Consider the following 57,671-nt stretch of genomic DNA (forward strand, 5'->3'; position numbering starts at 1 on the left):
CCCCTATAGAATATAGGAAATTAGCAGCCTAGAAAATAGTGTTTTTATTGAGCTCCCTTAGTAAGGGTGCAGTGCCAATTATAGAGAGGTGTTTTATTGTTAAGAAAAATCACATCACTTTATGATAACTTTAAGGATATCATTCTCACTTACTTTTTATTGTATAACAACGCACCAATACACATAAAGTATGCATTGCTGTAAGGTAAGAAATCACTTTTAGTGAAAGTGATCTCTTCATCGCTAATAACTGTGTATCCTTTACAATTCTCAGTGTTATTTATACAGAAATTATAGAAGTCTTCCAAGTTTATCTTTAATAAATAGTCTACTTCTGTGTCGTGGTGAATACTATTTACATCCTCTTCTGACACCTCTAGAGTATATATATTAATAAATTCTCTATCGATTATATTATCTGAAGTCATCTCCTCAGGAAGTGTACATAAAAAACTTAAACTTTCAAAACCTACTTGAATACCCATCTCCTCTTCGATTTCACGCGTACCATTATCAACTGTTTCATCATTCAATAGGTGTCCTCCAACTGTTACATCAATCATACCTTTATAATCTTTCACATTAGAACTTCTTTTTTGAAGAAATATATTGTCACCTTGTATAAATATACATTGAAACGTTTCATGCCACTCGCCTTGTTGATGTACTTTCTGTCTACTATCAACACCTTTTAATTTTCTATTTTTATAATAAACATTTAATAACTCACTCATTAATATCCACCCTTACCCCGAACTGATATAATTCATCAATTATTTTATTACTAAATAAATTAATGTACTTTAATCTATTAGATTATAATAATAATCATTTCTCAAATTTCGAGAAGTGACTTTCTTCATTTATATTTTTATCTGCTCATTGATAATCGCATTTTCAATAACCTCTATTGTATTTGTATATTCAACTTTTTCTATAATACAACCTTTACCAATGATAATATTCTTTCCTCTTACTACATCACATAGCACGTTTTCTAGACGAATTTCATCACCCTCGATTAAATCACAAGTCAACTTTCCACTTTTATTTTCTATAAACAATGATGCAAATAAACCTTTATTCTCAGTCGCCTTTCCATCTAGTATAGTAATTTCTTTTCCACCAATTTCTTGTGCTGAACAATTATTCCCAAGCGTAATATTAATCGTTTCGGCATTTATCAAACCATCACTTTCAATTTTTCCACTACATTCAAAATGATCAACTTCGATATCACCTTCAACTGTTAAGTAACCAGATACTTTTAATCTTTCACCCGTAATATTTCCTTCAACATCTAACATACCAGATACATGGACGTCATTACCTTCTATACTTCCCTCAATATTTGTCTTGCCACTTGTTTTCATAGTATCAGCTTTTAAGGAACCTTTGATGCTAGTCATTCCTGATACTTTGAAATCTCTAACTGAAATATCACCCTCAGCATCCATTTTTCCACTTACTTTAATCAAGTCAGCTTTAATATCTCCAGTTACTGAACCTATACCCGTAACTTTAATTTCATCATATTCTCCCGCAGCTATAGTTGTCATCGCATTAATATTTAGATTCGTTGTCATCATGACTACCTCTTTTCAATTTTTGTTGTATAGCTAATTGAATTTTTGTATCATCTAATTCATAAATAATCTTTGCGTTATCACTTATTTTTACTATCTCTTTTGCGCAAATAAGCATGAACACACCCATAGCTCGCACAAAATAATAATTTACATCTTTCATCTCGTTTTGGTGATATATTACTGCACTTTCTAGTACTTCTTCTTTTGAAAAATACCCTGAATTTAAAGCAAGCTCTATAAACATCAATGTCATACCTTCATTATGTGAAACACTATTACGCTTCGTAAAAATGGAGTCTGCAATTTCCCAATAATGTTCTTCAAACAAACTACTATCATAGTCTCTTTGTTCAATTACCTCACAATCTTCTTTAAAAATTTGATACAAATCATCTAAAGCATGATCATCTTTTAAAGTTTTTATCATTTCTATGCGCTCAATCATCTTATTTCTAGGAAAAAATGCTTCTTGGCCTGTATAAGTAGACTTTCTTACAAACCAATCTTCAGGAATCAGCTTCTTTCGTTTCCAACGATACAACTGCCCGTAGCTAATATCACATACTTTCAGCAACTCTTTTTTAGATATTAAATCCTCCATACCATCACCTCAAAAACAGTGTAACATAACATTGTTACACTGTTAACTAATTTAAATAACATTAATAATATTTTCTTTTGAATAATACTGACTAATTATAAAAAAAGACATGTCAAATCGACATGTCTTTACCTCAGTGATTAGGCACAGTTCTAAATAAACCTCATTACTTGTGATACGATTCATTCCTAATTATTCTAAACCCTCGATACACTTGCTCCAGCAGTATCACTTTCATCATCTGATGCGGAAATGTCATCTTACTAAATGATAGGGCGTAGTTAGAGCGATTCATAACACTTTGATGCAGACCGTTTGATCCTCCAATGATAAAGGTTAAGTGACTTTTACCGGTGTTCATCTTTTGCTCCATCTCTTTTGATAACTGCACAGAGTCGAGCTGCTTGCCAAGAATTTCTAACGTATATACAAAGCTGTCCTCCTTCACCTTGCTCAATATTCTTTCCGCTTCTTTCTTCTTCGCAATCTCGATATCTTTCTCACTCATATTATCCGAGTCTTTCTCGTCAGCTACCTCAACGAGTTCCAATTTAGTATATGCACCAAGTCTTTTTACATATTCATCTACAGCCATCTTCCAGTACTTCTCTTTCAACTTACCCACAGTTATTATTGTTATTTTCATGTTTATTCATTCCTTTTATAAAAGTTATCCTACTTATCCACAAGTTAATCACATATTCACATTTCACAATCCTATTATAATCACATTTTAAAGGTTATTCATATAATTTTTGTAAAATTACAATGCATAAAAATAAAAAAGATGCCCGTTTTACCGAACATCTTTTCTTTTTTGTGTATAACTTATTATTTATGCACAAAGTTATCCATAGTTATGCACATATTTTGTGAATTTTCTATACTTATACACATGTGAATACTTAAATCTCATAAATTGGTGTTGCCACGGCTTTATCTGTATCACAGATCACCACTTCATTCTCAGTATCAATATCGTGTGCATTTAATATTTGTTGTACGCTCATACGTGCAATATCTTTCATATTATTATCTTGAGAGAGATGTGAAAGATATATACGCTTTGTACTACCAGTAATCACATCACGCATTGCATACGCAGCATCTTCGTTGGAAACATGTCCCATATCACTTAATATACGCTGTTTCGTTTTCCATGGGTAACGGCCCATACGCAGCATATCTACATCATGATTGCTTTCAAACACATAACAATCACTTCCGTGAATCATACCTTTCATACGGTCAGATACGTATCCCGTATCCGTAATAACTGTAAGTTTCTTATAATTATTATTGAAGATATAAAATTGCGGATCTACCGCATCGTGTGACACACCGAACGACTCAATATCCATGCCTGCGATTGATTTTGTTTCATATGGATTAAAGATAAACTTCTGATCACTCGGTATTTTCTTATCTGCATGTTCAATTCTTTCCCATGTCTTCTCATTCGCGTATATTGGTAATTGATATTTACGTGCCAATACGCCGAGTCCTTTAATATGGTCGATGTGTTCGTGTGTTACAAGTATCCCGTTTAAGTTTTCTACTTTACGATCAATCTGATCGAATAATCCTTCTATTTTCTTACCTGTTAGTCCTGCATCTACTAAAAGTGATCCCTTTTCACTTTCTACGTAAACTGCATTTCCTGTACTTCCACTTGCTAATACTGACATATTAATCATTCTATCACTCACTTAAATTACAATATTGGTTGTTCTGGATTCACCGCGTCTACATAGTACGTTTCAATAGACGAATCCACCTTACGAACTGCGACTTGCCAGGTCGGCTTTAATACTTGTCCTCTTACTTCACGCACAATGGAATAATATCCTAAACGTACGCTCATAACTTCATCGCCGCGTTCTAATTTTGTTTGATAATAAAGTACCTCTAATGCTTCTATCGCTGGGATTACTTTTTTCTTTTCATTATTTTTTCCTAATCCTTCTTGGATATCTTTCAAATATGTTTGTTCAAATGATGTTACTTCATTCTTTTCGTTATATGAAAACTTTATCTGTGCTTTATCATTATTTAATATTGGATATTCTCCATACATCTGGTCGAAATATAACTTTTTATTAGCACGATCAATACCGCTTAAAGTATATTCTTTTCCTTTATCAATCTCAGTAAGTAAATAATTTTTAATACCTTTTATGATATCATCTTCTTGAATTGATGTTAATTTAATTGCCGGTTTAATTTCTACTTTTGTCACTGTGCTCAGTTCTTCACTTTTTTTTTCTAAATCAGAAGAGCTTTGTGTGAACCCAGCACTTTTACCTGATACGATATTCATCTTTACATTCTCTGCAGAAGGAAGCTTCGTTAATTTAATACCTTCTTTTTTAAAATCTAATTTTTCACTGCTCGTATCCTCTACAATATTCGCACGTTGTACTTTCTCATAATATATATAGCCTAATGTTATATTAATGATGAGAAATACAAATATAAACAATGACGTTGCGTGCTTCCAATCCATTATACGAGCCTCCCATCTTGATACAATCTCCACTCATTATTGTATTTCACATACCACTCCGGCTCGAAAGATAATGTAGATTGAATTGTATCCTGATCTGAATAGACCATGTTAAAGCCGACCATCATATTACTGACTTGATCAAAATGATATTCCTGATTTGATGCGAGTTTATAACGGACCTCTTCAGCAGAAGGAAGTTTAGCAATATCTTTTGTTGAAGGGACTGCTACGCTTGTTGAATATAAACCACGTTTATATTCATAAACATCTTTATCTCCCCATACAATATCAATTTCACTAAGATGATTTTCATGAAATACTGGATATCCTTTAAAGAACATTTGATAGCTGATTGCATTATCAGATGATTTTATATCAAAATAACGATAATCATCAGTAAATCCGCCATGTTCACTAATAAAATTGAAACTGCTGATTAAGTGTTCAAGCGGTCGAGGTTTAGCATGATTGACTTCTGATAAATTATTGAATTTATACGTTGATTTATTTTTTACTTTCACAATACCTGTATTAGAGTTGTATGTTTTTGAGTCATTTTTATCTTTACGTTCGATAATACTATTTTTATCACCAAGCACTGCTTTATTAATATCATCTACACTAATTATATCTGCAAGGTAACTATATCTCTTAGTCTCTGAAGGATGTTCCGGCACATAGATACTTGTCTTTTCGTCTGTCGATTGTTCATTTGTTATTATTCCTGTATAGGATTCCATCGATTTTTCACTATGTTTAACGAATTCATTAAAATTATTGCTCGAAGCATCCATTTCAATTGCCACCATTGTCTGATGATCAGTAATGACATATAGGACTAAATTATCTTTTGAATAACTGTCCACAATGAGGCGATTAAATGTTTCATCGACATCACCTTTAAAAGTACTATCTAAAATATCCGATAAATACATAGACAATGGAAAGTCGCTTGCAAAATCTAATATTAGAAATCGTTCTTTCATTCCTTTAGGCATATAATTAATATTGAGTTGCTTTGTACTTATGGCAGTTATTTTCTTATTAGATAGACTATCAATATATTCCAGCAATATATCTTTGTTTGTCGTCCCATAAATATTATTATTCGCATAACTTACCGCTTGATATGGCAAAAAAGCACTGTGAATATTATCTAAATTTTTAGGACTTACCGCCGTTGAACTTTTAGTAATGGAATTTTCTACATTCACAAGATTAGGTTTGAAGTTCCATATTTTATATGTCAATATAACGCTCATCAAAACAAGGATGAAAAGTGTTAGCCCTTTAAATATACTTTTATACATCCCATTCACCGTCATCTAGCACTTCACAAGGTAACGTTATATACACCGAAGTGCCGTACCCTTCCTTACTATTAGCCCAGATTCTCCCATTATGGGCTTCGATAATTTCCTTACTAATTGCGAGACCTAATCCAGTGCCGCCCATTTTACGTGTTCGTGCTTTATCTACACGGAAGAAACGATCAAAGATTTTATCTACTTTATTCAAAGGAATACCGATACCATTATCTTTAATTTGTATTGTCATACGATTGAATAACGTATTTTGTTTCACGTGGAATTCAACTTTCTTTCTTCCTTTAGAGTACTTCAACGCATTCGTAATTACATTATCAAATACTTGCGTCATCTTATCTGGATCTATTTCAACAAATATACCATTTTTAGGGATATCACGTATGAATGTCGCATTCTTTCCTTCTGACATCTCAAAGCGATTGATAATTTTGTGAATAAACATATTAAAATCAATCAACTCTTTATTTAAATTATCATCTGTATTATCCATCTTAGATAATTGGAGCAGATCATTAACTAATCGAATCATACGATCCGTTTCTTCTCTCGTCACACTTAAGAATTGCGGTGCTAAATTCTCATCTTTCCAGGCGCCCTCTTCCAATGCTTCAATATAACTACGCATACTTGTTAGTGGTGTACGTAATTCATGTGAAACATTCGCAACGAACTCACGTCGTTCATTCTCAACGTGATGTTGTTCGGTAACATCATGCAGCACTGCGATATAACCCGTAATAAACCCTGTATCTTGAATAATGGTACTAAACGATGCTCTTACAATAAGCCTTTCTTTTTCATTAATATCGATGATAATACCACCTGCAATATCCTGCAGTTCATCCAATGAATAATGCGCTTCGATTGCAAGGATGTCTAGAACATGACGTCCTTCTACATCATCTTTATTCATATCAAGCATCTTTAGTGCCATTTCATTAACAATACGTACACGACCACGTCTATCTGTCGCAATAACCCCATCTGACATGTGCGTGATTACTGAATCAAGTCTACGCTTTTCACTCTCTGTATTCGCCTGCGCTTCTTGCACACGCTTAGATAAGTTATTAAAAGTTAATGCGAGCTCGCCAATTTCATCGTTACCGTATACTTTAACACGGTTTGTGTAGTTCCCTTTAGACATCTCTAGCGCTTGATTACGCATATCTGCAATAGGTTTAGTAATAGTTCTTGCGATAAAGAACCCAAGAATAATTGTAATTAACAATGACAGACCTGTACCGATAATAAAGATGCTATTGATTTTCATCAACTGCGCATACACCGGCTCAATAGATTCTTCAATATGAATAACACCAAGGATTTTATTGTCATCTTTAATTGGAAAATTCTTTACCCAGACCCTCACCTTACCGCTAGGATCATCACGCAGCTTAATACGATCATTCGTTTTCCCAAGTGATAAAGAATTTTGTATCTGTTTATCATTGATCTTCTGGTTAATATTTTCTTTAGTTGTATCGTTACTTGTCGCAAGGATAACTTCGGAATCATTAATAAAACGAATGGTATCTATCTCTGTTCTTAATGCATATTCATCTACAACTTTCTGGACTTCTTTTTGTATTTTATTTGGCGAAGATTTATTTTCGTTATATACAGTCCTAATATCATAGTTGATAGACTTTATTTGCTGATTAATATTTGTTTTAAAATTCTTTGTAAGCTCTTTTTCGAGATTATTTGTAAAATAAAGTCCGATAATTTGCATCCCAATAATAATTAATAAGACGTAAATAACAACGAGCTTTATATGTAACGACTGAAGTTTTTTAAAAATCGCTTTCATTCTATTACTCCTGCGTCTGCAAGAAATATCCTACACCACGGCGTGTCACAATATATTCTGGATGACTTGCATCATCTTCAATCTTTTCTCTTAGACGTCTAATTGTAACATCTACAGTTCTTACATCACCAAAATAATCATATCCCCATACTGTCTGCAGTAAATGTTCACGTGTCATGACCTGCCCGATATGCTTTGCTAAATAATGAAAAAGTTCAAATTCTCGGTGTGTCAGTTCGATATCTATACCACGTTTCTTTATTGAATAAGCTTCAGGATAGACTACAATATCTTTAATGATGATATTTGTGGACTCTTCCTTCTCTTCAGATTGTGTTTGTGAGTAATGACGACGTAAATTGGCTTTAACCCGCGCAATCAGTTCACGTGTAGAGAATGGCTTTGTCACATAATCATCAGCACCAAGTTCCAGGCCTAACACTTTATCAATCTCAGAATCTTTAGCTGTCAGCATAATAATCGGCATATCGTATTTCTTACGCACTTCACGACAGACTTCCATACCATCACGACCTGGAAGCATAATATCTAGCAATACGATATCTGGTTGAATATCATAGATTAGTTCCACTGCATCATCGCCATCATAAGCGACATGAACTTCATAACCCTCTTTTTTTAAGTTAAATTCTAATATATCTGCAATCGGTTTTTCATCATCTACAACTACGATTTTTCTCGACATACATTTCCCTCATCTCATAAAAATTTTTATAAGTATCTATCTTATAATTTACCACTGTTCAACATCTTTTTCTATACTGCTGACAAGTACAAAAAAAGAAGATACGTAAACGTATCTTCTTTTGAGCGGTCCCGACGGGAATCGAACCCGCGATCTCCTGCGTGACAGGCAGGCATGTTAACCGCTACACCACGGGACCATGTATAAATATGTAATTGAAAAATGGTGACCCCTACGGGATTCGAACCCGTGTTACCGCCGTGAAAGGGCGGTGTCTTAACCGCTTGACCAAGGGGCCGAATTTTTTTAACACAAGATTGATTATAGCATGATAAATTTATAAATATCAAGCATATTTTTAAATAAATTTTGATTTTTTCTGTATAATTATTTATATATATTAGATTGGAGTGCACAACATGGATATAACTTCCGCAAAACCTTTTAAAACCCATAAAAAACTTCCGTTAAAAGAAAAATTAAAACGGTTTATGATCATTACAATTGGCGCGATTCTAATGGCCATTGCACTTGAATTATTTCTCGTACCTAATAATCTATTAGATGGTGGTATTGTTGGTATATCGATCATGATAAGCCATTTCTTAAAATTGCCTATTGGACTCTTTATTTTCTTATTAAACATCCCTTTTTTCTACCTTGGTTATAAACAGATTGGTAAAACATTCGCACTCTCTACGCTCTATGGTATCGGTATACTATCCATCGGTACAGCACTATTACATCCAGTACCCGCATTTGCAGATGAAAAGTTTTTGGTCACTATCTTTGGTGGTGTCATTCTTGGACTCGGTGTTGGACTTGTTATCCGTTACGGAGGTTCTCTTGATGGTACAGAGATTCTTGCGATACTTATCAACAATAAGACTCCCTTTTCAGTAGGTGAAATTGTCATGGTCATTAACTTCTTTATCTACACCGCTGCAGGCTTTGTATTTACTTGGGAATCTGCCATGTATTCTGTTATTGCTTACTTTATCGCATCTAAAACCATCGATATTGTACAGCAAGGTCTCGACGAATCGAAATCTGTATGGATCATCAGCGATCAATACGAAGAAATTGGAGATGCTATTAATGATCGTCTCGGTCGTGGTGTTACTTATTTGAAAGGGGAAGGAGCATACACTGGTGATGACAAGAAAGTCATCTTCTGTGTCATTACGCGATTAGAAGAATTTAAACTTAAAGATATCGTCAATCATTATGATGACAGCGCCTTTGTTGCCATTGGGAACGTCTCTGAAGTTAAAGGCGGCAGATTTAAAAAGAAAGATATACATTAAAACAATTTTAAAAGCCATAAAACATTAAATGTTTTATGGCTTTTAATTTAAAGCTAATCGCTCAGATGATAGCCTCTTATTTTTCCCATAAGTTTTCAAGTAAGTTCGTTTGATTTCTATCTGGTCCAACTGAGAAGATAGAAATCTTAACGTTACATAACTCAGAGATACGTTCTAAGTAACGACGTGCGTTATCAGGTAGCTCGTCCAATGATTTACATGAAGTCACATCTTCAGTCCATCCTGGTAATTCTTCGAAAATCGGCTTACAACGATTTAATTCGTTTAGATTCGCTGGGTATTCTGTAATTTCCTTACCATCCAATTCATATGCTGTACAAATCTTAACAGTTTCTAAACCTGTTAATACATCAATTGAGTTAATTGATAAGTCCGTAATACCACTTGCACGGCGAGAATGGCGTAATACAACAGAGTCAAACCAACCTACACGACGTGGACGTCCAGTAGTCGTTCCGTATTCACGACCAACTTCACGAATATGATGCCCGTCTTCATCAAATAATTCAGTCGGGAATGGTCCGTCTCCTACTCGTGACGTGTAAGCTTTACATACACCAACAACTTTATCTATAAACGTTGGACCTACACCTGTACCAACTGTTACGTTCCCTGCAATCGGGTTACTTGAAGTAACGAATGGGTATGTCCCGTGATCGATATCAAGCATCACTCCTTGAGCGCCTTCAAATAACACTTTTTCCTCTGCCATAAATGCATCGTCTAATACTTTTGCAGTATCTACTGTATATTCTTTTAGGCGTTGGCCAGCTGCATAATACTCATCAAAGATTTCTTCAAATTTAAATCCTTCAGCATTGAATAATTTTTCAAACATTTCGTTTTTCATTGCTAAGTTTTCTTTTAACTTTGTTTCGAACGTTTCTTTATCAAGTAAATCTGCCATACGAATACCGATACGTTGTACTTTATCTACATAAGATGGTCCGATTCCTTTTTTCGTTGTACCAATCTTATTATCACCGCGTTTTTCTTCTTCTAATTCATCTTGTTTTAAATGATACGGTAAAATAACTTGTGCACGGTTTGAAATACGTAAGTTATCAGTTTTTACACCACGTTCATTCAGTGCATCTAATTCTTTTAATAATGCAACAGGATCTACTACTACACCATTTCCAATAACAGATAGTTTATCTGAATAGAAAATACCTGATGGTACTAAATGCAATTTGTATGTTTCTCCACCAAATTTAATTGTATGTCCTGCGTTATTACCACCTGAAAAACGTGCAATAACGTTTGCTTCTTCTGCTAAAAAGTCCGTGATTTTACCTTTACCTTCGTCTCCCCATTGAGTCCCAACAACTACGATTGATGACATGAGTGCACCTCCAAATTTTGTTCACTAACCTTAAACATTTTAACAATGAAATCGGGAAAAATCAACTAAAAAACGAACATTAATAAATATTCACTTATTTCACTAAAAGACATAGAAATGGAGATTATGAACATCTGACTTTTAAAAAAACATTGATATTTCAGCATTTTATTAAATAACAATTTAATAATTGATCATTTATTATTTTATTTTTTCACAAACTATCTTGTAGTTTCCTAGTCATATATAATATAAAAACCGTACAATTAATTAATAATAAAAATTAATGTACGGTTTTTATTCATTTTATACACTTTACTCATTAATATACATCTGAATGTGCATAATCAATATCTGTAAATTTGTTATATTGCTTTAAGAAATGAAGTTTAACTGTTCCTGTCGGACCATTACGTTGCTTCGCAATAATAATTTCTATTTCCCCGTTTTCCTCTTGAGCCCCTGCATCTACTTCTTCTTCTTCACCATTACCACGATTGTAATAATCATCTCGATATAAGAATGCAACGATATCTGCATCTTGCTCAATCGAACCTGATTCACGAATATCACTCATCATTGGACGTTTATCCTGTCTTTGTTCCACGCCACGAGATAACTGTGATAACGCAATTACAGGACATTCTAGTTCTCTAGCTAAAGCTTTCAGCATACGCGAGATTTCTGATACTTCTTGTTGTCTGTTGTCACTGGAACGACTTCCTGAACCTTGAATAAGTTGAAGATAATCAATCAGTATCATATCTAATCCATGTTCTTGTTTTAGTCTTCTACACTTAGAACGGATATCTGTAATACGGATACCTGGTGTATCATCTATATATATATTTGTCTTAGATAGCTTACCCACTGCTACTGTGAAACGATTCCAGTCTTCTCCATCCATTGTTCCTGTACGTAATCTATTAGAATCTACGTTCCCTGTACTACAAATCATACGTGTTGCTAACTGATCAGCACCCATCTCAAGACTAAATATCCCCACACTATAAGGCGTCTCATCGCCTCGATCATGCGTTGCTACTTGTGTTGCAATATTTAAGGCGAAAGCGGTCTTACCTACCGAAGGACGTGCTGCAATAATGATTAGATCATTTCTGTTGAACCCAGCCGTCATTTGATCAAGATCTCTATATCCAGTAGGGATACCTGGGGTCTGCCCTTGGTTCTTATCAAGTTCTTCAGCATTATTAAAGACTTGCGTCAATACATCTTTGATTTCCTGAAAACCTTCTGTTCCTCTAGAAGTAGACACTTCCATAATGCGCTTTTCGGCATCAGAAAGTAACGTTTCGAGATCTAGTGTCTCATTATAACCATCCGCCATAATAGTGTCTGCCGTATGAATTAATCGTCGCTTTACAGCATCTTTATAGACGATATCCGCGTAAAAATCTACATTACGGGCACTCGGTACAATTGCAGCTAAGTCTACAAGATACATCTCTCCACCAGCCGCTTCTAATGTCCCGTCTGATGTCATCTGATCTACTACAGTTACAATATCTACTATTTCATTTTTCTCAGACAATGTCATCATCGCTTCAAATATATGTTGATGCGACTGTCTGTAAAAATGCCCAGGAACAAGTATTTCTAGAACGGAAGATAATACTTCATTATCGATAAAGATAGCGCCTAAAACTGACTGTTCCGCAACTAAATTAAACGGGAGTTTCTTACCTTCAAGATAATCTGCCATATTATCCTCCTTATCTATTATGCTTCAGTTACATGCACTTTTAATGTGCCGCTTACCTTGTTATGAAGTTTAACAGGCACATTTGTATAGCCTAAACTTCTGATACCATCATGTAAATCCATTTTACGTTTATCAATTTTAATACCATGTTGTTTATTTAATGCATCAGCAACTTGTTTAGAGCTGACTGAACCAAATAAACGACCACCTTCACCTGACTTTGCAGTCACTTTAACTTCTAATGCTTCTAATTTTTCTTTTAATGCTTGTGCATCTTCAAGTTCTTGCTGCTTATCTGCCTCTACTCTTTTCTTCTGCGCTTCTAGCTGTTTTAAATTACCTGGTGTTGCTTCAACAGCTAATTTATTCTTTAATAAGAAATTATTCGCATATCCTACAGGTACTTCTTTAATTTCACCTTTTTTACCTTTTCCTCTAACGTCTTGTGTAAATATAACTTTCATTTTATTCCTCTCCTTCATCATGAATAATATTTCTAAGCTGACTGATAACTTCTTCAACAGTCATGTCTTCAATTTGGGTTGCTGCATTAGATAAATGGCCACCACCGCCCATCTTTTCCATTACAAGCTGTACGTTGATTTCACCTAATGAACGCGCTGATATTCCGACAACATTATCTTTACGTTTGGCTACTACGAATGAAGCTTCAACACCTTCAATGTTAAGTAGCTGATCTGCTGCTTGTGCAACAATAACAGGATGAATCACTTCATCACTAGGACCATGCGCAATCGCAATACCGTTATCTTCAAGAACCACTGTCTGAATAATTTCTGAGCGCTTAATGTAAGTCTCCATATCATCCTTTAGGAAATGCTGACATAATATCGTATCTGCACCATGATTTCTTAAGAAACTTGCTGCATCAAATGTTCTGGAACCTGTGCGTAATGTGAAGTTGCGTGTATCGACAATAATACCTGCAAGCATTACAGTCGCTTCCAGTCGCGTTAATTTATAATCGGTCGGTTGATATTCTAGTAACTCTGTCACCAGTTCAGCTGTCGAACTAGCATATTGTTCCATATAAACAAGTAATGGGTTTGATACAAATTCTTCTCCTCGTCTATGATGGTCAATAACAACCTTTCTGGAAGCTTTGTTTAATATATTTTCATCTATAACCATCTCTGGTTTATGTGTATCCACGATGACTAAAGTTGTGCGTTTCGTCATTAGATTCCAAGCATCTTCTGAACTAATAAAGATTTCGTTTAGCTCTGGCTTTTCAGCAATCTCTGTCATTACACGCGATAACGTATCATCGATATCATGATCATTGAGTATTATATTTGCCTTTAGATTATTCATCTTCGCAAATCGTGCCACACCGATTGCAGCACCAATAGCGTCCATATCAGGGCGTTTATGCCCCATAATCATCACATTATCTCCTTCAACAAGAATATCCTTCAATGCATGTGATACTACACGAGCTCTGACACGTGTACGTTTTTCCATAGGATCTGTCTTGCCGCCATAAAATCTCACATTCCCATTTATATGTTTAATCGCTACTTGATCTCCACCACGTCCAAGGGCTAAATCTAAACTTGATTGCGCAAGTGTACCTAATTCAATTAAGTTATCAGCACCTTCACCAATCCCTACACTCAAAGTGACATGTGTCTTAATTTCACGGCTTTTATCTCTAATATTATCAAGTAAATTAAATTTTGTTTCTTCGATTGAGTGCAATATTTTTTGATTAAAGAACATCATAAACTGATCCGATTGATATCTTTTGATATAAACATTATTAAGTTCTGCCCACTTATTGATTTCCATAGACATTAAGCTATTAATCTCGGTACGTTGGGCGTCGGTCATGTTTTGAGTGACTTCGTCAAAATTATCTAAAAACATAATACCAATTACAGGCTTTGCATCTTCAAATAATTGATGTGTTTCAATCTTATCAGTAATATCGAAGAAATATAGTACATTATTCTCTTCAGAAAACATCACTTTAAATTTGTAGTCTTTGTATTGAGCATTCGCCTCATTAACCGCGCTTACCTTAAGTTGGTTCAGCAAGTTCGGAAAAATATCATGAATAGATTCTGAAATAATAGGCTCACTAATTTTTTCATTCATAAAATGGTTATACCATTCAATATGCTCATTTTCATCTAGCAGCAGAATCCCTATTGGTAACTCACTTATCGCATAGTTCTTTCCATTACCAATTACAGTGGACAAATTCTCAATATAACGTTCATTTTGTCTCAAACTATGTTTAAAGTAAGAGTAGGAAATGCAGATAATAATAAATAGAATCACACTGGTCACTCCAGCTAACATCGCATCTTCAGTATACAAAATCCCTGTCACGATGATAGCAGCAAGCGTCATCACAATAAAGGGTATGATCAATGTCTGCCTGTTATACTTTCTGTTCATGTTGACACCTCTTCGTTAAATTTATAATCTTACTTGCGCTTAATATTAGATTTTAAATTCAATATCATATCTATCATTCCAAAGATTTGTGTCACTGGTGAGAAAATAAATGCAAATATGTATATTAAAATGTTTAATACTGGATGTGTACGTTTTACTTTTATAAAGAAGCTAAACAGCGAGAGTCCCTGGATGAATATAACCCATTCTAACACATACTTAAAGTTTGTGACTATGCCTAACAGCACGACATCCGTATCTGTAATGAAGAGTGCAATAAAAAGCGTAAGAAAGTATAGATATAGCACTGATTTTGGAATACGCCACATATATAACGGTCGGAAATTTGGTGTCGATACTTTAAACTTTCTTACAAATGGAAAAGTAATGCTGATTTGAATAAGGGATAATATAAATAAAAATAAAATTAATAACCCTGGTATTTGTAACACTAATGCATCCATACTCGTTAAAAATAAATCAGCGTATGTTTTAGTAACTGTGCCTTTTTCAACCTCTGCCATTAATAAGTTATAGTAAGCATCTGTAGCAGGGGCAAAAATATCCGCCATTTTCGGTATAACACCAGCCATTTGCAATATAATTATAGCGATTAACGAAAAAACGGTATAAAACACAGTCAAAATGTATAGTATACGTTCCTTAGAAGCTTTCTCTTTTAATAATTGGCCTACAATATAACCTCCAAAAATAACGCTTAACATAATTTGCATTGTGAATATCGAAGCAAATATAACAGCGATAAGAATTACAAAACTCATCACATAGTAACTTTCTTTAGAGTGATAATACAAAGTCACTGCAGGAATAAGCAAAAAAGGTGCAATAATTAAGAATAGCCCTGGTACAAAATGAATGATTATTGTTGCTAATAGCATAATAATAGAAGTTACAATTGTTTTTCTTATATCAATATTCAAATTAAAATCTCACTTTCTTAAAACAAAAATTTCGATAACTACTCTATTTTACAACTTTCTTTCTCAAGTCTCAATTTTTCAGAACAAAATAAAAAACTGAGGCAATTTTGCCCCAGCTACAATTATATTTATTATTCTTCGATTGCAAATTCAGCGTTAACTTCGAATTTAGCTTCTTTACCAATCATAACGCCACCTGTTTCTAAGGCTTGATTAAAGTTGATGCCATATTTTTCACGGTTAACTGATCCATTTACGATAAATCCAGTTACACTGCTTCCATCCATTGGATTTTTATGAACACCGTTAAATTCTAAATCAAATGTTTCTTCATGCGTTTGATCTTTAATTGTTAAGTCGCCTGTTACTTTGTTTTGAGTAATAGACTTAGATACAAATTTAATCTCCGGATATTTTTCTACATCGAAGAAATCAGCAGATTTTAAATGCCCGTCACGGTCTGCATTGTTCGTGTTAATAGAATCTACTTTTACAGAAGCTGTTAATTGTAGAGATGTTAAATCGTTGATGTCTCCTGTAGCTTGTCCATCAAATTCAGTAAATTCACCTTTCACTTTTGATACCATTAAATGTTTGATAGAGAATTCTACGTTACTGTGTACTGGGTCTAGTTTAAAGTTTGTCATCATTAAGTTCCACCTTTTAAGTTTTTTATACCGATTCAGAAATGCCAGTTCATATCGTTAAATAATTATGACCTTCCTTTTCGTTATAATTAATATATCAAATATAAAAAATATATTCAACTATAAAAAATATATAACAAAAGTTTTTATATTCAGATAATTCTGTCTTATTATAACATCATATTAAAAGACGATTCAAATGATAACATTGAACCGCCTCTGCTTATTATTTAATTACAGTTTGTCCACCCATATATGGAACGAGTACTTCTGGAACTGTGATAGATCCATCTTCATTTTGATAATTTTCGACTACTGCAGCAAAAGTACGTCCTACAGCCAGTCCTGAACCATTCAATGTATTTACAAGTTCAGCTTTTGCATTTTTATCGCGCTTGAAGCGAATATTTGCACGTCGTGCCTGGAAGTCTGTCATATTTGAGCATGAGCTAATTTCTTTATAGGCATCATAACTTGGCAGCCACACTTCAACATCATAAGTTTTTGCAGCACCAAATCCGATATCTCCAGAACATAAAGCAATCGTACGATAAGGAATATTTAATTTCTCCAGAATACTTTCAGCTGAACGTGTCATATCTTCTAACGCAGCGTAAGAATCTTCAGGGCGTTCAAAGCGCACCATTTCGACTTTGTTAAATTGGTGCATACGAATTAATCCACGTGTATCACGTCCTGCTGATCCTGCTTCGCTTCTGAAACATGCCGTCATCGCAGTAAATTTCGTAGGTAACATATCATTTGTTAAGATCTCGTCACGATAGAAGTTCGTTAGTGGTACCTCTGAAGTCGGAATTGTATATAAACCTTCTTTTTCAACTTTGAATAAGTCTTCTTCAAATTTAGGAAGTTGTCCTGTACCAAACATAGAAGCAGCATTTACGAGTTGTGGTGTCACCATTTCTTCGTATCCGTTTGCACGATGTGTATCTAACATAAAGTTCATTAATGCTCGTTCTAAACGCGCACCATCTTTCGTTAAAAATGCGAAACGTGCACCTGAAACTTTAGCAGCACGCTCAAAATCAGCCATTTTTAAATTTTCGACGATATCCCAATGCGCTTTTGCGTCGAAATCAAATGTACGTGGTGTTCCCCATTTCTTTACTTCAACGTTTTCATCCTCATCTTTGCCAAATGGTGTTTCATCGCTTACTAAGTTCGGCAAACGTACAAGTTTATCCTTCAATGTTTGAGATACTTCGTTCAACTCAGTATCAATACGCTTTATTTCTTCACCTACTTCACGCATTGCTTTAATTGCATCGTCTGCATTTTCCTTATTACGTTTTTTCTGTGCAATTTCTTCGCTGGTTTTATTACGTTTTGCTTTTAATTCTTCAGTTCTTGCTGTAAGTTCACGTGCTGCTGTATCAAGCGCTAAAATTTCATCAACGATGGAAGTATCAATTGCACGCATTTCTAATTTTTTCTTAACGAATTCTGGTTCTGTTCTAAATAATTTAATGTCTAACATTTGTATTGCCTCCTCATATTTTATATGTGGGTAACAAAAAAACCACATCCCTTGAAAGGGACGTGGTATTTACGCGTTGCCACCCTAATTAATAGTCAGTACGACTATTCTCTCAATTAAATAACGGTTAAGCCGATTTATCCTCAATGCAATGGGTAGAAATTCATCAATACATTTCGTAACTTCCACCAGCCGTTACGTCTCTTATAAAAATGTATTCACTACTTATCCCAAACAGACAAATAATATATTTAAATTTAATTTCATATTATCAAATTCATTTTAGAATTTCAACTATATCTGTTATAGTTATATGGACATTGAAACATAAAAGGAGAATGGTTATGCAGTTAATCAATGAAATACGTATACCTAGACGTAAACCTTATAGTCATAAAGGAGATTACGGACGTATATTACTCATCGGTGGTAATCAAAATATGGGCGGATCAATTATGATTGCTGCTCGTGCATGTGTATATAGCGGCGGTGGTTTAACAACAGTAGCTACCCATCATTCAAATCATACTGCTCTGCATTCCCGTTGCCCAGAAGCTATGGTTTCAGATATTAATGATATTAAACGTTTAACAAAACTTATCGAAAATGCTGATTGTATACTCATCGGACCAGGACTCGGTTTAGATTTCCAAGGAAATAATGTTCTAACGCTACTATTTCAACATATTAAAGAAGAACAGAGCTTGATTATTGATGGGGATGCAATAACAATCTTAAGCAAACTAAAACATCCATTTCCTAAATGTAATGTAATACTTACGCCACACCAGATGGAGTGGGAGCGTATCAGCGGCATCAGCATCGATGAACAGACACCAGAACTCAATCGAATAAAAGCTAATGAATTTGGAGCACATGTTATATTGAAACAACATGAAACAGAACTATACCTTAAAAGCGGTGATTATAAGATTACAGTAGGAGATCCCGCCATGGCCTCAGGAGGTATGGGTGATGCCTTGGCAGGCATCATTGCAAGCTTTATTGGACAATTCGATACAGAGGAAGCGATAAAGCAGGCTGTTTATATCCATAGTCTTATAGGAGATAAACTTGCTCGTGATATGTATGTAGTACCACCATCTGCTATTATAGATCAGCTACCTTATATGATGAAAGAATTAGAAGAGGATGAGGCCTAATGCCTCATCCTCTTCTAAAACGATTATTCACTTGCCTCTATATCTTTAAGCATGTCAGGGTTGTTCAAGTCATTCTTGCGATATGTCTCTGTTTCTGGCATCTTTAATATTAAATCTTCTGCTAATGCCATCTCTACAGATACATCTTCGATTTCATAATCAAATACATGGCCACCTTCTTTACCATCATCACTCAGATAATGGACATGATAGCCACCAACACCAACTCCTTGAATGAAGTGTGGTGTATAGAAACCAAACAATGTTCCGGTAGTGTCCGTATAGTCAAAGTATCCTTGTTCTTTTACTGCCTCTACTAATTTCGGATAAGGTTTCTTCTGCTTTTTCACGGCACGTGCTTTGATAAGCTTAAACTTACCTGTAATCTTAACCGCATGGAAATAGTTCATCCCTTGTATTTCTTCTAGGATAATTTCATCCATCTGTTCTTTATTTAATATCTCTTTGTAATTTAATGTGTGTGTAGGTTTAAATTCAATCATGCTCGCAAAAGGTGTGCGCTCTTCAGCATCCACCTCTCGTATATTTCCATTACTTTCGATGAGATAAGGCTTACCTTCTATAATAACCAATTCTCCATCTAGACCGTCCATCGTTCCAATACCATAGTTACCTGATTTCAGTACTTCTGACATCTTGAACGTGCCTTCAAATAAACCACCAACTAACGCACCCATAGTTGAATATTGATATAAATGATTCATAAGTTCCTCCTTAGTTTGTGCTATCAGGTAAAAGTTCTGCCATTAATTTAGAGTTATTGCTGTAATCTACAGGAATATCTACTACAACTGGTCCTTCTTCTTTCATTGCTTTTTCTAGAATTTCTTCTAATTCACTAGCATGAGTCACACGATATCCTTTAGCACCCATCGATTCAGCATATTTAACATAATCCACTGGGTGTAATCTCACGGCTGCACCTTTGCCATATTTACCTTCTTGCTGGAATTTAACCATATCATAGTAGCCATCGTTCCAGATTAATTGAACGATTGGTGCTTTCATTTCAACAGCTGTTATTAATTCTTGTCCTGAGAATAAAAATCCACCATCTCCTGCCATCGAAACTACTTTTTTACCAGGACGTGCAATAGACGCGGCAATCGCCCAAGGTAGAGCAACACCTAACGTCTGCATTCCGTTTGAAAAGAGCAGATGTCTTGGTGCATAACTTCTAAAATAACGTGCCATATAGATATAGAGTGAACCTACATCTACAGTAACAGTTGTTTCATCATCTATTATGTCGCGTACTGCTTTAACAATGTGTCTAGGGTTAACTTTTTCACTGTCTTTATAGTTTTCAGGAAGCTCATATTTTTTTTCAATTAACTTTTGAATCTTTTCTAATATCTCTTTAGCTGTATCATCTAATTCCACATCATCTTTTTGAAGTTTTTCATTCAAACGTTGAATTGTTAAAGGTGTGTTACCGATCAATTCAGTAACTGGTGCATAGTTGTTATCGATATCACTCTGTACTTCATCAATGTGAATGATTGTTTTTTCATTTTCTGCATTCCATATAAATGGATCATATTCAATAGGATCATATCCAACAGTGATAACCAAATCAGCATGTTTTAATAACTCATCGCCAGGTTGATTACGAAATAAACCAATTCTGCCGTAGAAATTATGTTCTAATTCACGAGACAGAATACCAGAACCCTGGAATGTTTCTACAACTGGCATTGGTGTTTTTGAGAGTAATTCGCGAATAGATGCTGTACATGCTTCAGAAGAAGCTCTCATCCCTAAAAGAAGCACAGGTAATTTTGCTGATTTAATACGTTCAACTAATGCATCAATTTCGTGAACTGGTGCAGGTCCATGTATTGGAGCTTCTTTTACTTTAATAGCTTCTCCTTCTACATTATCAGCAGAAATAACATCTTGAGGAATACTTACAAACGCTGCACCTTTACGACCTTCCACACTTTCACGAAATGCATTCGTCACTGCTTCAGAAATACTTTTCGCATCTTGCGCTTCTACAGAATATTTCGTAACGTGCTTCATTAATCCAGCATTATCAAGTGATTGATGTGTACGTTTTAAACTATCTTCTCGTCTTACATTACCGCCAATGGCTACAATCGGATCACTTTCTGAGTTTGCAGTAATCAGTCCAGTAGTTAAGTTCGTTACGCCTGGTCCACTTGTCACAAGCACAACACCAGGTTTACCAGTAATACGTCCTATACCTTGTGCAATCATAGCTGCATTTTGTTCGTGGCGTGTCACAATGACTTTCGGTCCTCTATCTTCAAGTACATCAAACGCTTTATCAATTTTAGCTCCTGGAATACCAAAAACATGAGTGACCCCATGATTAATTAGAGTATCAACAAATAAATCTCCACCAGATTTTTTCATTATCATCTCTCCTAAATATAATTTTACGTTTTTTTATTACATTTTTATAATAATACTAAACATTTTTAATGGCAAATAATTAAACTGAGATATTTATTTATAAAAAAACATTATTTTAAAGCTATTTATGGTAAGAAAATAACCATTAAAATTTTCTAAAATTTTAATGGTTAAGAAATTTTATTTCATAAATTTAATCTTTATTCTTCACTGTCATTATATGTTGATTGAAATTCAGAACGTTCTAACGAACCTTGCTCTGACACATCAACGGTTCCCATCACATGACCATCTTCAACCTCTATAGTTTCATCAACCGATTCTTTGGCTACTTCAGTTAAATCTGCACCTTGTTCTGCAATAACTTCTCCTGGTTCTTTATCCGCATCCATCACTTCTTCTTTTTCCACTTTAGCGACAGTAGCAACAAATTGTCCTTCATCAAGTCGAATCAAGCGTACTCCTTGTGCAGAACGACCGTTTTGTGAGAATTCTGTAACATCAAGTCGAATAATTACACCATGGTCTGTTACAATCATAATATCTTCGTTACCATTCACAGTAGTGACACAGACAAGATTTCCGTTCTTCTCAGTGATCGTGGCTGTTTTAATTCCTTTACCCCCACGATTTGAAATTCGATATTCACTTTCTTTCGTACGTTTTCCGTATCCATTCTCAGTAACCACCAGCACTTCATGTTCGCCATTAGATTCTATTACATCTAATCCGATAACTTCGTCACCTTCACGCAGACTGATACCTTTAACTCCTGCAGCTGTACGACCTAAAGGACGTAATTTATTCTCTTCGAAACGAATAAGTGAAGCGTGTTTTGTTCCTATAATCAGTTGCTTATTACCATCTGTTAGTCTAACAGCAATCAGTTCATCTTCTTCTCTAAAGTTAATAGCTATCTTACCGTTTTTGTTAATACGCGAGAAGTGAGATAAATTAGAACGTTTAATCACTCCATGTTTCGTCGCAAATATAATATAAGCATCTTCACGCTCAAGATTTTTCACTGCAATCATCGTACTGATGGATTCATCTTTGTCCAATTCAATTACGTTAACAACTGGAATACCTTTTGACTGTCTTGAAAGTTCAGGTATTTCGTATCCTTTTACTTTATACACACGCCCTTTGTTCGTAAAGAACAGGACATTATCATGTGTAGAAGTTGTTACCATTTGACTGACGAAGTCTTCATCCAAAGTATTCATACCTTGAATTCCTCTTCCACCACGATGCTGTGCACGATAAGTTGAAGCTGGAAGACGTTTAATATAGTTATTACTACTTAATGTAATCACGATATTTTCTTCATCAATTAAATCTTCATCTTCAAGATCTTCAAATCCTCCAGCAACTATTTCACTACGGCGTTCATCTCCATATTTATCACGAATTTCAATTAATTCATCGCGGATGATTTGCAGTAACTTCTCTTCATCTGCTAATATGGCGCGGAGTTCGTCGATATACTTCAACAGTTCTTGATACTCAGACTCAATTTTATCTCTTTCCAGACCTGTTAATCGACGTAAACGCATATCAAGGATTGCCTGTGCTTGACGCTCTGATAATTTAAATTGATCTTGTAATCCTTGTAATGCTTCAGCATCGTTACTAGAGGCTCTAATTAAAGCAATAATTTCATCGATATGATCTAGTGCAATTCTTAATCCTTCCAGAATATGTGCGCGATCTTCTGCTTTTTTTAAATTATAAGCAGTTCGTCGGCGAACAACAGTCTTTTGATGTTCGAGATAATGATAAATTGCCTGTTTAATATTTAATACTTGTGGCTTACCATTTACAAGGGCAAGCATATTCACACCAAATGATGTTTGAAGTGGTGTCTGCTTGTATAAATTGTTAAGGATTACACTTGCATTTGCATCACGACGTACATCGATAACAATACGTACCCCTTCTTTCAAACTTGTTTCGTCACGAAGATCTGTAATGCCGTCCACCTTTTTATCACGTGCTAATTCAGCAATTTTCTCGACTAATCTCGCTTTATTTACTTGGTAGGGAATTTCTGAAATGATAATTGTCTCTTTACCATTCGGACGCATCTCGATCAATGTCTTTGCGCGCATAATTACAGATCCACGTCCTGTTTCATATGCTCGACGTATACCGCTTCGTCCCAATATAAGACCAGCCGTAGGAAAATCTGGTCCTTGAATGAACTCCATTAATTCAGGAATAGAAATATCAGGATTTTTACTTAGTTCTAATACACCATTGATGACTTCTGTTAAGTTATGTGGAGGAATATTTGTTGCCATACCTACTGCAATACCAGAAGCTCCATTTACAAGTAAGTTAGGAAATCTCGACGGTAATACAACAGGTTCGCGTTCATTTCCGTCATAGTTATCTGTAAAGTCAATTGTGTCCTTATTAATATCACGCATAAGTTCCATTGCAATTTTTGACATACGCGCTTCCGTATATCGCATTGCAGCCGCTCCGTCGCCATCCATAGACCCGAAGTTACCTTGACCATCGACAAGCATGTAACGGTAGCTGAAATCTTGTGCCATACGCACCATTGCTTCGTATATAGATGAATCTCCATGCGGATGATATTTCCCCATTACATCTCCGACAATACGCGCAGATTTCTTGTATGGTTTGTCTGGTGTCATTCCTTGGTTGTTCATACCGTAAAGTATTCGACGATGAACAGGTTTCATGCCGTCACGTACATCCGGTAATGCACGAGAAACAATAACACTCATTGCATAATCTAGAAATGAATCTTTCATTTCTTTGACGATATTTTGCTCCTTCAATTTTGAATCATGGTCTAAAGTCATAGATGGCGCCTCCTTAAAATACTATCTTTATACATCAACGTTTGCGTATTCTGCATTCTCTTCAATGAACGTACGACGATGTTCTACAACATCTCCCATCAGCATCTCGAAAACTTCATCCGCTTCAATCGCATCGTTTAATGTCACTTGTAACATTGAACGGTGTTCTGGATTCATAGTCGTCTCCCATAACTGATCCGCATTCATTTCTCCTAAACCTTTATATCTGGCAAGTTGCCATTTCGGTGTCGTCGGCAATTCTTTTCTCAATTTATCAAGTTCACGTTCGTTATATACATAATATTTTTTCTTACCTTGTTCCACTTTAAATAATGGAGGTTGTGCGATATAAACATATCCTGCTTCCAGTAGAGGTCTCATAAATCGGTAGAAGAATGTAAGCAATAATGTTCTAATGTGTGCACCGTCCACATCAGCATCTGTCATAATAACAATCTTATGATATCTAGCTTTAGAAATATCAAATTCTCCACCAATACCTGTACCCATTGCTGTAATCATAGAACGGATTTCATTATTTCCAAGAATTCGATCAAGTCTTGCTTTTTCAACATTTAAAATTTTACCACGTAACGGTAAAATAGCCTGCGTCTTAGAGTCTCTTCCTGATTTCGCTGAACCACCCGCTGAATCTCCCTCTACGATATATAATTCACTAAGGGATGGATCTTTGCTTGAGCAATCCGCAAGTTTTCCTGGAAGACTGGAAATTTCAAGTCCTGACTTACGACGTGTCACTTCACGCGCTTTCTTCGCTGCAAGTCGGGCACGCGATGCCATAATCCCTTTTTCCACGATAATACGTGCAATTGGTGGATTTTCTAATAAGAAACGTTCAAAGTTTTCTGCAAACAAGTTATCAGTAATTTGACGTACTTCTGTATTACCGAGTTTTGTTTTCGTTTGTCCTTCAAACTGCGGGTCTCCATGCTTAATGGAGACGATTGCAGTAATCCCTTCACGTACATCTTCTCCCGATAACTTCTCATCGGCTTCTTTAATCAATTTATTCTTTACACCATAACTATTGATTACACGAGTTAATGCACGCTTAAATCCATCTTCATGTGTACCACCTTCATAAGTATGAATATTATTTGCATAGCTCAGAAGATTTGTTGAATAGCCATTGTTATATTGAATTGAAATCTCTACTTCAATCTCATCACGATTATCATGAATATAAATCGGTTCTGGGAATAGGACTTCTTTAGATTTGTTCAGTAATTCAACGTACGATTTAATTCCACCCTCATAGTGGTATATATCATGACGAATTTCTTCTTTATCTCGTTCATCCTTAACTTCAATCTTGATGCCTTTATTTAAGAAGGCAAGCTCTCTAGTTCGTTTTTGAAGAATTTCGTATTCATATTCTGTTGTTTCAGAAAATATTTCTGAATCCGCTTTAAAACGAATGACAGTTCCAGTCTTATCGGTTTCTCCGATTACCTTTAAATCAAATGCTGGTACACCACGGTGATATGCTTGATGATGAATCTTGCCATCTTTATGAACATATACTTCCAATGTAGACGATAAGGCATTAACAACTGATGAACCAACGCCATGCAGTCCTCCTGAAACTTTATATCCGCCGCCACCAAATTTACCACCAGCATGCAGTACAGTTAAAATGACTTCAACCGCAGGACGACCCATTTTTTTCTGAATATCTACCGGAATACCACGACCATTATCCGTAACTTTTATCCAGTTATCTTCTTCTATCGTCACTTCAATATGATCTGCATATCCAGCAAGGGCTTCGTCAATACTATTATCAACAATTTCCCAGACAAGATGGTGTAACCCCCTTGATGCCGTAGAACCAATATACATACCAGGACGTTTTCTTACCGCTTCTAATCCTTCTAGTACCTGTATCTGATCGGCACCATACTGATCTAAATTTTGTTGTTCCACTATGTTCACCTATCCTTTAGTTAGTCGAAATCTGTCCTTCTAATACATTGAATAATTTCGCTCTATTGATTGTTTCGTGTTCAATACCTTCTACTGACGTTGTCGTCACAAATGTTTGAACTTTATGTTGTATTGTCGTTAACAGGTGCGTCTGTCTATCATCATCCAACTCACTTAGTACATCATCCAGCAATAAAATTGGATACTCTCCAATTTCCTGGTTAATAAGTTCAATCTCTGCTAATTTGATAGATAATGCAGTTGTACGCTGCTGGCCCTGCGAACCATATGTCTGTACATCAATATTATTTATTTTAAAGCTTAAGTCATCACGATGCGGTCCATATAAGCTTTGAGTTCTTTCAATCTCCTTGTCCATATGCACATTTAATATACGAATCGTTTCCTCAAACATCTCCTGCTCAGCTAATTCATAGTTCAAGCTTGCATTGTATCGTAAAGAGAGGTGTTCTTTATCTTTTGTAATGCCTGTATGAATCGGTATTGCTAATGCTTCTAGCTGTTCGATAAACTTTTTTCGTCTCAATGTTAACTTCACTGCATATTGGGCAAACTGTTCATTGATAACTTCAAGCATTGTTTTATCATTACTACTCGATAATTTCATTTGCTTTAACAAATGATTTTTCTGCTTTAATAATCGCTGATAACTTGATAAGTCATTTAAGTAAACGGCAGATATCTGACCTATTTCCATATCGATAAATCTTCTTCTTATTTGTGGGTTCCCTTTGACTAAATTCAAATCTTCAGGAGCAAAGAGTACAACATTCATATGGCCAATATATTCCGTTAATCGTTTCTGTTCTAAATAGTTTACTTTAGCTTTTTTTCCTTTTTTAGAGATGGACAAAGATAATGGCATAGTGCCATGTTTGTAAGACAACATACCTTCGATATGACTATATTCATGTCCCCATCCTATCAGCTCTTTATCATTAGAAGTGCGATGGCTTTTAGCCATTGCGAGACAGTAAATTGCTTCAAGTAAGTTTGTTTTTCCTTGTGCATTAATGCCTATGAAAATATTTACTTCATCACTAAAATTTAATTCCGCAGTTTCATAATTTCGATAATGAGTTAGCGTTAACGTCTTTAATTTCATTCTGTCGTCTTATACGTGATCTGATATGTTTCACCTTCAACTTCCAGTAAATCATCCTGAAGCAACTTCTTACCACGTCTATTTTCCGGTTCTCCGTTTAAAACTACAGGATGATCCTGCAAATACCATTTCGCTTGTCCACCTGTAGAAATAATGCCTTCTGATTTCAGAAATTGTCCTAGCGTAATTTCTTTATCAAGTTCGATAATATTTATCATTTCACGGCTCACTCCTATCATTCAGTCATTATATAATTATACCGTTAATTCACAAAAAATGCATGTGTTTTAAAAGAATAAAAAGCGTTGGAATAAGATATTCCAACGCTTTTACACATAAATCATAATTATTGAAGTTTAATTTGCATAATTTTCTTTTTTTACACACAACATAGTTATTGTAATTAGTAGAAATGCGATGCCCGCTAAAAAAGGAATCGTGACAAATCCAAAATAATTAATATACTGAGCACTACAAGGCACTCCTCCAACACAAGGTTTAACCTCTGCAAATCCTGGTATCTTCTGCTCCATATAATGATAACATGAGAAGCAGAAACCTATGATAGAGAAAGTCATTATTAAATATTTATAATGATAAGTGTGATTAAATACTGCAAACCCTGCAATAATCACTATAGGATACATAAGTATCCTCTGATACCAGCACATCTCACAAGGAATAAAATGACGTATTTGAGAAAAGTACAGACTTCCCAATGTGGCGACAAGTGCAATTACCCAGGAAATATAGAAGTATGTAGTATTTTTCATTGTTTAACTGCCTCATCGATTACTTTGTCCACTTCAGCAGGATCCATTGGATTTTTAACTTCTTTTCCGTTTACAATGATCGTCGGTGTCATTGTCACATTATGTTTTTCAACGAGATTGATATCCTTTTTTACTGCTGCTTTTTCTTTTAAAGCTTCAACATCTTTTACAAGTTGATCTACATTACTGACAGAGGCAGTTTTTGCTGCTTTCTTAACAGCATCAATCGTCAACCATTCTTCTTCTGTATCAGGTTGCATTTCGAATAATGCCTGTTGAAATGCACTATACTTGTCAGGTTCTTGTTTAATCAATGTTTCAGCGGCCAGACTCCCAAGCATCGATCCTTCACCATGAAATGGTGTATTAATGAAATACAGCTTAGCTTTTCCGCTATCTATGTATTTCTTTTTCAAATCTGGTTTGATATCTAATTCAAACACCTTACATGCAGGACATTTAAAATCTCCAAATTCTATGATGGTCACCTTTGCATCATCTTTACCAATCATTGGTTGATCTTTAATATCGATTTGATCTAATAATTTTAATCCTTGCTGATTGTTTGTATCTGCAGTACCTAATGATTCCGTATCTACGGAACTTTCTTTCTTATTCTGGTTAAAAATGATCAATGCAGCAATGACGCCAATAACAAGCAGAGTCATTATCATCGTAAAAATCAGTGAGCCTTTATTTTTCATAACTATCTCCTATAAAATTAATTGATAGTATAAATTTTATATTAATTAACCAAATTTTGCACGTGAATAATCATTAAGATTTTGTGACATTATTTAGTTTTAAGTGCACGTTTGAAGTTTTTAAGCATACTTTTATCTGTACTGAACACACTTCCTTTATATATTTTAGCGGCGATAAAGAGTAGCAAAATGATTGTAACAATACAAACAATTATACCTATCATAATCTCGATATCACTCGTTTTAGTTGAAATCGTTCTGAGTAACATGATTTGAGGTGTGAAGAACGGAATATAACTTGCAATTTTTACAAGTAATGTATCTGGTTTAGATAAACTAAACATCGCAATATAAAAAGCAATCATATTTAGCATCGTTATGGGCATAATTGCCTGTCCTATATCTTCGATACGGTTTGTCAAAGATCCAACAATCGCACTAGAACTTATATAGATAAGTAATCCCAATATTAAAAAGATGATTGTATATATTAATATCCTTATATTTTCTGGACCAAAGGTAAACCCTAATTCACTGACGGTTTCTTCCAGGCTAAATGCATATATACAAATGATAATAGCAATGGCGTATATCATCATCTGCGTCACTGCCACAGCGATTACACCTAATATTTTAGCCATTAAGTGGGTAATCGGAGAGATGCTCGTAATAATCATTTCGATCACACGCGAAGATTTTTCTTGAGCAATTTCTGTAGCAATTTGACTTCCGTAATTAATCGTAATAATAAAAATTAAAAATAAGCCTGCATAAACTAGTGCCGTATTTAGCGCTTTACTTTGTTCTGATACGTTATTGTTCGCATCTTTAGGCTTAATAACTTTATCTGTAACTTTTGCTTCACTCATCACACGGCTTAAATCATCTTGTGATAAATTTAATGATTGTGCAATATTGTTACTTTGAAATGCTGTTAAAGTTGAACGCACTGCACCCATCACACTGTCACTTGCGTATTCGGTTGAATATACTTTTGCTTCAATTGTTTTATCTTCGTTTTCCTTTATGTCAATTAAATATTTATAAGTTTCATCTTTAATCCCTTCTTCACCTTTTTTAAAATCCACAATTTTTAGTTTCTTTTTCTTGTCAAGATTATGATAACTTTCTTTAAAAGCTGTTGCCAAAGCTTTATCCGAGCTTGAAATTACAGTAATTTCATCTTCACTCCTATCAAAGAAATCATAAATTTTATCAGCATTACTTAATCCAACGAATATAATAATCATGAATAGCGTCGAGAAGATAAAGGATTTACTTGATATTTTCTTCCAATATGTCAGCCAGAATGTCGGTATAAATTTATCCAATCGCACCACCCACTTTCTCAATAAAGATGTCGTTCAGAGAAGGTTCATCAACTTGAAATCTTGTTACAAAACCTATGTTTTTTACCGCTTCAAAAACAATGGGTGCAATCGATTGATCTTTAATCGTTAATCTTACATCATTTTTATTTTGTTTGAACTTTATAACACCCTCAATTTCAGCGAGATGACTAAAATCATGGTCCCCTTCGATAATAATTTCTTTCTTTCCAAAATCGTGTTTCACTTGCTTAATATTACCCGAAACAACCGTCTTGCCTTTATTTAATATGCACACATAATCACACATTTCTTCTACGTGTTCCATACGATGTGAACTAAACACAATCGTTGCTCCATTGTCGTTCATCTCTTTTACTGCTGATTTAAGAATTTCAACGTTTACTGGATCTAATCCACTGAATGGCTCATCTAGTATTAATAATTTAGGATTATGTATAATTGCTCCGATTAATTGAATTTTTTGCTGATTACCTTTTGATAATTCTTCAATTTTTTTATGTTTATTCTCCGGTACTTCGAAACGCTCTAACCAGTAATCTAACGCTTGATCAACTTCTGACTTTTTCATACCTTTTAAACGTGCCAAATATTGAATTTGTTCCGAAACTTTCAATTTCGGATTTAAACCACGCTCCTCAGGTAAATATCCGATATTATCTGTCATTGAATAATTAATCGGTTTTCCATCAAACGTAATTGTCCCTGATGACTTTTCTAACAAACCAAGAATCATCCTGAAAGTTGTTGTCTTACCTGCACCATTCCCACCAAGAAATCCGAGCATTTCTCCTTGAGGAACTTCAATATTGACATTATCCACAGCTTTAAACTCTTCAAACTGCTTTGATACATTTTCAAGTTTTAACATAGACATCTCCTTTATTGTATTTACTAACAATATTATACAATTTTTAGTATAAAAATTTCAAAATATAATAAAAAAAACTGAGCAATCGCTCAGTTTTAATATGTTCTAATCGGTAAAATCAATTGGATTAAATTATCGTCTTCGTCAGGTTTTAGAATGAAAGGTCTCATCGTTCCAAAGAATTCAACACGTACATCATCAACATCGATTGCACGCAACGCATCCATCATGTACTTAGAGTTAAAAGAGATTTTAATTCCAGTTCCATCGAATTTAGATGTCTTTACATCTTCCTTTACAGTACCTATTTCAGGAGACGTAGATGATAATTCTACCGCATTGTCAGTTGCAGATAGCTTAATGACATTATTTCCGCCTTCACGCGCTAATAACGATGCACGATCTATAGCATGGAAAAAGTCACCATTATTAATTGAAAGTGCTGTTTCTGAGATTTCAGGGAATAATCTCGATGTATCTGGATAATTTCCTTCAAGTAAACGAGAAATAAAGTTAATATGTCCAAATTTGAATAAAACTTGGTTCGCTGCAAAGAAAATATCAATCGTATCTTCATTATCTCCAATAATTTTATTGAGTTCGCTTAAAGCTTTACCAGGAATAATGACATTAATTTCGTCGATATTCGTATCTTCTAGTTTTAGTTTACGTAAAGCTAAGCGATGTGAATCTGTTGCAGTACAGTTTAATATATTATCTCTTATCAGCCAGTTAACACCTGTTAATACTGGACGTGTTTCTGACGTGGACACTGCAAAATTTGTTTGCTTTATAATGTTTTTAAGAACTTTTACAGGTAATGTGATTGCTTCTTCTTCACTTACTTGTGGTAGAAGTGGATATTGATCAGAATCAATTCCTGAAACATTGAACTCTGATTGCCCTGATGTGATTTTTGCCTGGAATTGATCATTCGTTTCAATGGTTACTGTGTCAGCAGGAAGTTTTTTTATGATATCAACAAAGAATCTACCTGGCAGTACGATTGATCCTTTATCTTCTACTGTAAGAATTTCTTCATGATTGAGTTCTGAATGAATTGTAATTTCGATAGATACTTCAGAATCTGAACCGGTTAAGACAAGTCGGTTATCAAACACATCTAATTTAATACCGGTTAAGACAGGTAAAGTTGTTCTTGGTGAGATTGCTTTTAATGTGTCATTTAATTGTGCTATAAAGTAGTCTCTTTGAATTGTAAATTTCATAGATAAATCTCCTTAATTGATATTTATAAGTATATAATATCTTTTTTAAAATAGTAATAATAGTAATAGGGGCTGTGAATAGGTGGATAAGTGGATAAATGATTAGAGTCTGTAAGTATCCACATGTGCATAACTTGTGTGTAAGCTCAGCACTATTATCCACAATATCCACAATTAGCTGGTGATATCTTTTTCGATATTTTTCAGTTCGTTCTTTAAGCTCTCGTCTGTTTCCAGTTGATTTTTTATCTTTTCATGTGCGTGTATCACTGTAGTATGATCTCGTCCACCAAATTCTTCACCAATCTTTGGTAAAGAGAAGTCTGTTAGTTCACGTGCAAGATACATTGCTATTTGTCTAGGAAAAGCAATCGATTTCGTACGTTTCTTAGCACTAAAATCTTCGAGACGCACATTATAATATTCTCCGACTGCAAGTTGAATATCCTTAATCGTTACTTTTTTAGGCTTACTAGTAGCAATAATATCTTTTAATGCTTCAGCGACAAGATCGGAATTAAGTTCACGATTTACAAGTTTTGAATATGCAGAGACACGTGTTAAAGCACCTTCTAATTCACGAATATTGGACTGAATTTGCGTAGCGATATAAAGCATTGCTTCGTTCGGGATATCAATATTTTCTTCTTCTGATTTCTTTCTTAAGATAGCAATTCTAGTTTCCAGATCAGGTGGCGTTACATCGGTAATTAATCCCCACTCGAAGCGGGTACGAAGGCGCTCTTCTAATGTTGGGATTTCTTTCGGTGCACGGTCACTAGAAATAACAATTTGTTTATGGTTCTGATGTAACTCATTGAAAGTATGGAAGAATTCTTCTTGGGTAGATTCTTTACCAGCAAGAAACTGAATATCATCAATTAAAAGAACATCCACATTTCGATATTTTGATCGGAATTCTTCAGTCTTGTTATCTTTAATCGAATTAATAAATTCATTCATAAACTTTTCACTAGAAATATAAACAACTTTCGCATTTTCTTTATGCTCCATCACGTAATGTCCAATTGCATGCATGAGGTGCGTTTTACCAAGTCCTACACCACCATAGATAAATAGGGGGTTATAAGCTTTTGCGGGCGCTTCTGCGACAGCTAAACTTGCTGCATGGCTGAATCGATTTCCACTGCCGATTACGAACGTATCAAATGTATTATCTGTATTTAACTGATTTGGTAATAGTTCCTGATTTGTTTGCTGCATCTTTCTTACAGGGACTTCTTTTTCATTATTCGTAAGTTCATCTTCAGAAGAAATCACTTTTATATTGAGTTTTTCTCCGATCTCTTCGATAAATGCTTCTTGAATAAAATCAATATAATTTGTTTGCAGCCATTCTGAAATAAAAGAAGTAGGTGCCTGAATCACTACTTGATGGTTATTTAACACTTTAATTTTTGTATCTTTAAACCATGTATCATAACTTGCAGGTGCAAGCCTATGCTTTATATTTGCGAGTACTTTTTCCCAAATGGTATCTATTCCGCTCATAATATATCCTCTTTCTAATCAAAATTCTTTTTTAGTTATACACATAATATCTAATTGTGTATAATATTAATAACAAGTTCAAAATTAATTATCCACAAGTTACACACAAATTGTGGATAATTAATCAGGAACAACTTTATCCACAGAAAATATAATCAAATCTTATCAAAAAAAAGTAATAATATCAATATGTTTAAATGGTTATCCACAAAATTATACTTAATCACACACGTTATAAAAATGAGCTGTGGAATTTAGGAAAAACCAGTGGATAACTTTAAAAGGCTAAAAATAGGCTATTAGTTATCCACAAAACCATTAAAAATATATGTGGATAAGTGGATAAGCATAATAAAAATTAAAAGTTGCTTAACATATAGAAATTTGGTATACTCCAATAGTTACTATAAATCACTAGGCGAAATTCTAATAAGAATCGATAGATGAAATTTCATTTAATGGAGGTGTTTTTAAGTGGTAAAACGTACTTATCAACCAAATAAACGTAAACATAGTAAGGTTCATGGATTCCGTGCACGTATGAGCACGAAAAACGGACGTAACGTATTAGCGCGTCGTCGTCGTAAAGGCAGAAAAGTATTATCAGCATAAGATCACTGAACATTCAGTGGTCTTTTTTTTGTTTAAATAGGATATAAATTTTAGTATAATAAATAAGAATATGTAATGATGATGAGATGGTGTATAAAATGGAGAAAGCGTATCGTATTAAGAAGAATGAAGATTTTCAGAAAATCTATAAAAATGGTAAGTCTGTAGCGAATCGCCAGTTTATTATATATCGTCAGAAAAATAGTGAAAATGAGCATTTCAGACTCGGTATTTCAGTTTCTAAGAAAATTGGTAATGCTGTCACTCGAAATAGAATAAAGCGTGCGATAAGAGAAAGTTTTACGAAACATAAAGAAGATATTATTAAAGATGATTTTATTGTAATCGCCAGGCAACCTTCTAAAGAAATGACAACGAATGAGATCAATAAAAGTTTGGAACACGTAATGAAGATTGCCAAAGGTTTTAACAAAAGAATCACTTAAAGACGGAGGAAATCTATTGTTAGAACAAACCTTTATTGATGTTACTGTAGAAGATGCAATTAAAAAAGGATTAGATATCATGAATGTTTCTGAAAGTCAGGTGAAGATTGAAGTATTGAATCCTGGAAAGAAAGGGATATTCGGGATTGGTAAACAAAATGCAGAGGTTAAGCTCATTATAATTAATCCGGAAGTAAAACGCGAAAAAACGAGTATACCTATCAAAGAGCAATCTTCAGATAAGAATATAGATGACACGCCTAAAGTTACAATGCCTGAAAAGAATATTGAGATAAAGTCAAATAGAAATCAACAATCTCTGGAATCGGTTAAAGAGTATGTATTGCAAGTTATTGCTGCTATGGGATATGAAGCTTCTATGGAAATTATCTATAAGAATAAGGATGAAGTTATTATGAATATTTCATCAGCAGAAGCATCTCGAATAATTGGTAGACGTGGTCAAGTTTTGAATAGCTTGCAAGTCCTTGCACAAAACTATTTCAATCATCTTGAAAAGGGATTCGTCACAATTACGTTAGATATCGAAAATTATCGAGAAAAGCGAAGAGAAACGTTGCAGAATCTAGCTTTAAATATGTCAAAAAAAGCCATAGCGACTGGTGAGCCAATTAAATTTGAACCAATGCCGAACTATGAGCGTAAAATTATGCACCAAATCCTTGGAAAGATAGAGAACATTGAAACATATTCAGAAGGTAGAGAGCCTCATCGTTACCTTGTCATTCGTTCAAGATAATATTTACTTGATTAACTCTAAAAACGATTGTTTTTAGAGTTAATCTGTTTATGCGATGCAAAGTGATTTATTATTCGTAAGATTAAGCTTAAAATTTAAAAGAATCAAAGGAGGGAATTTTATGGAATTGGATACTATTGCAAGTATTTCAACACCCATGGGTGAAGGTGCGATTGCGATTGTCCGCCTATCAGGTAGTGATGCCGTATCGATTGCGGATAAATTATATAAAGGCAAGTATCAATTAAATGACGTTGCATCACATACGATTAATTACGGGCACATTATAGACCCAGCGTCGAAAGAAGTTGTTGAAGAAGTGATGGTCGCAGTGATGCGAGCGCCAAGAACATATACGCGTGAGGATATCGTGGAAATTAATTGTCATGGCGGAATTATGACGGTTAATCGTGTGCTTGAACTCGCACTTACGAATGGAGCAAAACTTGCTGAACCAGGTGAATTTACAAAACGTGCTTTCTTAAACGGAAGAATTGATTTATCTCAAGCCGAAGCCACGATGGATTTTATTCGTTCTAAAACAGATCGAGCAAGTCGTGTTGCAATGCAGCAGATTGAAGGACGTTTAAGTGTGCTGATTAAAGGTTTAAGACAATCTATCCTTGAAATATTAGCTCAAGTAGAAGTGAATATTGACTATCCTGAATATGATGATGTTGAAGAAGCTACCAATACATTTTTAATGGAAGAAGCGCGTAAGATTGAAGGAAGTATTACGAATCTTTTACAAACAGCTAATCAAGGTAAAATTTTAAGAGAAGGATTATCTACAGTAATTGTTGGTAAACCGAATGTCGGAAAAAGTTCGATGCTGAACAACTTAATTCAAGATAATAAAGCTATCGTTACAGAAATTGCAGGAACGACTCGTGACGTGCTGGAAGAGTATGTGAACGTGCGTGGCGTGCCACTAAGACTTGTAGACACGGCGGGTATCCGTGAAACAGAGGATATCGTTGAAAAAATCGGTGTAGAACGAAGTAGAGAAGCGCTTAAGAAAGCAGATTTAATATTGTACGTATTAAATAATAATGAAATTTTAACAGAAGAAGATTATAAGTTAGCAGAAATAATAAAAAATGAAGATGTAATCGTGATTATTAATAAGACCGATTTAGAAAATAAATTAGATTTAGAAGAAGTTAAAACGATGATAGGGAATGCACCAATAGTTAAGACTTCAATGCTATCACAACAAGGAATTGAAGAACTCGAAGAACAGATTCGTACATTATTCTTTGCTGGAGAAGTGTCAAATCAAGATATGACATATGTATCAAATGCAAGACATATCAGTCTACTTAAAAGTGCAAAAACTTCGATTGGTGATGCGATATCTGCAGCAGAATTAGGTGTGCCAATTGATATGATTCAAATCGACCTGATAAAAACATGGGAATTACTCGGTGAGGTTATTGGTGAGTCTGTCGACGATGGGCTTATTGATCAACTCTTTAGCCAGTTCTGTCTCGGAAAATAAGGAGGAAAAATTTTGGAACAAAAATATGATGTAATTGTTGTTGGTGCTGGACATGCAGGTGTAGAAGCAGGACTTGCAAGTGCGAGAAAAGGTGCAAAAACACTGATGCTGACAATAAATCTGGATTCTGTCGCGTTTATGCCTTGTAATCCATCAGTTGGTGGACCGGCGAAAGGTATCGTTGTACGTGAAATTGATGCTTTAGGCGGACAGATGGCTAAAACAATCGATAAGACGCATATTCAAATGCGTATGCTCAATACTGGGAAAGGTCCAGCAGTTCGTGCGTTACGTGCTCAAGCAGATAAAGTTTTGTATCAGCAAGAAATGAAATCTGTTATAGAAGCTCAAGACAACCTGGACATTATGCAAGGCATGGTGGAGCGTTTAATTATTGAGGATGGAAAAGTACTTGGTGTGGAAACAGTTATAGGGACTACGTATTTAGCGGATGCTGTCGTCTTAACGACAGGAACATTTTTACGTGGAGAAATCATTCTTGGAAATATTAAATATTCTTCAGGTCCCAACCATCAGATGCCTTCTATAAAGTTAGCTGACCATCTTCGCGAGATTGGGTTTGATATCGTTAGATTCAAAACAGGTACACCACCACGTGTAAACAGTGATTCTATTGACTATAGCAAAACTGAAATTCAACCAGGTGATGATCTGCCACGTGCATTTAGTTACGAAACAACAGAGTTTATCATGGATCAATTACCATGCTGGCTAACCTATACAAACGGCGAAACACATCAAGTTATCGATGATAATCTGCATCTATCAGCAATGTACTCGGGTATGATTAAAGGAACAGGACCAAGATATTGTCCTTCAATTGAAGATAAGTTTGTCAGATTTAATGACAAACCAAGACATCAAATCTTCTTAGAACCAGAAGGAAGACATACTAAAGAAGTATATGTGCAGGGACTTTCTACAAGTTTGCCAGAGCATGTGCAATTGCAAATGTTAAAAACGATACCTGGTTTAGAAAAAGCAGACATGATGCGTGCAGGATACGCTATTGAGTATGATGCAATTGTACCAACGCAACTTTGGCCGACACTAGAGACGAAGAAAATTGAAGGACTTTATACTGCAGGTCAGATAAATGGGACAAGTGGTTATGAAGAGGCGGCAGGACAAGGACTTATGGCAGGTATTAATGCTGCAGCGAAGGTTCTAGGACATGATGAATTAATATTAGGTCGTCATGAAGCATATATTGGTGTACTCATAGATGATCTTGTAACAAAAGGGACGAATGAACCTTATCGTTTACTGACAAGTCGCGCTGAGCATCGTCTATTACTGCGTCATGACAATGCAGATTTAAGACTTACAGAAATAGGCTATAACGCAGGACTTATTGATGAGCTTCGATATAATAGATTCAATAATAAAAAAGCTGCTATTTCCGAGGAAATAAATCGTTTATCTCAAATCAGAATTAAGCCGAATGAAAAAACTCAAAGTATGATTGAATCGCGTGGAGGAACACCATTAAAAGATGGCATACTTGCGATTGATTTATTAAGAAGACCTGAAATGGATTATGCTTCAGTCGTTGCTTTAATCGAAGAACAAGGAATGATTGATGAATCTGTACAAGAACAAGTAGAAATTCAGACGAAGTATGAAGGATATATTCAAAAATCATTACAGCAAGTAGAAAAAGTAAAACGTATGGAAAATAAAAAAATTCCTGAGAATATTGATTATGATGATATTCACAGTCTGGCAACTGAAGCACGTGAAAAGTTAAAGGAAGTGAAACCATTAAGTATTGCACAGGCATCACGTATTTCTGGCGTAAATCCAGCAGATATCTCAATTTTATTAATTTATATTGAACAAGGGAAAATAAAAAGGGTGAATTAGATGAATGAGATGAAATTTTTACAACATTTAAAAGAAAAAGGCTTCGAACTCACAGATGAACAACAAAAACAATTTGCAATTTACTATGAAACTTTAGTAGAGTGGAATGAGAAAATTAATTTAACAGCTGTAACAGAAAAAGAAGAGGTATATTTGAAACATTTCTTTGATTCTATTACACCGAGTTTCTATTTTGATTTCAATAAAGTAAAATCTATTTGTGATGTTGGTGCTGGTGCAGGATTTCCTAGTATCCCATTAAAGATATTATATCCACATTTAGAACTTACAATCGTTGATTCCCTAAATAAAAGAATCAACTTCCTTAATCATTTAAGCACAGAACTTAATTTGACAAACTGCCATTTTGTACATGATCGAGCAGAAACATTTGGTAAAGGCGAGTACAGAGAACACTTTGATGTAGTTACAGCAAGAGCGGTTGCGAGATTATCTGTATTAAGTGAACTCTGTTTACCACTTGTGAAAAAAGGTGGTCATTTTATTGCGCTTAAAGGTGCACAAGGAGAAATAGAGGTTGAAGAAGGATTGTTTGCGATATCTATATTAGGTGGAGCGGTGGTTGAAAATCACCGATTGACGCTACCTGAAGAAGATAGTATGCGTTATATATTAGATATTGAGAAAAAAAGACAAACCCCTAAGAAGTATCCGCGTAAACCAGGGACACCAAACAAGGAACCATTACTAAAATAAGTATTTGAATTGAAAGTGAGTCGATTGTTATGAAAAAACCTTTTTCAAAATTATTTGGGCTGAAAGAAAAGGAAGAAGATGTAGAAGTAGCGCGCCAAAATGGTAATGTTGTAAAAGTTTCTGTCGAACGCATCGTACCGAATCGTTATCAACCACGACAAATCTTTGATGAAGAAAAAATTAAAGAGTTGGCTGAATCTATTCGTTCATATGGATTACTTCAACCTATCGTCGTTCGTCCAATCGAAGAAGAAATGTATGAGATTATTGCTGGAGAAAGACGTTTCAGAGCACTTAAGATGAATAATACAGCTGAAACAGAAGTCATTGTTAAGCAGATGAATGATAAAGAAACTGCTGCAATTGCATTAATTGAAAATATTCAAAGAGAAAATTTATCAGCTGTAGAAGAAGCAGAAGCTTATAAAAAATTGCTGGATCTAGATGGAATTACACAGAATGATCTTGCAACGAGCCTAGGAAAAAGTCAGTCATTTATTGCTAATAAGCTCAGATTACTTAGATTATCCCAACCGATACTGGATGCATTAAGTAAGCATCAAATTACAGAAAGACATGCCAGAAGCTTGCTTGCTTTAGATGAAGCGGGTCAGTCGCAGATGTTGAATATTATAAAAAGTCAGAACTTAAATGTAAAACAGACAGAAGAACGTGTGAAACGTATGCTTGCTGGAGAAGAAGTGAAACCTAAGAGAATTGGTTTTACTCGTGATATAAAGCTCGCTTTTAATACAATTGGAGAAAGTTTGAAGGCTGTAGAAAAAAGTGGGGTTAAAGTAAAGCGAAAAGATACGGAATATGAAAACTTCTATGAAATTTCGATAAAAGTATTTAAAACAGATAAATAGAATCATCGTCCCTGCAGAGAGAGTGCAGGGATTTTTTATTGAGGACTTTATGGTCTACACTTTTATTGTTTGTGCAATATAGAGCTAAAATTGATATAATCGATATTATATGAAATGACGATTAGGAGAGAGTATTCATGACAAAAATTTTGGCGATTGCCAATCAAAAAGGTGGCGTGGGTAAGACAACTACGTCAGTAAATTTAAGTGCGGCACTTAGCGAACTTGGTAAGAAAGTACTACTGATTGATACAGATCCTCAAGGAAATGCAACAAGTGGTGTAGGGATTGATAAGAATAATGTGACGAATTCAGTTTATGATATGCTTGTAGAAGATACCGATATTAATAAGTGTGTGTTGAAAACAGCACAGGAAAATCTTTATATTATTCCGGCAAATATCGCCCTGGCGGGTGCAGAGATTGAACTTGTGTCAGCTATGAGTAGAGAAGTTCGACTTAAATATGCTTTTAAAGAGCTAAATGAGGAGTTTGATTATATTATTATTGATTGTCCACCATCTCTCGGACTACTTACAATCAATTCCTTTACCGCAGCAAGTGGTATTATTATCCCTGTACAGTGCGAGTATTATGCACTTGAAGGCTTGAGTCAGTTGCTGAATACAATCAAGCTTGTACAACGACATCTTAATCAGTCGCTTGTAATTGAAGGTGTATTACTTACAATGTACGATGCACGTACAAATTTAGGTAATGATGTTATCGCAGAAGTGAAAGCACATTTCGAAGATAAAGTATATGAAACAATTATTCCAAGAAATGTACGTTTATCTGAAGCCCCTTCTCACGGACAGCCGATTAATGTATATGATGCGCGTTCTATGGGAGCTAAGACATATAAAAGCTTAGCTGAGGAGGTAATTAGTAATGGCTAGAGGTTTAGGAAAAGGTCTTGGTAGAGGGCTGGATGCATTATTTCAAGAAAATCGTCAGGATGAAATTGTTGAAGAGCTGAATGTTGCAGAATTGCGTGCAAATCCATATCAGCCAAGAATAGAGTTTGATGAAGCAGCGTTAGAAGAATTAAGTGAGTCGATTAAACTTCATGGAGTACTGCAGCCGATTGTTGTACGAAAATCAGTTAAAGGTTATGACATAGTGGTTGGTGAACGTCGCTTTAGAGCGAGTAAGCTAGCAGGTAAAAATAAAATTCCTGCGATTATTAAAACACTTACAGACCAACAGATGATGGAGCTCGCAATTATTGAGAATTTGCAACGTGAAGATCTTAATCCATTAGAAGAAGCAAAAAGTTATGAGTCACTAATGAAACATTTGAATTTAACACAAGCAGAAACAGCAGATAGACTTGGGAAATCTCGCTCTTACATTGCGAACTTATTGAGATTATTAAATTTACCACAAGAAGTAAAGAAAATGATTAATCACAAAGAAATTTCAGGAGGCCATGGACGTACTTTACTAGGGCTAAAAAATGAAGAAGATATAATTAAAGTGGCACACAAAGTTGTTCGAGAGGCGATGAGTGTACGCGCTTTAGAAGACCTCATTAAAATGATGAACCAAGAAGAGGTAGAGACACATAGTAAAGAAGTTAAAGTAAAGCAAAAGCCAAAGTTTCTTGTGAAACATGAAGAGTCTTTGAAGCAGAATCTAGGGACTAAAGTAGAAATTTCTAAATCACGCAAAAAAGGAAAGATTTCAATTGAATTCACTTCTGAAGAGGAGTTTAATCGTTTGATTCATTTGCTTGAAAATGTAGGTGAATAGATGGATAAATTAGTATACTTTTTTAAGCGATTAATTAAGCCTTATACGGATCCTGAATTTTGGGCTGGAGTAGGTGCAAATATTTTCTGGGCATTAGTATTGCTCGTTTTTGGATTGTTCCTAATTAAATTTATTCACAAGATGATCGAACAATTTTTTTATGTCCGCCGAAGAACAAATTTATCTCATTCTGAAAAAAGAGATACGACGCTCATCAAATTACTTCAAAATATAGCTTCTTATGCAACATGGTTTATCATTATCACTACTATCTTGAGTAACTTTGGGGTCAAAGTTGAAAGTATTATTGCTGGAGCAGGGGTGGCTGGTATTGCAATTGGTTTTGGCGCACAAACTTTAGTGAAAGATATTATCACGGGTTTCTTTATTATCTTTGAAAATCAGTTTGACGTAGGTGACTATGTTAAAATTAATACAACTGGCACAACTGTAGCAGAAGGTACGGTACAATCAATTGGATTACGTTCAACAAGAATTCGATCATTTACAGGAGAGCTTACGATACTGCCGAACGGTACAATGAATGAAATCGTCAATTTTTCTGTTAATAATTCACTTGCAGTATTTGATATTACAGTTTCAAGTGAAGAAAACCTAGAAGATGTTGAGGCGTTGATTAAACCCTATCTGGAAACTTTGATGGATAAGTATGATGATTTGATTAAATCTCCAGAAATACTAGGCGTTGAGGCAGTGTCAGCCGGGGAAGCTAAGATTAAAATTGCAGCAGAAACGTTACCAAATCATCATGTAAAAGTTTCACGTATGTTAAGACGTGATTTGAAAGACTATCTGGATAGTAACGGAGTAAAAGTACCAATGCCTCGAATGATTATGTATAATCAACCAGATAAAAAGGGTGGATAGTATGGATAAAACGTATGATTTAAATGATATAGTTGAGATGAAAAAACCCCATGCATGTGGTGAGAAACATTTTAAAATTATTCGTTTAGGCGCAGATATTAGAATCAAATGTACAGGTTGTGACCGTAGTATTATGCTGCCTAGACAAGAGTTCAATAAAAAAATAAAAAAAATAACGCATCATGCGTAAGTAAGAGGAGATAATATTATGGCATTAACAGCAGGAATCGTTGGTTTACCGAATGTAGGAAAATCAACTTTATTTAACGCAATTACGAAAGCAGGAGCTCTAGCTGCAAACTATCCGTTTGCGACAATTGATCCGAATGTAGGAATTGTAGAAGTTCCAGATCACCGTTTGAATAAATTAACTGAACTTGTAGAACCTAAGAAAACTGTTCCGACAGCATTTGAGTTTACGGATATTGCAGGCATCGTAAAAGGGGCATCTAAAGGAGAAGGATTAGGTAATAAGTTCTTATCACATATTCGTGAAGTAGATGCAATTTGTCAGGTTGTACGTGCTTTTGAAGATGAGAATATTACTCATGTTTCTGGTAAGGTAAACCCCGTCGATGATATTGAAGTTATCAATATGGAACTTGTTCTTGCAGACTTAGAGTCTGTAGAGAAACGCTATGCACGCGTTCAAAAGATGGCGAAACAAAAAGATAAAGATGCGATGGCAGAAGAAGCGGTTCTTGCGATTGTCAAAGAAACTTTAGAAGCTGAAAAGCCAGTACGCAGCATCGAGTTTTCTCCGGAGCAGGCAAAGCTTGTTAAAAATATGCACTTACTTACTGCAAAACCAATGCTTTATGTTGCAAATGTTTCAGAGGATGATTTAATCAGCGGTGAAGAAAACGAACATTTAAAAGCGATCAAAGCATATGCTGAAGCTGAAGGTTCAGAAGTGATTGTTATTAGTGCGAAGATTGAAGAAGAGCTTGCAACACTAGAAGATGAAGATAAAGAAGAATACCTCGCTGATCTTGGTATTGAGGAAGCGGGATTAGACAAACTTATCCGTGCATCTTATCACTTATTAGGACTGGCTACGTACTTCACTGCAGGTGTTCAAGAAGTTCGTGCATGGACATTCAAAAAAGGTATGACAGCACCACAATGTGCAGGCATTATTCATACGGACTTTGAACGTGGTTTCATTCGTGCTGAAACAGTCAGCTATGATGACCTTATTGAATACAATGGCATGAGCGGAGCCAAAGAAGCAGGTAAAGTACGTTTAGAAGGTAAAGAATATATTATGCAGGATGGAGACGTTGTGCATTTTAGATTTAACGTTTAATATTTAAAGAAAGAATGGCCCGGTAAACTTAAGTTTACCGGGCCATTCTTTCTTATACTACTGATTACGTATTTTTTGAGTACTTGTTACAAGGACTTTTAATGCTTCTTTCACCTCTTCTTCTTTTCTTGTTTTAAGCCCACAATCAGGATTAACCCAGAACAATGAGCGGTCAATTTGTTTTAAAGCACGTTCGATTGCGTTTGTTACTTCTGCTTCAGTCGGTATACGAGGACTGTGAATATCATAGACTCCTAAGCCGATACCAAGATTATAGTTGATGTCTTCGAAATCCTGTATAAGATCGCCATGACTTCTTGATGTTTCGATAGAGATAACGTCTGCATCTAAGTCATATATCGCATGAATAATCTGACCGAACTGAGAATAGCACATATGTGTATGTATCTGTGTGTCGTCAGCTACTGAAGAAGTTGCGAGTTTGAAACTGTGTACCGCTTTATCTAAGTAATCCTTATGGAATTCACTTCTTAATGGTAAGCCTTCTCGGAGTGCGGGCTCATCGACCTGGATAATTTTAATACCTGCCTTTTCTAAAGCGAGTACTTCTTCATTAATTGCCAATGCTATTTGATTTTGAACTACTTCACGTGGTATATCTACACGTTCAAATGACCAGTTTAATATCGTTACCGGCCCTGTAAGCATGCCTTTTACAGGTTTGTTTGTCAGTCCTTGAGCATAGACAGTTTCATCTATTGTTAATGGGTGTGTCCACTTTACATCTCCATAGATGATTGGGGGCTTTACGGCACGTGAACCATAAGATTGTACCCATCCATACTTGGTAACGAGGAAACCTTGAAGTTTTTCGCCAAAAAACTCGACCATGTCATTACGTTCAAATTCTCCATGTACTAAGACATCAAGCCCTATTTCCTCTTGAATGTCAATCCATCGTTTAATCTCATCTTTTAAGAACTGCTTGTACACCTCATCTGTAATGCGATGATTTTTCCAGTCAGCACGATATTGTCTTACCTCTTTTGACTGTGGGAAGGAGCCGATTGTCGTTGTAGGTAGGTCTGGTAAATTCCAACGTTGCTGCTGTAGCACTTTACGTACTTCAAATGTTGATGAACGTTGATCGGGAATATTATAGTTGTATTCTAGATTTTTAAAAGATTGATTCTGGAATGTTTCGTATTTTGATTTAAGTTTGTTAAACTGCGTTGCATTGTTATTGTTAAAAAGATTTTTTAACGCTTCTAATTCTCCTAGTTTCTCAGTAGCAAAGCTCAAGCCATCTTTAATCTGCTCATCTAGTGTCTCGTCCTCTAAAGATACGGGTACTAAAAGGAGTGAAGATGAAGGATTAATATATAGGTCTTCGACATGCTCAGAAAGCTTTTCGATTAGTTGCTGCTTTAGTGCAACGTCGGCAGCCCATACATTTCTGCCATCTATAACACCTGCAAAAAGCGTCTTATCACCGCTTAAGTCTCCTGCTAGTATTTGTTTTAAGTTATTGCCACGATCATGAACCAAATCTAATCCCAGACCTTTAACAGGCAGCCCATTTAAAAATTTGACATCTGCAGCTTCAAAGTAAGTCTGAATGATTAATTTATCTGCTACTTTAGCATCATTAAAAGCTTCATATACTTCATGCGTGATATCTTTTAGCACTTCAGCCTGATCAGTAACCAAGATAGGTTCGTCAACCTGAATAAGCTCAGCACCTTCTTGTATTAATGAATGGAAGACTTCGGTATATAAAGGGATTAACTGACGTACTTTTTCTTCGAAGGAGCTAGTGCCTCCTTTTGATAATGCAACGAAAGTAATAGGACCTACAATCACAGGATGAGCATTAATCCCAAGTGATAGAGCAAAGCGGTAACGTTCCAGTAATGTATTATGATTTAACTTAGGCACTACATTATCCCATTCAGGCACGATATAGTGATAGTTTGTATTAAACCATTTGATTAATGCACTAGCTACGTGTTCTTTATTCCCTCTAGCAATATCAAATAATAAATCATCATCTATCTCTCTTCCTTGAAATCGTTCTGGAATAATATTGAAAAGCAAAGCGGTATCTAGAAGGTTATCGTATAATGAGAAATCTCCCACAGGTACACTATCGAGGTTATAGCTACTTTGTAATTTTAAGTTATCTCGGTGTAGCACTTCTAATTGTTTATCGAGTGCTTCTTTATTAATATTTTTATTCCAGTACCCTTCAATTGCTTTTTTCCATTCACGTTTGCGTCCGAGTCTCGGAAACCCTAAGTTTGTCGTTTTGATTGTCATAATATTGCCTCCTGTTTGTGTTTGGTAATTGATTTTGAATATGCAGCTAGCTCAAGCGAGTATTCAACTTGCTCGAATGGCGTAATGATATATAGTCCGTTAAAGTAAGCATGAACAGTATCAATTAAGGATTTACAAAGATCTATACTCAGCTTTTGTGTAGCGGATTTATCATGTTCTACTGCCTTAAAACGTTCTAAGATATCTTCTGATATTTTTATTCCAGGAACTTCGTTATGGAGAAACAGTGCATTTTTATAGCTTGTAATGGGCATTATCCCGATAAATATCGGAACATTTAGCTGTTGTGTGGCAGTGTATATTTCTATTATTTTTTCATGAGAGAAGACAGGTTGAGTAATGAAGTAATGCATACCACTCTCTATTTTCTTCTTCATATTTCTAATGGCAGCATCCATATTTTTTACATGTGGATTAAAGGCGCCTGCAATATTGAAATGTGTTTTGGATTTTAAAGTACCACCGTCTGTATTAATTCCTTTATTAAATCTTAAGGCGAGTTCTGTGAGTCCCTTGGAATTCACATCGTAGACATTGGTTGCCCCCGGTAGATGTCCGATTTTAGAAGGATCTCCTGTAACTGCGAGAATTTCATTGATTCCTAACAAAGATAGCCCGAGTAGATGAGATTGCAAACCAATTAAGTTTCGATCTCGACAAGTTATATGAACGAGGGGTTCAATATTAAATTTCTGCTTAATGAGGCTTGCCGCTGCAATATTAGAGATGCGGACTGTAGCTAGCGCGTTATCAGCTAGGGTCACTGCATCGATGCCAGATGCATCTAGTGCCTTGATGTTTTGGAAGAACCTTTTTGTATCTAGATGCTTGGGCGTATCGAGTTCTACAATAACTGTGGGTTGTGTTTTAACGCGTTGTGAGAGACTCAGCTTGTGCTTTTCTTTTATCACATATTCATTTTTCTTACGGAAAGGAACAACCTTTTTATCTGTGACCGGTTTGAGATTCCCGACTACCCCTTTGATTTTCTGGATGTGTTCCGGCGTAGTCCCACAGCATCCTCCAATTAATCGAATGCCTTCATGTATGAGCTGTTCAGCTACATCGGCGAAATACTGTGCATTATTACTATATTTAAAATGATTGTGATCTATATCCAGTAAACTAGCATTTGGATAACAGGATAAAAACGCGTGTCTTGGGATATCAATATGCTGAAATGTTCGCTTCATATGATGTGGCCCGTGATGGCAATTTAAACCTACAATATCTGCTCCTGCTGAAATAAGCTGATCAAAAGCCTCGCTGATTAATGTTCCATCAATTAAATAATGGGTATTAGAAGCAGTGAGCTGTGCAATTATCGGAACGTTATATTTTTGATGTGCCAGTGATACGACGGTAAGTAATTCTTTTAGATCATAGTAGGTTTCAAACAATAATCCATCGACGTCGCATGATATTAGTGCATCAATCTGGACTTCCGTATGATATTGAATCTCAGGAAGAGATAGCTTTCCCTGTTGAACATCTCTTAGTCCACCAACTGTTCCAAGAATGAATGTATCTTCTTTAGCCGCCCGTTTTGCAATGTCTACAGCAGCTTCATTGATGGCTTTAACTTTATGCTCCAGACCGAAGCGTTGAAGTTTAATGAAATTAGCAGCATATGTATTGGTCTGTATAATATCTGATCCTGCTTCAATATACGAGCGGTGAATTTGTTCCACTTTTTCTGGATGCGTGAGATTATAGCGCTCTGGACATGTATTTAAGCCTTCAGAATATAATATTGTTCCCATAGCGCCATCGGCTACTAAAATTTTTTTCTCCAATGTTTCTAATAATCTACTCATTATATTCCTCCTTTATTACCCTTATTGATGATTGGAACGTTTCATATTAATCCCTCCTTAGTAATGCTCTATACAAAAAAAGCTTTCGTCCTTTAGATCTGAAGAGTTATCAGATCTAAAGGACGAAAGCTTAGTTCGCGGTACCACCTTTATTTATTGTTCTATTACTAAAACAATCTTATCCAGTACGCTAAGTTGTAATAGGCTACGGCTAAGTATACGAAAGTGTAGAAGATAGTATGCCAGTACGCTATTGAACAACATATTAATACTGTATCGCTATAACGGGCGAACCCGGTGGTACCTCATATTGGCACCAACACTCCAAGGCCATTTTCGAACTTTCTTTCAATGTCTTCTCTCAGCATACGAAGATTCTCTGTAAAAGCAGTGTAAGTTTTACTTTCCTTTTTCTAGTGTTTAGAGTATAGAGTTTTGTTTAATTAAGTGTTACTTTACATGAATATAAAAATGCTGTCAACAAAAATTTCAGAAAATTGAGAATACATTTTTTGATAATATATTTTAAAACATCGGACGATATGATACGTTATAACATGAGGTGAGGAAATGAAGCCGTTAAGACGTATTATATATTGTATTAAACTGATTGATAATGATGGTATGCAGCCCCCAGTGTATGATATCAGCTATCATTATCTTATTCAGGTAGTTGGGGCTGGAACGCGTGTAGCGGTTGATGAGTCTATCTATGAGTATGTGACATATAGCTCTGAAACAATACGTTACCTAGATATCTATGCGATTGACACCATTTATCCGGAAGCTAAGGAATACAGACAATACCTTTATTTAGCACAGAAAGAAATACAGCCTTTTTATACGAAACGAATCAGAACATATAGATTAGAAAGTCTTTGTTAAAAAATATTGCAGATATATTTAATGATTGATGAAATAAGTAAACTATGCTATAATTCTCTATTGTGAGTAATGAAAATTATTCCTTGCTTTATAAAATTATAAAGCCGCATAGACCATAAGGAGGTGTAAATGATGAGAAATTACGAAATTATGTATGTCGTACGTCCAAACATTGAAGAAGATGCTAAGAAAGCTTTAATCGAGCGTTTCGAAGAAATTCTTACTTCAAACGGAGCGGAAATCATCGAATCAAAGGATTGGGGTAAACGTCGTTTAGCTTATGAAATCAACGATTTTAAAGAAGGTTTCTACCGAATCGTTCGCGTTAAGTCTACTGACGAAGCTACTAATGAATTTGATCGTTTAGCTAAAATCAACGATGACATTATCCGTCATATCGTTGTTCGCGAAGAAGAAAAATAATAAGATTATGTGGGGGCGATTTATTTGCTTAACCGAGTTGTATTAGTTGGTCGTTTAACTAAAGATCCAGAATACAGAGTCACAACATCAGGTGTGTCAGTCGCTACATTTACTTTAGCAGTAAATAGAACATTTACTAATGCACAAGGAGAACGTCAGGCTGATTTTATCAACTGTGTCGTATTCCGTAAGCAAGCTGAAAATGTTAATAATTTCTTGCATAAAGGTAGTTTAGCTGGGGTTGATGGCAGATTGCAATCACGTAGTTATGATAATCAAGAAGGACGTAAAGTATACGTTACTGAGGTCGTTTGTGATTCAGTTCAATTCCTTGAACCGAAGAACACTAACCAATCACGTACGAACAGTCCGTCAGATGACTATTCTAGCTATGACCAAGGAAGTTACGGTCAGACACAAGGCCAGAATCAAAACTATCAGTCATCAAATAATCAACAACCAAATACATCAGCACCATCAAATAACCCATTTGCCAATGCAGCAGGGCCAATTGATATCAGTGATGATGATTTACCATTTTAATTACTAATCTATAAGTAAGGGAGGCAACAATCATGGCAGGTGGACCAAGAAGAGGCGGTCGTCGTCGTAAAAAAGTTTGTTATTTCACAGCAAACGGTATTACACACATTGACTATAAAGAAGTAGATATGCTTAAAAAATTCATCTCTGAACGTGGTAAAATTTTACCACGTCGTGTAACAGGTACTTCAGCTAAATACCAACGTATGTTAACTGTAGCTATCAAACGTGCACGTCATATGGCTTTATTACCATATGTTAAAGACGAAGCATAAGCTTAATATATAAAGGAGAGACAGTAAATGTCTCTCCTCTTTTTTTATATTTCTTTTCATGTATCCTATTTTCAAAATCTTAAAATTACACCTTCTTGAATTATAATATAGGTTATGCAGCAATTATATTTCAAATTTCTTGGGTTTAACTTAAATGAAGAATTAGGTTAGGAGCAAAAAATTAATACATATTTAACTTATAAGAATATCATGTATATGCTAGGTTAGTACATTTGTTCAATCAAATCTTCTACAATAGTAGAGTCAATATTATTACATAATAGATACTTAGTTCGATACATATGTTCGATGGCTAATTGTAGACTTGAATGGTTTATTATATTCTTTACAAATAAATTCATTGGAACAGGTGCATCATTATGAAGGCCGGGTTGGTGATAGTTAATATCATATAAGTAGAACCCAAATTTCTCATAGAAAGATGCTAACGGACTATTTCCTGTTGTATCTTGCTCACACTCAAGCATAATAGTATTTAATGTAGTACCATTTTGTTCGCATAGCGCTGTCATAATGATTTCCGCTTCATTCATTAGTGCACGTGCAACATTTTTACCTCGAGATTCTTCACTTACGACTAAGTATACGATATATCCAATGTTGTACATTACTTCAAGATGAAATGAAGTAAATCCTAATAGCGTGTCATTTTCATAGGCAGCAATAAAATGATAACGCTCAAAATCCTGACGTTTAAGATCGAAGCTATTATAGAATACATCGATTGGTTCACAAATTGATTCTGGAAACTCTTTTGTATAAAGTGCCATACATTCGTTGAAATAGTGATCGGCTGAATTTAAAGCTATTATTTTCATAATCAGGCTCCTGTTCATGTATATATTAGTATTGTAACATGACTAAATGTTAAATACATGGAAATAAAAAAAGAAGCCTCTAAGGCTTCTTTAATTTATATTATAAACGACGATCTGTTAAATCATCGTTATTATGGTCACGGTCTTTTAAATGTGCGTTAGAATCGTCGATATCAACTTCTTCTTTACGTACGTTTTCAGATACATGCTCAGTTTCAGTTACACGGTTTTTCTTGATTACTAACTCTTCAGAAACTACATTGTCTTTTTCGATGTTAACGCGTTCTTCAGTTAATGGTACACGGATTGTTTCATCTTCTAAATTGTTATCGAAGTGATCATCTGCTACTGCACGGTCTGTCACATCGCGACGCTCAATTGTTACTTCATCATGTGATACTGGTACATCGAATTCTTGACGTTCTTCGACAACGTTTTTATCGATTGTAACTTCACCTGATTGAACTGTATCTTTGTTTACACGTAAACGTTCTTCGTGTAACTGGATTTTCTCATCTTCGCCTAGATCATCACGGTTACGGATATCTTCGTCCACTAAGTTTAAACGTTCCTCACGGCTTAATTTATTATATTCTTCATTGTTAAAGTTATTCATATCTACTACTTCCTCTCTGTTTTTTAAATTGTTATCACGGTGTTTACCTGAATAATCTGCATCTGATTCAGCATTTGTACTTGCTGCAAAACCTAAGCCAGTGTGATCATCTTCCTTGTTATAATCTGGAGTAGCTTTATCGTTTAATGTACTGCCTTCTTGTCTTTCAGTGCTATGACGATAAGCATCATTATCTACATAAAGTAAGATTTGACCGCTTTCGATAGCGTTTTCGTATTCAACCTTCTCAGAATCAGTTAAATCTAATTTGTCGTATACGCGACTTTGTGGGTCTTCACCAGTAAAGAATGCAGCCACTTTGTCACCGAATGTACCTTCTGCATTTCTATATTGAACGTCAGTGTAATCCAATGCTGAACCTTCTAATTTATGTTTAGAAATAACATGAATATCACGTTCAGAAATGCCTTCAGCTTTTAATTGATCGATTCTACGTAATAATGTTTCTTCGTTTGAAAATGTTTCTAACTGTCTTTGTCTCATTATTCGTACCTCCAATGTGGTTTATGTACTTTCATGATGTCTTTGTTTTATTGTTATGCTAAATATATACCCAAGCGTTAATAATCTAAACACAAAGCATTAAAAATTCATAAAAAACACTTGACATACAAACTACATTTATATGGAAGAAACTCTATGAAAACATTATAAATTTGTATAAATTATTTTGAAAAAATTGAGTAATTTTTACATGTTATATCAGCTTTTTTATGTGTTTGATAAAAATAGCGGTTTCAATTTTCTGACTTATTATTAAATATAAAAATAATATTGCTAAAAGTTAATGATTTTGTTATTATCAAGAACATTAATATTAATTGCATACAAATTATACTCATATAAATTAAAGGATATGGCTTTAGAGTTTCTACCGCATCGCCGTAAATGATGCGACTATGAGTAATTAAATAAAGAGTTTTTTTATTTATTACTCATCTAAATGATTTAGATGAGTTTTTTTGTATAGTATGGGAGGCTGACAAGTGGAAAAGTTACAACAACGTGTAAAAGAAGATGGTGTTGTTATTGATGGTGGTATTTTGAAAGTGGATTCGTTTCTGAATCATCAAATCGACCCTGAATTAATGTATGAAGTTGGTGAAACGATATACAATAAGTATAAAGACGAAGGGGTTACTAAAGTTTTAACAATTGAAGCTTCTGGAATTGCACCAGCTATAATGGCTGCATTAAAGTTTAAAGTACCTTGTCTTTTTGCGAAAAAATCTGTACCAAGTACATTGACTGAAGAAGTATATCATACGGATATTCATTCTTATACGAAAAACAAGACGAGTCACGTTGTCGTGTCAAAACGATTCTTAAACGAAAATGATCGAGTAGTTATCATTGATGACTTCTTAGCGAATGGTGAGGCAGCACTTGGTCTATATAATCTCGTACAACAAGCCGGAGCTACGTGTGTTGGTGTTGGAATTGTAGTCGAGAAAAGTTTTCAGTCAGGTAAACAGCGTCTGCTTGATGCAGGATTAGATGTAACGAGTTTATGTGAAATTGCTGCACTTGATAATGGCAAAGTAACATTAGTAGGAGAGGGCGAACTTTAATGAAAAATTTATTGTTAAGTTTGCAACATCTTCTTGCAATGTATGCCGGAGCAATTATTGTTCCGATTATCGTCGGACATGCGTTAGGTTTTAGTGCACAAGAAACGGCATATTTAGTTTCTGTCGATATCTTTATGTGTGGTGTTGCGACATTCCTTCAAGTATATAAAGGTATCGGAATTGGATTACCAGTAGTACTTGGATGTACCTTTACGGCCGCAACCCCAATGATTATGGTAGGTTCAAAACACGGTATCGATGTACTTTACGGGTCGCTCTTTGCTTCTGGTATTATTATCGTTCTTATTTCACCGTTCTTTTCATATCTTGTAAAAATATTTCCACCAGTAGTGACAGGTAGCGTCGTAACGATTATTGGGATTACGTTAATGCCAGTAGCGATGAATAATTTGGCAGGAGGTCAAGGAAACAAAGATTATGGTGCGCCGATAAATATTCTATTAGGTCTCATCACATTGATTATCATATTGGTTATTCATAGGTTATCTTCCGGATTTATACGTTCAATTGCGATATTGCTTGGTTTAGTCATCGGTACAATAATTGCTTCATTCTTTGGATTAGTAAATATAGGTGCAGTGCATGAATCAAACTGGTTTGAATTACCGAAACCATTCAGATTTGCAGGATTTAAGTTTGAAATAGGTTCTATCCTATTGTTTGTTATTGTAGGAATCGTCAGCTTAATCGAATCAACAGGTGTATATTCTGCGCTAAGTGAGATTACAAAAACAAAAATAGATAGAAAAGATATATCTAAAGGTTACCGTGCTGAAGGGATTGCAATTGTATTAGGATCAATCTTCAATGCATTTCCATATACAGCATACTCACAAAATGTAGGGTTGGTTTCATTATCAGGTGTGAAATCAAATAAAGTTATGTATGGCATGGTCGCTTTGTTATTGCTATGTGGATCGATTCCTAAGCTTGGTGCAATTGCGACAATCATCCCTACATCTGTACTTGGAGGCGCAATGATTGCAATGTTTGGTATGGTCATGGCATACGGTGTAAAAATGCTTGGCGCCATTGATTTTACAAGACAAGACAATCTCTTGATTATTGCAGTATCTGTAGGTATTGGATTAGGAATTACAACCGTTCCAGAAGCGTTTAGCAAGTTCGGTAGCGACTATGAATGGCTGACACAAAATGGGATTGTTATTGGTACTTTTACTGCCATTATCCTTAATTTATTTTTTAATGGATTAAATGATAAACAAATGCGTCAAAATATGAAATAATAGAACTACTAAATTTATAAAAATATTTGGAGGTAAAAGTGAATATGTGGGAAAATAAATTTCAAAAAGAAGGTTTAACATTTGATGATGTGTTATTAGTGCCAGGTCATTCAGAGGTATTACCGCATACTGTCGATTTAAGTGTATCATTATCAGAACGATTAAATTTAAAGATTCCAGTATTATCAGCGGGTATGGATACTGTTACAGAAGCTAAAATGGCTATAGCTATGGCACGCCAAGGTGGTTTAGGTGTTATTCATAAAAGTATGAGTATTGAGCAGCAGGCTGACGAAGTTCAAAAAGTTAAGCGTTCAGAAAATGGGGTTATTACTAATCCATTCTATCTGACACCTGATGAGCAAGTATTTGCAGCTGAACATTTAATGGGCAAATATCGTATTTCTGGTGTGCCAATTGTAAACAGTGCAGAAAATATGGAGCTTGTAGGGATTCTCACAAACCGCGATCTTCGTTTCATAGAAGATTATTCAATTAAAATTTCAGATGTTATGACAAGTGAAGCACTCGTAACGGCACCAGTAGGTACTACATTAGAGCAAGCAGAAGAAATATTACAACGTCACAAAATTGAAAAATTACCGATTGTGAATGAATCTGGACAGCTAAAAGGGCTTATCACAATTAAAGATATCGAGAAAGTCATTGAATTCCCTAATGCTGCAAAAGATGAGCAAGGACGTTTATTAGTAGCAGCAGCAGTAGGTATTGCAAAAGACACGATTACACGTGCCACAAAACTTGTTGAAGCAGGAACTGACGCATTAGTTATCGATACAGCACACGGTCATTCTAAAGGTGTATTAGAAATGGTATCAGAACTTAAGAAACATTTTCCTGAAGTGACATTAATTGCTGGTAATGTAGCAACAGCTGAAGGTACACGTGCATTAATTGAAGCAGGTGCGGACGTTGTTAAAGTGGGAATTGGACCAGGTTCAATTTGTACGACACGTGTTGTAGCAGGTGTCGGTGTACCTCAAATTACTGCAATTTACGAGGCAGCGACAGAAGCTAAAAAGCATGGTAAAGCAATCATTGCAGATGGTGGTATTAAATTCTCAGGTGACATCGCAAAAGCGTTAGCTGCAGGGGGGCATGCAGTAATGCTAGGTTCATTGCTTGCAGGTACAACTGAATCACCTGGAGATACAGAAATCTTCCAAGGACGTCAGTACAAAGTATACCGTGGCATGGGTTCACTTGGAGCTATGGAGAAAGGTTCAAAAGACCGTTACTTCCAAGAAGATAAAGACGCTAAGAAATTTGTTCCAGAAGGTATTGAAGGTCGTATTGCTTACAAAGGTGCATTGCAAGATACAGTGTATCAGCTAATGGGTGGTTTAAGAAGCGGTATGGGTTATACAGGTTCTAAAGACTTAGAAGCATTACGTGAAGAAGCAATGTTTATTCGTATGACAGGTGCAGGTTTAATAGAAAGCCATCCACATGATGTTCAAATTACAAAAGAATCGCCAAACTATTCAATGTAAGAATATCTTCTAACGGCAAATTACATTATAATAAATTTAACTTAACTAAAAGGAGAACAAACTATGGAAATGGCATTTGAACAAGAGCTCATACTCGTTCTTGATTTTGGAAGTCAGTATAACCAGTTGATCACGCGACGTATTCGTGAGATGGGTGTTTATTCAGAACTTCACGATCATGAAATTTCAATTGAAGAGATTAAAAAGATGAATCCTAAAGGAATCATTCTTTCAGGGGGGCCAAATTCAGTTTATGAAGAAGGTTCGTTTACGGTAGATCCTGAAATCTTTAATTTAGGTGTACCTGTAATGGGGATTTGCTATGGTATGCAGTTAATGACGAAATTACTAGGAGGTTCAGTAGAGCGTGCAAATGAACGTGAGTACGGTAAAGCAGTCATTAAAGCAGAGACACATTCATTATTTACAAAACTTCCAGAAGAACAAACAGTATGGATGAGTCACAGCGATAAAGTCATCAACCT

At 35.1% G+C, this 57,671-nt stretch carries 54 protein-coding genes, 2 tRNA genes, 1 riboswitch and 2 other annotated features (1 of these 59 running past the window's edge); of the genes, 22 read left to right on the forward strand and 34 right to left on the reverse strand.

Features of this window, described 5'->3' with window-relative positions:
- Nucleotides 1–149: 149 nt before the first annotated feature.
- The 11 genes from ACZ2V4_RS10020 to ACZ2V4_RS10070 form a co-directional block, all read right to left on the reverse strand.
- Nucleotides 150–734 (reverse strand): NUDIX hydrolase, encoded by a 585-nt coding sequence (locus tag ACZ2V4_RS10020; protein ID WP_420494044.1) that lies wholly within the window; start codon nt 732–734, stop codon nt 150–152.
- A gap of 129 nt (nt 735–863) precedes the next feature.
- The gene (locus ACZ2V4_RS10025) at nt 864–1,589 is read right to left on the reverse strand and encodes a hypothetical protein (RefSeq protein ID WP_283722040.1); all 726 of its coding nucleotides are present in this window, start codon (nt 1,587–1,589) and stop codon (nt 864–866) included.
- Entirely contained in the window at nt 1,564–2,190 is a 627-nt protein-coding gene (locus ACZ2V4_RS10030) for a DUF4004 family protein (protein ID WP_283722039.1), read from the reverse strand. The genes ACZ2V4_RS10025 and ACZ2V4_RS10030 overlap by 26 nt, the downstream gene beginning before the upstream one ends.
- Nucleotides 2,191–2,356: 166 nt before the next feature.
- Nucleotides 2,357–2,836, reverse strand: a complete 480-nt coding sequence (rlmH, locus tag ACZ2V4_RS10035) for a 23S rRNA (pseudouridine(1915)-N(3))-methyltransferase RlmH (RefSeq protein WP_219493452.1) — start codon at nt 2,834–2,836, stop codon at nt 2,357–2,359.
- A 259-nt stretch (nt 2,837–3,095) separates the two neighbouring features.
- Complete coding sequence (locus tag ACZ2V4_RS10040; RefSeq protein ID WP_219493451.1) at nt 3,096–3,887, reverse strand: MBL fold metallo-hydrolase; 792 nt, start codon at nt 3,885–3,887, stop codon at nt 3,096–3,098.
- A 17-nt stretch (nt 3,888–3,904) separates the two neighbouring features.
- Nucleotides 3,905–4,696: a two-component system regulatory protein YycI gene (locus tag ACZ2V4_RS10045; protein WP_283722038.1), complete on the reverse strand. Its 792-nt coding sequence runs from the start codon at nt 4,694–4,696 to the stop codon at nt 3,905–3,907.
- On the reverse strand, nt 4,696–6,024 hold the full coding sequence (locus ACZ2V4_RS10050) for a YycH family regulatory protein (protein ID WP_490514818.1): 1,329 nt from the start codon (nt 6,022–6,024) through the stop codon (nt 4,696–4,698). Before ACZ2V4_RS10050 ends, ACZ2V4_RS10045 begins: the two co-directional genes overlap by 1 nt.
- Nucleotides 6,002–7,840: a cell wall metabolism sensor histidine kinase WalK gene (walK, locus tag ACZ2V4_RS10055; RefSeq protein ID WP_420494033.1), complete on the reverse strand. Its 1,839-nt coding sequence runs from the start codon at nt 7,838–7,840 to the stop codon at nt 6,002–6,004. Before walK ends, ACZ2V4_RS10050 begins: the two co-directional genes overlap by 23 nt.
- Before the next feature lie 4 nt (nt 7,841–7,844).
- Nucleotides 7,845–8,546: a response regulator YycF gene (gene yycF, locus ACZ2V4_RS10060; protein ID WP_283722035.1), complete on the reverse strand. Its 702-nt coding sequence runs from the start codon at nt 8,544–8,546 to the stop codon at nt 7,845–7,847.
- Nucleotides 8,547–8,672: 126 nt separating this feature from the next.
- A tRNA-Asp gene (locus tag ACZ2V4_RS10065) sits at nt 8,673–8,745 on the reverse strand.
- A 24-nt stretch (nt 8,746–8,769) separates the two neighbouring features.
- Nucleotides 8,770–8,844, reverse strand: a tRNA-Glu gene (locus tag ACZ2V4_RS10070).
- Between the two features lie 121 nt (nt 8,845–8,965).
- On the opposite strand from ACZ2V4_RS10070, the gene ACZ2V4_RS10075 reads away from it, so the two are divergent.
- Nucleotides 8,966–9,853, forward strand: a complete 888-nt coding sequence (locus tag ACZ2V4_RS10075) for a YitT family protein (protein ID WP_283722034.1) — start codon at nt 8,966–8,968, stop codon at nt 9,851–9,853.
- 76 nt (nt 9,854–9,929) lie between these two features.
- Here the strand turns inward: ACZ2V4_RS10075 and ACZ2V4_RS10080 are convergent, their stop codons facing one another.
- The 7 genes from ACZ2V4_RS10080 to serS all read right to left on the reverse strand — a co-directional run bounded on the left by ACZ2V4_RS10080 (nt 9,930) and on the right by serS (nt 18,455).
- Nucleotides 9,930–11,219, reverse strand: coding sequence for an adenylosuccinate synthase (locus tag ACZ2V4_RS10080; protein ID WP_283722033.1), 1,290 nt, complete (start codon nt 11,217–11,219; stop codon nt 9,930–9,932).
- 322 nt (nt 11,220–11,541) lie between these two features.
- Nucleotides 11,542–12,942, reverse strand: a complete 1,401-nt coding sequence (gene dnaB, locus ACZ2V4_RS10085; RefSeq protein ID WP_490514819.1) for a replicative DNA helicase — start codon at nt 12,940–12,942, stop codon at nt 11,542–11,544.
- Between the two features lie 17 nt (nt 12,943–12,959).
- The gene (gene rplI, locus ACZ2V4_RS10090) at nt 12,960–13,406 is read right to left on the reverse strand and encodes a 50S ribosomal protein L9 (protein ID WP_219493444.1); all 447 of its coding nucleotides are present in this window, start codon (nt 13,404–13,406) and stop codon (nt 12,960–12,962) included.
- A gap of 1 nt (nt 13,407) precedes the next feature.
- A complete protein-coding gene (locus tag ACZ2V4_RS10095; RefSeq protein ID WP_283722031.1) occupies nt 13,408–15,369 on the reverse strand; it encodes a DHH family phosphoesterase in 1,962 nt (653 codons plus the stop codon).
- A 29-nt stretch (nt 15,370–15,398) separates the two neighbouring features.
- Nucleotides 15,399–16,310, reverse strand: a complete 912-nt coding sequence (locus ACZ2V4_RS10100) for a DUF2232 domain-containing protein (protein WP_283722030.1) — start codon at nt 16,308–16,310, stop codon at nt 15,399–15,401.
- Nucleotides 16,311–16,441: 131 nt separating this feature from the next.
- Nucleotides 16,442–16,957, reverse strand: coding sequence for a YceI family protein (locus ACZ2V4_RS10105; protein WP_219494789.1), 516 nt, complete (start codon nt 16,955–16,957; stop codon nt 16,442–16,444).
- 226 nt (nt 16,958–17,183) lie between these two features.
- Entirely contained in the window at nt 17,184–18,455 is a 1,272-nt protein-coding gene (gene serS / locus ACZ2V4_RS10110) for a serine--tRNA ligase (protein WP_219493441.1), read from the reverse strand.
- 53 nt (nt 18,456–18,508) lie between these two features.
- Nucleotides 18,509–18,702, reverse strand: a binding site (T-box leader).
- A gap of 97 nt (nt 18,703–18,799) precedes the next feature.
- Between serS and ACZ2V4_RS10115 the strand changes: the two genes are divergently transcribed.
- Nucleotides 18,800–19,618, forward strand: coding sequence for an NAD(P)H-hydrate dehydratase (locus ACZ2V4_RS10115; protein WP_283722029.1), 819 nt, complete (start codon nt 18,800–18,802; stop codon nt 19,616–19,618).
- Between the two features lie 23 nt (nt 19,619–19,641).
- On the opposite strand, the gene budA is transcribed toward ACZ2V4_RS10115, so the two are convergent.
- The 12 genes from budA to dnaA all read right to left on the reverse strand — a co-directional run bounded on the left by budA (nt 19,642) and on the right by dnaA (nt 34,369).
- Nucleotides 19,642–20,343, reverse strand: coding sequence for an acetolactate decarboxylase (gene budA, locus ACZ2V4_RS10120; RefSeq protein ID WP_283722028.1), 702 nt, complete (start codon nt 20,341–20,343; stop codon nt 19,642–19,644).
- A 10-nt stretch (nt 20,344–20,353) separates the two neighbouring features.
- Nucleotides 20,354–22,021 (reverse strand): acetolactate synthase AlsS, encoded by a 1,668-nt coding sequence (gene alsS / locus ACZ2V4_RS10125; RefSeq protein WP_423245793.1) that lies wholly within the window; start codon nt 22,019–22,021, stop codon nt 20,354–20,356.
- Between the two features lie 200 nt (nt 22,022–22,221).
- Nucleotides 22,222–24,858 (reverse strand): DNA gyrase subunit A, encoded by a 2,637-nt coding sequence (gene gyrA / locus ACZ2V4_RS10130; RefSeq protein WP_219493437.1) that lies wholly within the window; start codon nt 24,856–24,858, stop codon nt 22,222–22,224.
- Between the two features lie 27 nt (nt 24,859–24,885).
- Nucleotides 24,886–26,814: a DNA topoisomerase (ATP-hydrolyzing) subunit B gene (gene gyrB, locus ACZ2V4_RS10135; RefSeq protein ID WP_423245792.1), complete on the reverse strand. Its 1,929-nt coding sequence runs from the start codon at nt 26,812–26,814 to the stop codon at nt 24,886–24,888.
- Nucleotides 26,815–26,821: 7 nt separating this feature from the next.
- Nucleotides 26,822–27,931, reverse strand: a complete 1,110-nt coding sequence (gene recF, locus ACZ2V4_RS10140) for a DNA replication/repair protein RecF (RefSeq protein WP_490514820.1) — start codon at nt 27,929–27,931, stop codon at nt 26,822–26,824.
- On the reverse strand, nt 27,928–28,149 hold the full coding sequence (gene yaaA / locus ACZ2V4_RS10145; RefSeq protein WP_041635745.1) for a S4 domain-containing protein YaaA: 222 nt from the start codon (nt 28,147–28,149) through the stop codon (nt 27,928–27,930). Before yaaA ends, recF begins: the two co-directional genes overlap by 4 nt.
- A 138-nt stretch (nt 28,150–28,287) precedes the next feature.
- On the reverse strand, nt 28,288–28,704 hold the full coding sequence (locus ACZ2V4_RS10150) for a disulfide oxidoreductase (protein ID WP_219493433.1): 417 nt from the start codon (nt 28,702–28,704) through the stop codon (nt 28,288–28,290).
- Nucleotides 28,701–29,408 carry a DsbA family protein gene (locus tag ACZ2V4_RS10155; protein ID WP_490514821.1) on the reverse strand — a complete coding sequence of 236 codons (708 nt, stop codon included), beginning with the start codon at nt 29,406–29,408 and terminating at the stop codon, nt 28,701–28,703. Before ACZ2V4_RS10155 ends, ACZ2V4_RS10150 begins: the two co-directional genes overlap by 4 nt.
- A gap of 89 nt (nt 29,409–29,497) precedes the next feature.
- Nucleotides 29,498–30,739: an ABC transporter permease gene (locus ACZ2V4_RS10160; protein ID WP_219493431.1), complete on the reverse strand. Its 1,242-nt coding sequence runs from the start codon at nt 30,737–30,739 to the stop codon at nt 29,498–29,500.
- Nucleotides 30,732–31,634, reverse strand: a complete 903-nt coding sequence (locus ACZ2V4_RS10165; RefSeq protein WP_419895213.1) for an ABC transporter ATP-binding protein — start codon at nt 31,632–31,634, stop codon at nt 30,732–30,734. The genes ACZ2V4_RS10160 and ACZ2V4_RS10165 overlap by 8 nt, the downstream gene beginning before the upstream one ends.
- 89 nt (nt 31,635–31,723) lie before the next feature.
- A complete protein-coding gene (gene dnaN, locus ACZ2V4_RS10170; protein WP_219493430.1) occupies nt 31,724–32,857 on the reverse strand; it encodes a DNA polymerase III subunit beta in 1,134 nt (377 codons plus the stop codon).
- 174 nt (nt 32,858–33,031) lie between these two features.
- A complete protein-coding gene (gene dnaA / locus ACZ2V4_RS10175; protein ID WP_219493429.1) occupies nt 33,032–34,369 on the reverse strand; it encodes a chromosomal replication initiator protein DnaA in 1,338 nt (445 codons plus the stop codon).
- Nucleotides 34,370–34,843: 474 nt separating this feature from the next.
- Between dnaA and rpmH the strand changes: the two genes are divergently transcribed.
- The 12 genes from rpmH (at nt 34,844) to ychF (ending at nt 45,113) form a co-directional block, all read left to right on the forward strand.
- Nucleotides 34,844–34,981 carry a 50S ribosomal protein L34 gene (gene rpmH / locus ACZ2V4_RS10180; RefSeq protein ID WP_041636245.1) on the forward strand — a complete coding sequence of 46 codons (138 nt, stop codon included), beginning with the start codon at nt 34,844–34,846 and terminating at the stop codon, nt 34,979–34,981.
- Nucleotides 34,982–35,079: 98 nt separating this feature from the next.
- Complete coding sequence (gene rnpA / locus ACZ2V4_RS10185; RefSeq protein ID WP_015912456.1) at nt 35,080–35,427, forward strand: ribonuclease P protein component; 348 nt, start codon at nt 35,080–35,082, stop codon at nt 35,425–35,427.
- A gap of 16 nt (nt 35,428–35,443) precedes the next feature.
- Nucleotides 35,444–36,187, forward strand: coding sequence for an RNA-binding cell elongation regulator Jag/EloR (gene jag / locus ACZ2V4_RS10190; RefSeq protein ID WP_490514822.1), 744 nt, complete (start codon nt 35,444–35,446; stop codon nt 36,185–36,187).
- 121 nt (nt 36,188–36,308) lie between these two features.
- Nucleotides 36,309–37,688, forward strand: a complete 1,380-nt coding sequence (gene mnmE / locus ACZ2V4_RS10195) for a tRNA uridine-5-carboxymethylaminomethyl(34) synthesis GTPase MnmE (RefSeq protein ID WP_458620165.1) — start codon at nt 36,309–36,311, stop codon at nt 37,686–37,688.
- 12 nt (nt 37,689–37,700) lie between these two features.
- On the forward strand, nt 37,701–39,575 hold the full coding sequence (gene mnmG, locus ACZ2V4_RS10200; RefSeq protein WP_219493427.1) for a tRNA uridine-5-carboxymethylaminomethyl(34) synthesis enzyme MnmG: 1,875 nt from the start codon (nt 37,701–37,703) through the stop codon (nt 39,573–39,575).
- Nucleotides 39,576–40,292 carry a 16S rRNA (guanine(527)-N(7))-methyltransferase RsmG gene (gene rsmG / locus ACZ2V4_RS10205; RefSeq protein ID WP_219493425.1) on the forward strand — a complete coding sequence of 239 codons (717 nt, stop codon included), beginning with the start codon at nt 39,576–39,578 and terminating at the stop codon, nt 40,290–40,292.
- A gap of 29 nt (nt 40,293–40,321) precedes the next feature.
- Nucleotides 40,322–41,161 (forward strand): nucleoid occlusion protein, encoded by an 840-nt coding sequence (gene noc, locus ACZ2V4_RS10210; RefSeq protein ID WP_219493424.1) that lies wholly within the window; start codon nt 40,322–40,324, stop codon nt 41,159–41,161.
- A 137-nt stretch (nt 41,162–41,298) separates the two neighbouring features.
- The gene (locus tag ACZ2V4_RS10215; protein WP_219493422.1) at nt 41,299–42,060 is read left to right on the forward strand and encodes a ParA family protein; all 762 of its coding nucleotides are present in this window, start codon (nt 41,299–41,301) and stop codon (nt 42,058–42,060) included.
- Entirely contained in the window at nt 42,053–42,916 is an 864-nt protein-coding gene (locus ACZ2V4_RS10220) for a ParB/RepB/Spo0J family partition protein (protein WP_490514823.1), read from the forward strand. Before ACZ2V4_RS10215 ends, ACZ2V4_RS10220 begins: the two co-directional genes overlap by 8 nt.
- Nucleotides 42,917–43,804, forward strand: a complete 888-nt coding sequence (locus tag ACZ2V4_RS10225) for a mechanosensitive ion channel family protein (protein WP_219493418.1) — start codon at nt 42,917–42,919, stop codon at nt 43,802–43,804.
- 1 nt (nt 43,805) lies between these two features.
- Nucleotides 43,806–43,994, forward strand: a complete 189-nt coding sequence (locus ACZ2V4_RS10230; RefSeq protein WP_086043616.1) for a DUF951 domain-containing protein — start codon at nt 43,806–43,808, stop codon at nt 43,992–43,994.
- Between the two features lie 18 nt (nt 43,995–44,012).
- Entirely contained in the window at nt 44,013–45,113 is a 1,101-nt protein-coding gene (gene ychF, locus ACZ2V4_RS10235) for a redox-regulated ATPase YchF (RefSeq protein WP_219493416.1), read from the forward strand.
- 57 nt (nt 45,114–45,170) lie between these two features.
- Here ychF and metE read toward each other — a convergent pair whose 3' ends face one another.
- Both metE and ACZ2V4_RS10245 read right to left on the reverse strand, forming a co-directional pair.
- A complete protein-coding gene (gene metE / locus ACZ2V4_RS10240; RefSeq protein WP_490514829.1) occupies nt 45,171–47,396 on the reverse strand; it encodes a 5-methyltetrahydropteroyltriglutamate--homocysteine S-methyltransferase in 2,226 nt (741 codons plus the stop codon).
- The gene (locus tag ACZ2V4_RS10245; protein WP_490514824.1) at nt 47,390–49,231 is read right to left on the reverse strand and encodes a bifunctional homocysteine S-methyltransferase/methylenetetrahydrofolate reductase; all 1,842 of its coding nucleotides are present in this window, start codon (nt 49,229–49,231) and stop codon (nt 47,390–47,392) included. Before ACZ2V4_RS10245 ends, metE begins: the two co-directional genes overlap by 7 nt.
- Nucleotides 49,232–49,346: 115 nt before the next feature.
- Nucleotides 49,347–49,655 (reverse strand) — a binding site (T-box leader).
- Nucleotides 49,656–49,801: 146 nt separating this feature from the next.
- On the opposite strand from ACZ2V4_RS10245, the gene ACZ2V4_RS10250 reads away from it, so the two are divergent.
- From ACZ2V4_RS10250 to rpsR, 4 genes are all read left to right on the forward strand, one after another.
- Entirely contained in the window at nt 49,802–50,116 is a 315-nt protein-coding gene (locus tag ACZ2V4_RS10250; protein WP_490514825.1) for a hypothetical protein, read from the forward strand.
- 132 nt (nt 50,117–50,248) lie between these two features.
- Entirely contained in the window at nt 50,249–50,539 is a 291-nt protein-coding gene (rpsF, locus tag ACZ2V4_RS10255) for a 30S ribosomal protein S6 (RefSeq protein WP_219494866.1), read from the forward strand.
- A gap of 24 nt (nt 50,540–50,563) precedes the next feature.
- Nucleotides 50,564–51,082 (forward strand): single-stranded DNA-binding protein, encoded by a 519-nt coding sequence (gene ssb, locus ACZ2V4_RS10260; RefSeq protein WP_219493413.1) that lies wholly within the window; start codon nt 50,564–50,566, stop codon nt 51,080–51,082.
- A 32-nt stretch (nt 51,083–51,114) separates the two neighbouring features.
- The gene (gene rpsR, locus ACZ2V4_RS10265) at nt 51,115–51,357 is read left to right on the forward strand and encodes a 30S ribosomal protein S18 (RefSeq protein WP_041636240.1); all 243 of its coding nucleotides are present in this window, start codon (nt 51,115–51,117) and stop codon (nt 51,355–51,357) included.
- A gap of 224 nt (nt 51,358–51,581) precedes the next feature.
- Here the strand turns inward: rpsR and ACZ2V4_RS10270 are convergent, their stop codons facing one another.
- Nucleotides 51,582–52,196 (reverse strand): GNAT family N-acetyltransferase, encoded by a 615-nt coding sequence (locus ACZ2V4_RS10270; RefSeq protein ID WP_283722013.1) that lies wholly within the window; start codon nt 52,194–52,196, stop codon nt 51,582–51,584.
- A gap of 100 nt (nt 52,197–52,296) precedes the next feature.
- Nucleotides 52,297–53,316, reverse strand: a complete 1,020-nt coding sequence (locus ACZ2V4_RS10275; protein WP_283722012.1) for a DUF2382 domain-containing protein — start codon at nt 53,314–53,316, stop codon at nt 52,297–52,299.
- A gap of 335 nt (nt 53,317–53,651) precedes the next feature.
- Nucleotides 53,652–53,753, forward strand: a riboswitch (purine riboswitch).
- A gap of 66 nt (nt 53,754–53,819) precedes the next feature.
- Between ACZ2V4_RS10275 and xpt the strand changes: the two genes are divergently transcribed.
- The 4 genes from xpt to guaA form a co-directional block, all read left to right on the forward strand.
- Nucleotides 53,820–54,404 (forward strand): xanthine phosphoribosyltransferase, encoded by a 585-nt coding sequence (gene xpt / locus ACZ2V4_RS10280; RefSeq protein WP_099482390.1) that lies wholly within the window; start codon nt 53,820–53,822, stop codon nt 54,402–54,404.
- A complete protein-coding gene (locus tag ACZ2V4_RS10285) occupies nt 54,404–55,672 on the forward strand; it encodes a nucleobase:cation symporter-2 family protein (protein ID WP_490514826.1) in 1,269 nt (422 codons plus the stop codon). Before xpt ends, ACZ2V4_RS10285 begins: the two co-directional genes overlap by 1 nt.
- Nucleotides 55,673–55,716: 44 nt before the next feature.
- Complete coding sequence (guaB, locus tag ACZ2V4_RS10290; RefSeq protein WP_219494865.1) at nt 55,717–57,186, forward strand: IMP dehydrogenase; 1,470 nt, start codon at nt 55,717–55,719, stop codon at nt 57,184–57,186.
- A 63-nt stretch (nt 57,187–57,249) separates the two neighbouring features.
- Nucleotides 57,250–57,671 carry the 5' end (the start) of a glutamine-hydrolyzing GMP synthase gene (gene guaA / locus ACZ2V4_RS10295; RefSeq protein WP_219493406.1) on the forward strand. 1,120 nt of this gene lie beyond the right edge of the window, so 422 of the gene's 1,542 nt are visible here — the first part of the coding sequence; it begins with the start codon at nt 57,250–57,252; the stop codon falls past the right edge of the window.

Source organism: Macrococcus sp. CoH-51_TC_04, from assembly GCF_058188655.1.

Coding starts and splice junctions, on each gene's coding strand:
- ACZ2V4_RS10020 (WP_420494044.1), bottom strand. CDS start 734: ATGAGTGAGTTATTAAATGTTTATTATAAAAATAGAAAATTAAAAGGT.
- ACZ2V4_RS10025 (WP_283722040.1), bottom strand. CDS start 1,589: ATGATGACAACGAATCTAAATATTAATGCGATGACAACTATAGCTGCG.
- ACZ2V4_RS10030 (WP_283722039.1), bottom strand. CDS start 2,190: ATGGAGGATTTAATATCTAAAAAAGAGTTGCTGAAAGTATGTGATATT.
- rlmH (WP_219493452.1), bottom strand. CDS start 2,836: ATGAAAATAACAATAATAACTGTGGGTAAGTTGAAAGAGAAGTACTGG.
- ACZ2V4_RS10040 (WP_219493451.1), bottom strand. CDS start 3,887: ATGATTAATATGTCAGTATTAGCAAGTGGAAGTACAGGAAATGCAGTT.
- ACZ2V4_RS10045 (WP_283722038.1), bottom strand. CDS start 4,696: ATGGATTGGAAGCACGCAACGTCATTGTTTATATTTGTATTTCTCATC.
- ACZ2V4_RS10050 (WP_490514818.1), bottom strand. CDS start 6,024: ATGACGGTGAATGGGATGTATAAAAGTATATTTAAAGGGCTAACACTT.
- walK (WP_420494033.1), bottom strand. CDS start 7,840: ATGAAAGCGATTTTTAAAAAACTTCAGTCGTTACATATAAAGCTCGTT.
- yycF (WP_283722035.1), bottom strand. CDS start 8,546: ATGTCGAGAAAAATCGTAGTTGTAGATGATGAAAAACCGATTGCAGAT.
- ACZ2V4_RS10075 (WP_283722034.1), top strand. CDS start 8,966: ATGGATATAACTTCCGCAAAACCTTTTAAAACCCATAAAAAACTTCCG.
- ACZ2V4_RS10080 (WP_283722033.1), bottom strand. CDS start 11,219: ATGTCATCAATCGTAGTTGTTGGGACTCAATGGGGAGACGAAGGTAAA.
- dnaB (WP_490514819.1), bottom strand. CDS start 12,942: ATGGCAGATTATCTTGAAGGTAAGAAACTCCCGTTTAATTTAGTTGCG.
- rplI (WP_219493444.1), bottom strand. CDS start 13,406: ATGAAAGTTATATTTACACAAGACGTTAGAGGAAAAGGTAAAAAAGGT.
- ACZ2V4_RS10095 (WP_283722031.1), bottom strand. CDS start 15,369: ATGAACAGAAAGTATAACAGGCAGACATTGATCATACCCTTTATTGTG.
- ACZ2V4_RS10105 (WP_219494789.1), bottom strand. CDS start 16,957: ATGACAAACTTTAAACTAGACCCAGTACACAGTAACGTAGAATTCTCT.
- serS (WP_219493441.1), bottom strand. CDS start 18,455: ATGTTAGACATTAAATTATTTAGAACAGAACCAGAATTCGTTAAGAAA.
- ACZ2V4_RS10115 (WP_283722029.1), top strand. CDS start 18,800: ATGCAGTTAATCAATGAAATACGTATACCTAGACGTAAACCTTATAGT.
- budA (WP_283722028.1), bottom strand. CDS start 20,343: ATGAATCATTTATATCAATATTCAACTATGGGTGCGTTAGTTGGTGGT.
- alsS (WP_423245793.1), bottom strand. CDS start 22,021: ATGAAAAAATCTGGTGGAGATTTATTTGTTGATACTCTAATTAATCAT.
- gyrA (WP_219493437.1), bottom strand. CDS start 24,858: ATGACTTTAGACCATGATTCAAAATTGAAGGAGCAAAATATCGTCAAA.
- recF (WP_490514820.1), bottom strand. CDS start 27,931: ATGAAATTAAAGACGTTAACGCTAACTCATTATCGAAATTATGAAACT.
- yaaA (WP_041635745.1), bottom strand. CDS start 28,149: ATGATAAATATTATCGAACTTGATAAAGAAATTACGCTAGGACAATTT.
- ACZ2V4_RS10150 (WP_219493433.1), bottom strand. CDS start 28,704: ATGAAAAATACTACATACTTCTATATTTCCTGGGTAATTGCACTTGTC.
- ACZ2V4_RS10155 (WP_490514821.1), bottom strand. CDS start 29,408: ATGAAAAATAAAGGCTCACTGATTTTTACGATGATAATGACTCTGCTT.
- ACZ2V4_RS10165 (WP_419895213.1), bottom strand. CDS start 31,634: ATGTCTATGTTAAAACTTGAAAATGTATCAAAGCAGTTTGAAGAGTTT.
- dnaN (WP_219493430.1), bottom strand. CDS start 32,857: ATGAAATTTACAATTCAAAGAGACTACTTTATAGCACAATTAAATGAC.
- dnaA (WP_219493429.1), bottom strand. CDS start 34,369: ATGAGCGGAATAGATACCATTTGGGAAAAAGTACTCGCAAATATAAAG.
- rnpA (WP_015912456.1), top strand. CDS start 35,080: ATGGAGAAAGCGTATCGTATTAAGAAGAATGAAGATTTTCAGAAAATC.
- mnmE (WP_458620165.1), top strand. CDS start 36,309: ATGGAATTGGATACTATTGCAAGTATTTCAACACCCATGGGTGAAGGT.
- rsmG (WP_219493425.1), top strand. CDS start 39,576: ATGAATGAGATGAAATTTTTACAACATTTAAAAGAAAAAGGCTTCGAA.
- noc (WP_219493424.1), top strand. CDS start 40,322: ATGAAAAAACCTTTTTCAAAATTATTTGGGCTGAAAGAAAAGGAAGAA.
- ACZ2V4_RS10215 (WP_219493422.1), top strand. CDS start 41,299: ATGACAAAAATTTTGGCGATTGCCAATCAAAAAGGTGGCGTGGGTAAG.
- ACZ2V4_RS10220 (WP_490514823.1), top strand. CDS start 42,053: ATGGCTAGAGGTTTAGGAAAAGGTCTTGGTAGAGGGCTGGATGCATTA.
- ACZ2V4_RS10225 (WP_219493418.1), top strand. CDS start 42,917: ATGGATAAATTAGTATACTTTTTTAAGCGATTAATTAAGCCTTATACG.
- ACZ2V4_RS10230 (WP_086043616.1), top strand. CDS start 43,806: ATGGATAAAACGTATGATTTAAATGATATAGTTGAGATGAAAAAACCC.
- ychF (WP_219493416.1), top strand. CDS start 44,013: ATGGCATTAACAGCAGGAATCGTTGGTTTACCGAATGTAGGAAAATCA.
- ACZ2V4_RS10245 (WP_490514824.1), bottom strand. CDS start 49,231: ATGAGTAGATTATTAGAAACATTGGAGAAAAAAATTTTAGTAGCCGAT.
- ACZ2V4_RS10250 (WP_490514825.1), top strand. CDS start 49,802: ATGAAGCCGTTAAGACGTATTATATATTGTATTAAACTGATTGATAAT.
- rpsF (WP_219494866.1), top strand. CDS start 50,249: ATGAGAAATTACGAAATTATGTATGTCGTACGTCCAAACATTGAAGAA.
- rpsR (WP_041636240.1), top strand. CDS start 51,115: ATGGCAGGTGGACCAAGAAGAGGCGGTCGTCGTCGTAAAAAAGTTTGT.
- ACZ2V4_RS10270 (WP_283722013.1), bottom strand. CDS start 52,196: ATGAAAATAATAGCTTTAAATTCAGCCGATCACTATTTCAACGAATGT.
- ACZ2V4_RS10275 (WP_283722012.1), bottom strand. CDS start 53,316: ATGAGACAAAGACAGTTAGAAACATTTTCAAACGAAGAAACATTATTA.
- ACZ2V4_RS10285 (WP_490514826.1), top strand. CDS start 54,404: ATGAAAAATTTATTGTTAAGTTTGCAACATCTTCTTGCAATGTATGCC.
- guaB (WP_219494865.1), top strand. CDS start 55,717: ATGTGGGAAAATAAATTTCAAAAAGAAGGTTTAACATTTGATGATGTG.